54 protein-coding genes (2 of these 54 cut by a window edge) are annotated in these 57,671 nt (G+C 41.6%); 16 read left to right on the top strand and 38 right to left on the bottom strand.

The window, feature by feature from the left end; genetic code table 11:
• The 4 genes from lgt to rppH all read right to left on the bottom strand — a co-directional run.
• A protein-coding gene (gene lgt, locus PAARA_RS14180) for a prolipoprotein diacylglyceryl transferase (protein ID WP_062569673.1) crosses the window boundary here: on the bottom strand, window positions 1-508 show its 5' portion. The gene continues 296 nt to the left of window position 1, outside the view; only the first 508 of its 804 coding nucleotides appear in the window; it begins with the start codon at window positions 506-508; the stop codon falls past the left edge of the window.
• Between the two features lie 14 nt (window positions 509-522).
• Window positions 523-1,332, bottom strand: a complete 810-nt coding sequence (locus tag PAARA_RS14175) for a sulfite exporter TauE/SafE family protein (RefSeq protein WP_062569672.1) — start codon at window positions 1,330-1,332, stop codon at window positions 523-525.
• A gap of 338 nt (window positions 1,333-1,670) precedes the next feature.
• Window positions 1,671-3,947: a phosphoenolpyruvate--protein phosphotransferase gene (gene ptsP / locus PAARA_RS14170; RefSeq protein WP_062569671.1), complete on the bottom strand. Its 2,277-nt coding sequence runs from the start codon at window positions 3,945-3,947 to the stop codon at window positions 1,671-1,673.
• 33 nt (window positions 3,948-3,980) lie between these two features.
• Window positions 3,981-4,499, bottom strand: a complete 519-nt coding sequence (gene rppH, locus PAARA_RS14165) for an RNA pyrophosphohydrolase (RefSeq protein WP_062569670.1) — start codon at window positions 4,497-4,499, stop codon at window positions 3,981-3,983.
• Between the two features lie 541 nt (window positions 4,500-5,040).
• Between rppH and mutH the strand changes: the two genes are divergently transcribed.
• Entirely contained in the window at window positions 5,041-5,712 is a 672-nt protein-coding gene (gene mutH / locus PAARA_RS14160; RefSeq protein WP_062570030.1) for a DNA mismatch repair endonuclease MutH, read from the top strand.
• A 47-nt stretch (window positions 5,713-5,759) separates the two neighbouring features.
• On the opposite strand, the gene eno is transcribed toward mutH, so the two are convergent.
• From eno to rlmD, 5 genes are all read right to left on the bottom strand, one after another.
• The gene (gene eno / locus PAARA_RS14155) at window positions 5,760-7,058 is read right to left on the bottom strand and encodes a phosphopyruvate hydratase (protein ID WP_062569669.1); all 1,299 of its coding nucleotides are present in this window, start codon (window positions 7,056-7,058) and stop codon (window positions 5,760-5,762) included.
• 99 nt (window positions 7,059-7,157) lie between these two features.
• Complete coding sequence (locus PAARA_RS14150; protein ID WP_062569668.1) at window positions 7,158-8,792, bottom strand: CTP synthase; 1,635 nt, start codon at window positions 8,790-8,792, stop codon at window positions 7,158-7,160.
• A gap of 146 nt (window positions 8,793-8,938) precedes the next feature.
• Window positions 8,939-9,739: a nucleoside triphosphate pyrophosphohydrolase gene (gene mazG / locus PAARA_RS14145; protein ID WP_062569667.1), complete on the bottom strand. Its 801-nt coding sequence runs from the start codon at window positions 9,737-9,739 to the stop codon at window positions 8,939-8,941.
• The gene (gene relA / locus PAARA_RS14140) at window positions 9,739-11,898 is read right to left on the bottom strand and encodes a GTP diphosphokinase (protein ID WP_062569666.1); all 2,160 of its coding nucleotides are present in this window, start codon (window positions 11,896-11,898) and stop codon (window positions 9,739-9,741) included. The genes mazG and relA overlap by 1 nt, the downstream gene beginning before the upstream one ends.
• A gap of 8 nt (window positions 11,899-11,906) precedes the next feature.
• Window positions 11,907-13,232 carry a 23S rRNA (uracil(1939)-C(5))-methyltransferase RlmD gene (gene rlmD / locus PAARA_RS14135; RefSeq protein WP_062569665.1) on the bottom strand — a complete coding sequence of 442 codons (1,326 nt, stop codon included), beginning with the start codon at window positions 13,230-13,232 and terminating at the stop codon, window positions 11,907-11,909.
• Between the two features lie 80 nt (window positions 13,233-13,312).
• On the opposite strand from rlmD, the gene barA reads away from it, so the two are divergent.
• Together barA and PAARA_RS14125 are read left to right on the top strand one after the other, a co-directional pair.
• Window positions 13,313-16,081, top strand: coding sequence for a two-component sensor histidine kinase BarA (barA, locus tag PAARA_RS14130; protein WP_062570029.1), 2,769 nt, complete (start codon window positions 13,313-13,315; stop codon window positions 16,079-16,081).
• Window positions 16,082-16,129: 48 nt separating this feature from the next.
• Window positions 16,130-16,456: a hypothetical protein gene (locus PAARA_RS14125; protein WP_062569664.1), complete on the top strand. Its 327-nt coding sequence runs from the start codon at window positions 16,130-16,132 to the stop codon at window positions 16,454-16,456.
• Between the two features lie 40 nt (window positions 16,457-16,496).
• Here the strand turns inward: PAARA_RS14125 and pdxJ are convergent, their stop codons facing one another.
• From pdxJ to rpoE, 10 genes are all read right to left on the bottom strand, one after another.
• The gene (pdxJ, locus tag PAARA_RS14120; protein WP_062569663.1) at window positions 16,497-17,228 is read right to left on the bottom strand and encodes a pyridoxine 5'-phosphate synthase; all 732 of its coding nucleotides are present in this window, start codon (window positions 17,226-17,228) and stop codon (window positions 16,497-16,499) included.
• Between the two features lie 43 nt (window positions 17,229-17,271).
• The gene (gene recO, locus PAARA_RS14115; protein ID WP_062569662.1) at window positions 17,272-17,958 is read right to left on the bottom strand and encodes a DNA repair protein RecO; all 687 of its coding nucleotides are present in this window, start codon (window positions 17,956-17,958) and stop codon (window positions 17,272-17,274) included.
• Between the two features lie 16 nt (window positions 17,959-17,974).
• Window positions 17,975-18,907: a GTPase Era gene (gene era / locus PAARA_RS14110; RefSeq protein WP_062569661.1), complete on the bottom strand. Its 933-nt coding sequence runs from the start codon at window positions 18,905-18,907 to the stop codon at window positions 17,975-17,977.
• Window positions 18,897-19,574, bottom strand: coding sequence for a ribonuclease III (rnc, locus tag PAARA_RS14105; RefSeq protein WP_062569660.1), 678 nt, complete (start codon window positions 19,572-19,574; stop codon window positions 18,897-18,899). The genes era and rnc overlap by 11 nt, the downstream gene beginning before the upstream one ends.
• 2 nt (window positions 19,575-19,576) lie before the next feature.
• Window positions 19,577-20,512 (bottom strand): signal peptidase I, encoded by a 936-nt coding sequence (lepB, locus tag PAARA_RS14100; protein WP_062569659.1) that lies wholly within the window; start codon window positions 20,510-20,512, stop codon window positions 19,577-19,579.
• A 25-nt stretch (window positions 20,513-20,537) separates the two neighbouring features.
• The gene (gene lepA, locus PAARA_RS14095) at window positions 20,538-22,325 is read right to left on the bottom strand and encodes a translation elongation factor 4 (RefSeq protein WP_062569658.1); all 1,788 of its coding nucleotides are present in this window, start codon (window positions 22,323-22,325) and stop codon (window positions 20,538-20,540) included.
• A 70-nt stretch (window positions 22,326-22,395) separates the two neighbouring features.
• Window positions 22,396-22,845, bottom strand: a complete 450-nt coding sequence (locus PAARA_RS14090) for a SoxR reducing system RseC family protein (protein ID WP_062569657.1) — start codon at window positions 22,843-22,845, stop codon at window positions 22,396-22,398.
• 3 nt (window positions 22,846-22,848) lie between these two features.
• Window positions 22,849-23,805: a MucB/RseB C-terminal domain-containing protein gene (locus PAARA_RS14085; protein WP_062569656.1), complete on the bottom strand. Its 957-nt coding sequence runs from the start codon at window positions 23,803-23,805 to the stop codon at window positions 22,849-22,851.
• Window positions 23,806-23,809: 4 nt separating this feature from the next.
• The gene (locus PAARA_RS14080) at window positions 23,810-24,436 is read right to left on the bottom strand and encodes a sigma-E factor negative regulatory protein (protein WP_062569655.1); all 627 of its coding nucleotides are present in this window, start codon (window positions 24,434-24,436) and stop codon (window positions 23,810-23,812) included.
• A 1-nt stretch (window position 24,437) separates the two neighbouring features.
• Window positions 24,438-25,019, bottom strand: coding sequence for an RNA polymerase sigma factor RpoE (rpoE, locus tag PAARA_RS14075; protein ID WP_036969086.1), 582 nt, complete (start codon window positions 25,017-25,019; stop codon window positions 24,438-24,440).
• 400 nt (window positions 25,020-25,419) lie between these two features.
• Here rpoE and nadB point away from each other — a divergent pair, with 400 nt between their 5' ends.
• Window positions 25,420-27,042 carry an L-aspartate oxidase gene (gene nadB, locus PAARA_RS14070; RefSeq protein WP_062569654.1) on the top strand — a complete coding sequence of 541 codons (1,623 nt, stop codon included), beginning with the start codon at window positions 25,420-25,422 and terminating at the stop codon, window positions 27,040-27,042.
• On the opposite strand, the gene PAARA_RS20570 is transcribed toward nadB, so the two are convergent.
• On the bottom strand, window positions 27,017-27,226 hold the full coding sequence (locus PAARA_RS20570; protein ID WP_157066210.1) for a hypothetical protein: 210 nt from the start codon (window positions 27,224-27,226) through the stop codon (window positions 27,017-27,019). The two genes, nadB and PAARA_RS20570, sit on opposite strands and share 26 nt — an antisense overlap.
• A gap of 190 nt (window positions 27,227-27,416) precedes the next feature.
• The gene (locus PAARA_RS14060) at window positions 27,417-27,668 is read right to left on the bottom strand and encodes an FAD assembly factor SdhE (RefSeq protein ID WP_062569652.1); all 252 of its coding nucleotides are present in this window, start codon (window positions 27,666-27,668) and stop codon (window positions 27,417-27,419) included.
• A 120-nt stretch (window positions 27,669-27,788) separates the two neighbouring features.
• On the opposite strand from PAARA_RS14060, the gene ygfZ reads away from it, so the two are divergent.
• A complete protein-coding gene (gene ygfZ, locus PAARA_RS14055; protein WP_062569651.1) occupies window positions 27,789-28,700 on the top strand; it encodes a tRNA-modifying protein YgfZ in 912 nt (303 codons plus the stop codon).
• 12 nt (window positions 28,701-28,712) lie between these two features.
• Complete coding sequence (locus tag PAARA_RS14050) at window positions 28,713-29,198, top strand: FKBP-type peptidyl-prolyl cis-trans isomerase (RefSeq protein ID WP_054554327.1); 486 nt, start codon at window positions 28,713-28,715, stop codon at window positions 29,196-29,198.
• Window positions 29,199-29,267: 69 nt separating this feature from the next.
• Here the strand turns inward: PAARA_RS14050 and PAARA_RS14045 are convergent, their stop codons facing one another.
• The 5 genes from PAARA_RS14045 to PAARA_RS14025 form a co-directional block, all read right to left on the bottom strand.
• A complete protein-coding gene (locus PAARA_RS14045) occupies window positions 29,268-29,744 on the bottom strand; it encodes a hypothetical protein (protein ID WP_062569650.1) in 477 nt (158 codons plus the stop codon).
• A gap of 14 nt (window positions 29,745-29,758) precedes the next feature.
• Complete coding sequence (locus PAARA_RS14040; RefSeq protein ID WP_228074502.1) at window positions 29,759-30,541, bottom strand: DUF481 domain-containing protein; 783 nt, start codon at window positions 30,539-30,541, stop codon at window positions 29,759-29,761.
• Window positions 30,542-30,612: 71 nt separating this feature from the next.
• Window positions 30,613-30,933: an HI1450 family dsDNA-mimic protein gene (locus PAARA_RS14035; protein ID WP_062569648.1), complete on the bottom strand. Its 321-nt coding sequence runs from the start codon at window positions 30,931-30,933 to the stop codon at window positions 30,613-30,615.
• Window positions 30,934-31,041: 108 nt separating this feature from the next.
• Window positions 31,042-34,152: an efflux RND transporter permease subunit gene (locus tag PAARA_RS14030; protein ID WP_062569647.1), complete on the bottom strand. Its 3,111-nt coding sequence runs from the start codon at window positions 34,150-34,152 to the stop codon at window positions 31,042-31,044.
• Window positions 34,153-34,161: 9 nt separating this feature from the next.
• Window positions 34,162-35,364 carry an efflux RND transporter periplasmic adaptor subunit gene (locus tag PAARA_RS14025; protein WP_062569646.1) on the bottom strand — a complete coding sequence of 401 codons (1,203 nt, stop codon included), beginning with the start codon at window positions 35,362-35,364 and terminating at the stop codon, window positions 34,162-34,164.
• A 268-nt stretch (window positions 35,365-35,632) separates the two neighbouring features.
• On the opposite strand from PAARA_RS14025, the gene PAARA_RS14020 reads away from it, so the two are divergent.
• From PAARA_RS14020 to PAARA_RS13990, 7 genes are all read left to right on the top strand, one after another.
• A complete protein-coding gene (locus PAARA_RS14020; RefSeq protein WP_062569645.1) occupies window positions 35,633-36,424 on the top strand; it encodes a crotonase/enoyl-CoA hydratase family protein in 792 nt (263 codons plus the stop codon).
• Window positions 36,425-36,493: 69 nt separating this feature from the next.
• Window positions 36,494-36,847, top strand: coding sequence for a CidA/LrgA family protein (locus PAARA_RS14015; RefSeq protein ID WP_062569644.1), 354 nt, complete (start codon window positions 36,494-36,496; stop codon window positions 36,845-36,847).
• Window positions 36,837-37,544 carry an LrgB family protein gene (locus PAARA_RS14010; RefSeq protein ID WP_062569643.1) on the top strand — a complete coding sequence of 236 codons (708 nt, stop codon included), beginning with the start codon at window positions 36,837-36,839 and terminating at the stop codon, window positions 37,542-37,544. The genes PAARA_RS14015 and PAARA_RS14010 overlap by 11 nt, the downstream gene beginning before the upstream one ends.
• A 34-nt stretch (window positions 37,545-37,578) precedes the next feature.
• The gene (locus PAARA_RS14005) at window positions 37,579-38,418 is read left to right on the top strand and encodes a mechanosensitive ion channel family protein (protein ID WP_062569642.1); all 840 of its coding nucleotides are present in this window, start codon (window positions 37,579-37,581) and stop codon (window positions 38,416-38,418) included.
• Window positions 38,419-38,518: 100 nt separating this feature from the next.
• Window positions 38,519-39,670 (top strand): PepSY-associated TM helix domain-containing protein, encoded by a 1,152-nt coding sequence (locus PAARA_RS14000; RefSeq protein ID WP_157066209.1) that lies wholly within the window; start codon window positions 38,519-38,521, stop codon window positions 39,668-39,670.
• Window positions 39,670-40,140: a hypothetical protein gene (locus tag PAARA_RS13995; RefSeq protein ID WP_062569640.1), complete on the top strand. Its 471-nt coding sequence runs from the start codon at window positions 39,670-39,672 to the stop codon at window positions 40,138-40,140. Before PAARA_RS14000 ends, PAARA_RS13995 begins: the two co-directional genes overlap by 1 nt.
• 245 nt (window positions 40,141-40,385) lie before the next feature.
• Entirely contained in the window at window positions 40,386-41,798 is a 1,413-nt protein-coding gene (locus tag PAARA_RS13990) for a family 43 glycosylhydrolase (RefSeq protein WP_062569639.1), read from the top strand.
• Between the two features lie 32 nt (window positions 41,799-41,830).
• Here the strand turns inward: PAARA_RS13990 and PAARA_RS13985 are convergent, their stop codons facing one another.
• Both PAARA_RS13985 and PAARA_RS13980 read right to left on the bottom strand, forming a co-directional pair.
• Window positions 41,831-42,580, bottom strand: a complete 750-nt coding sequence (locus PAARA_RS13985) for an RIO1 family regulatory kinase/ATPase domain-containing protein (protein ID WP_062569638.1) — start codon at window positions 42,578-42,580, stop codon at window positions 41,831-41,833.
• A gap of 87 nt (window positions 42,581-42,667) precedes the next feature.
• Window positions 42,668-43,132 carry a MarR family winged helix-turn-helix transcriptional regulator gene (locus tag PAARA_RS13980; RefSeq protein ID WP_062569637.1) on the bottom strand — a complete coding sequence of 155 codons (465 nt, stop codon included), beginning with the start codon at window positions 43,130-43,132 and terminating at the stop codon, window positions 42,668-42,670.
• A gap of 112 nt (window positions 43,133-43,244) precedes the next feature.
• Here PAARA_RS13980 and PAARA_RS13975 point away from each other — a divergent pair, with 112 nt between their 5' ends.
• From PAARA_RS13975 to PAARA_RS13965, 3 genes are read left to right on the top strand one after another with little or no spacing between them, the layout of a single operon-like run.
• Window positions 43,245-44,393 carry a hypothetical protein gene (locus tag PAARA_RS13975; protein ID WP_062569636.1) on the top strand — a complete coding sequence of 383 codons (1,149 nt, stop codon included), beginning with the start codon at window positions 43,245-43,247 and terminating at the stop codon, window positions 44,391-44,393.
• A 47-nt stretch (window positions 44,394-44,440) separates the two neighbouring features.
• Window positions 44,441-45,331 carry a dienelactone hydrolase family protein gene (locus PAARA_RS13970; protein WP_062569635.1) on the top strand — a complete coding sequence of 297 codons (891 nt, stop codon included), beginning with the start codon at window positions 44,441-44,443 and terminating at the stop codon, window positions 45,329-45,331.
• 49 nt (window positions 45,332-45,380) lie between these two features.
• Window positions 45,381-45,596: a hypothetical protein gene (locus tag PAARA_RS13965; protein ID WP_062569634.1), complete on the top strand. Its 216-nt coding sequence runs from the start codon at window positions 45,381-45,383 to the stop codon at window positions 45,594-45,596.
• 70 nt (window positions 45,597-45,666) lie between these two features.
• Here PAARA_RS13965 and PAARA_RS13960 read toward each other — a convergent pair whose 3' ends face one another.
• The 10 genes from PAARA_RS13960 to fabG all read right to left on the bottom strand — a co-directional run.
• Window positions 45,667-46,374 (bottom strand): TorF family putative porin, encoded by a 708-nt coding sequence (locus PAARA_RS13960; RefSeq protein ID WP_062569633.1) that lies wholly within the window; start codon window positions 46,372-46,374, stop codon window positions 45,667-45,669.
• 12 nt (window positions 46,375-46,386) lie between these two features.
• On the bottom strand, window positions 46,387-47,604 hold the full coding sequence (locus PAARA_RS13955; RefSeq protein WP_062569632.1) for a BCCT family transporter: 1,218 nt from the start codon (window positions 47,602-47,604) through the stop codon (window positions 46,387-46,389).
• 129 nt (window positions 47,605-47,733) lie between these two features.
• A complete protein-coding gene (gene betA, locus PAARA_RS13950; protein WP_062569631.1) occupies window positions 47,734-49,404 on the bottom strand; it encodes a choline dehydrogenase in 1,671 nt (556 codons plus the stop codon).
• Entirely contained in the window at window positions 49,404-50,867 is a 1,464-nt protein-coding gene (betB, locus tag PAARA_RS13945; RefSeq protein WP_062569630.1) for a betaine-aldehyde dehydrogenase, read from the bottom strand. Before betB ends, betA begins: the two co-directional genes overlap by 1 nt.
• Window position 50,868: 1 nt before the next feature.
• Window positions 50,869-51,459 carry a transcriptional regulator BetI gene (gene betI / locus PAARA_RS13940; RefSeq protein ID WP_062569629.1) on the bottom strand — a complete coding sequence of 197 codons (591 nt, stop codon included), beginning with the start codon at window positions 51,457-51,459 and terminating at the stop codon, window positions 50,869-50,871.
• 400 nt (window positions 51,460-51,859) lie between these two features.
• Window positions 51,860-54,490, bottom strand: a complete 2,631-nt coding sequence (locus tag PAARA_RS13935; protein ID WP_062569628.1) for an efflux RND transporter permease subunit — start codon at window positions 54,488-54,490, stop codon at window positions 51,860-51,862.
• Between the two features lie 12 nt (window positions 54,491-54,502).
• Entirely contained in the window at window positions 54,503-55,327 is an 825-nt protein-coding gene (locus PAARA_RS13930) for an outer membrane lipoprotein-sorting protein (protein WP_062569627.1), read from the bottom strand.
• Between the two features lie 9 nt (window positions 55,328-55,336).
• On the bottom strand, window positions 55,337-56,536 hold the full coding sequence (locus tag PAARA_RS13925) for a DUF1302 family protein (protein WP_062569626.1): 1,200 nt from the start codon (window positions 56,534-56,536) through the stop codon (window positions 55,337-55,339).
• A complete protein-coding gene (locus tag PAARA_RS13920; protein WP_062569625.1) occupies window positions 56,524-57,291 on the bottom strand; it encodes an SDR family NAD(P)-dependent oxidoreductase in 768 nt (255 codons plus the stop codon). The genes PAARA_RS13925 and PAARA_RS13920 overlap by 13 nt, the downstream gene beginning before the upstream one ends.
• Window positions 57,292-57,294: 3 nt before the next feature.
• Window positions 57,295-57,671 carry the final stretch of a 3-oxoacyl-ACP reductase FabG gene (fabG, locus tag PAARA_RS13915; RefSeq protein WP_062569624.1) on the bottom strand. Its footprint extends 385 nt past the window's final position, so only the last 377 of its 762 coding nucleotides appear in the window; its start codon lies off the right edge, out of view — the gene reads right to left on this strand; its stop codon occupies window positions 57,295-57,297.

The following is a 57,671-nucleotide window of genomic DNA, read 5'->3' as shown; positions in this document are numbered from 1 at the left end:
GCGGCTCTGGCCCACCCGTTGGGAATACAAATGCCCAAGGTACGTCAGTCACTCGGCCCCAAAGCTCACCATTTATAAAGTTACCAATGCGCCCTGCTAATAAGCCTAACGGTACCAGTGGTACGACAAAATCACCTACCTCGAAAAGTGACTTTTTACGCGTCCATGCAAATATTGCTATTGCAGTGATAACACCAAGGGTTCCACCGTGAAAAGACATGCCTCCTTGGTCGATTCTGAATAAATAAAGAGGATTTTCAATGAAGTAGCTAAACTGATAAAACAATACATAGCCTATTCGGCCACCAAGAATAACCCCTAACATCCCGTAAAAAAGTAAGTCGCTAACCTGTTCTTTAGTCCACCCTGAGTTTGGTTTTGCAGCTTGACGGTTAGCAAGCCACATCGCTAACGCAAAACCAATTAAGTACATTAAGCCGTACCAACGCACGCTGAGGGGTCCTACTGAAAAAATAACCGGATCAATATCTGGAAATTGAAGAGCCATAAAAATAAAAACCTTTAACTAAACACCATTTTAAGTGCAATTATTACAAGTAATAACGCGAATACTTTTTTTATTGTTGTCACCGGCAGGTAATGAGTGGCTTTAGCACCTATAGGCGCTATTAGCGACGAAGTAACCACGATGCCTAGTAACGCAGGCAGATATACAAATCCCGCAAAACCATCACTCAAAGAAGTCACCTGCCAACCTGCTGATACATAACCAACTGAGCCAAATAACGCAATGACAATACCACAAGCCGCAGCACAACCGATGGCCTTTTTTATATCTACAGAGAAATAATGCAGTAACGGCACAATGAGTGCGCCACCACCAATACCGATTAAACCCGATAGCGCGCCCATTATGGCACATAAAAAACCAAGAATAGGACCCTGTGGTAAAGATTTTTCACTTGCCGCTTTTTTTCGTGTTGATAACACCATACGCAGTGCAATAAACACAACACTTCCTGCAAACACAAAACGTAATAATTGTTCGGGAATTAAACTCGCTGCAAACCCACTGATAAGGGCACCAATGCCCACCCCAGTCATAACCCAAGGCGCTATTTCCCAAGGGACGTTAGCATTGCGATGATGAGCAAACGCTGAAGAAGTTGATGTAAAAATAATAGAAGCAAGCGATGTAGCAATGGCAATCACTAATACATGCTCAGAATCAGCCACATTAAAAGCCACTAGTAATGCGCTCAGCGCAGGCACAATAATTAAACCACCGCCGATACCAAGCAGTCCTGCTAAGAAGCCAACAACACTGCCTAAAATTGCGCAGTAAGCCATCAAAAGTATTACATCATGCATAAAACACTCATATATTCACTTTGTTATATACATATATTAAACTAATATATATACCCAAACCACCTCAAGATGCGAGTTTCAGTTGGAATTAAAAGCGATTTAGGCAAGGCATTGATTGCAAGTAATAGTGGTTCTATTGTTAAAATCAATAACGCAGTATAAATCGCTTTTAAACCAACCCTTTGGGCATTTCACAGGCACCTACTCTCATCGTTGTTACTTCTTAAAAGGGACTGCCATTGTTGCAAAGTAACGCCTTGATATTAAGCACCTGTGAAACGCTGAATTCTACATCTTGAGGTGGCTTGGGTATAGGTGCTTCACAGCACAATTTCCGATCATGTATGCTCTTGGCTAGGTGTGTAAAATAACTCACCGAGTTGATGTTCAATCATAAAATTTCGGGTCAAGCGTAATACGTGCTTGGCGGTAGGTTGAATAAGACACTGCTGAAGTAAGTGTTCCATATCACTGACTTTAAGACGCCGTAATACAAACTTAATTTTACTAATCGATGCATAGTTCATACTTAAACGACGATAGCCCATTGCTATCAGTAATAAGGCGCCTTCGGGGTCTCCCCCAAGCTCACCACACAAACTAAATGGCAATTCATGGTTTTGACACTCTTGCGCTACTTTAAGCAATACTCTGAGCACACTTGGATGATACGGGTTAAATAACTCTGCAACACGTGCATTTGAACGATCAACTGCGAGCATATATTGCGTTAAGTCGTTGCTGCCCACAGAGCAAAAATCGACTTTTTGCGACCATTCTTCAAGCATAAAGACGCTAGAGGGTACTTCTAACATCACGCCTATTTCTGGGCGCTCAATTGCTTGCTCTGGAAATTGCTCTTCAAGCTCAAAATAAGCCTGCTCTAAAAGCTTAAGTGACTCTTCAACCTCTTCTGTTCCGCTAATCATAGGCAACATTATTTTTAAATTACCCAAGCCTATATTCGCTTTAAGCATAGCTTTGAGTTGATCTAAAAAGAGCTCAGGATGATCAAGCGTCACGCGAATACCACGCCAACCTAAAAATGGGTTTTCTTCACTGATATTGAAGTAGTCTAAAACTTTATCGCCACCAATATCTAACGTGCGCATCACCACAGGATTGGGGTGATAACATGTTAGCACCTCTCGATACCAATGTTCTTGATCTGATTGAGACGGGAATTGGCCTTTTTGCATAAACCAAGCTTCAGTTCGATATAAACCAACACCGTCACACAAGCGTTTATTATCATGCTCGGTATTCATCTCAAGGCCGGCGTTTAAAAGCAAGCTGATATGTTCACCGTCTAAGGTAATGGCCTCAAGATCTTGCTCAGCTAAAAAGCGATCATTTAAAAGGGCTTCTTGGTATTTAAGCTGACTGTATTTATCGTGCAGTGATTGTGATGGAGAAATATACAAACGCCCTGCGTAAGCATCTAAAATCATCGGTTTTCCATCGAACTGCAATAATGGTAGATCTTCAATGCCCCAAATAGCAGGGATCCCCATTGCACGAGTCAAAATAGAGGCATGACTATTTGCAGCCCCATTAACACTCACAACCCCTGCTAAATGCCCTTTGGGTACTTCGGCAAGCATAGCGGGTGTTAACGTACTGGCAATTAAAATCGTATCTTGGGGGTATGGTTTAGCTGCATATTCAGTGTTGACTAGATGATGCAACACGCGTAAACCTATGTCTTTTACGTCAACGGCCCGTTCTTTGATGTAAGGGTCTTGCATGGCATTAAACTGTGCAACTAATTTTTCAATCACAATTTTCAACGCGCTTTTTGCGCTCCAGCCCTGTTGTAACTGAGCTTCAACATTCTGCCCTAAGCTTTTGGCATCAAGTAATTGTTGGTAAACATCAAAGACTGCTAACGCTTCTTTAGGAATTGAATCGCTTAACGTCATAGACAGCGTATTAAATTCATTGCGGGTTGCTGCAACAGCTTGCGTGAAAAGTTTACGTTGTGTGCTTACATCCTCATCTTTTTGTAACTCTATTGAGCTAAAATCAAGCTTAGGTAGTACAACAAATGCTTGGCCTATAGCAATCCCTGGGGCGCTCGAAACGCCTTTTAATACCGAGGTTTGATGTGAAAACTCATCGAGCCTAAGCACTTCTTTAATTTCAGCATGAGCAAGTTGTGAGGCAAGTTGTGCAGACAAAGTAATTAAAAAGGACTCTTCATCTGGACTAAATACACGGGCAAGCTTTTGCTGTACAACAATGACACCCAAGACCTTTTTTTGATGTACAACAGGCACTGACAAGAAAGCATTGTAACCTTCTTCATTGACCTCTGGAGAGAGTTTAAAACGCGGGTGAGACTTTGCAAAAGCAATATTTATAGGCTCTTCACGCTGAGCAACAAGGCCAACGAGCCCTTCTGTAAAACCGATACGAAACTTACCGACTGCATCAGGGTTGAGACCTTGCGTGGCCATTAATACAAAGTTGTCTTGGCTATAATCGGCAAAATAAATTGAGCAGCACTGTGTTTGCATGGCTTCTTTTACCATTTTCACAAAACACGCCAGCGCACTGTCTAAGTCCGCTTGTTGCGACACAGCCTCAGCAATGGATCTGAGCGTGGCTAACATGATGCTGCTCCTTGTATTTAAATAAAGTGACCTTTATCGTCTCTGTCGCCAATTCTCTTTATGTTGTTCTCGTTTGTTAAATGGCATAGCTAATGGTGCAAACTCTTTCATTACACGGCGATAAACATCGCGCTTAAATGATACAACTTGTCGCACAGGATACCAATAACTCACCCAACGCCAATCATCAAACTCGGGGTGATGGGTTTTAAGTAAGTCTACATCTTCGTCTTTACAGCGTAGTTTGAGTAAAAACCATTTTTGCTTTTGTCCAATACACACAGGACTTGAGTCTCTGCGAATTAAACGTTTGGGTAATTTATAACGTAACCAATGTTTTGAACTTGCAACGATTTCAACATCTTCAGGAAGCAAGCCTACTTCTTCGTGTAATTCTCTGTACATGGTTTGCTCAGCCGTTTCACCATCGTCCACACCACCTTGGGGAAATTGCCAAGAGTGCTGACCGTAGCGACGAGCCCAAAATACTTGTCCCTGATTATTGCAAATCACAATTCCGACATTGGCACGAAAACCTTCGGCATCAATCACCTTAGTGCCTCATTTGTAAGTCGATTTTTATTGATTGTTCCACATAACCTGCGATACAGCAAACACTATTACATCTAACATCCTGCAAGATATAAAATAATGTTTTTAACAAATCCACATAATCAATACCTTACAATTCTATTCTTATAAAAATAGGTCTTTTACACAAAATAGCTATTTACAACAGCATTTCAACCACCTTACCCACAGCTTGTGCATAACTTTTATAAAACATGGCTATTTTGCAAACAAATCCACAATAGGGCATTCTAAAATGCAGTTTCTCCACAGAAACTGTGGATAAACGTGTTTATATATCTGTATTTATACAAACAACTTATTCATTTCTTAATCCCACATGAGACTTCAACAAACTAAAGCATATAAATTTCAATGGGTTAAAAGTTAAGAAGTATTTTTCTTAGTGTTGGTTTTTAGCTCACTTCAACCATGAGCAAAAAACACCCAAACACAAAGATATCCACTAAGGCGCGCATTTGCTATCATGATATGGTTAATTAAACAACCAAATAAACGCCTTATGCGACCAATAAAACCTGCCTCTATAAACGAATTAATGCAACGAGTTGATGTCATAGCTGGCCTCACACTAGGGCAATTAGCTGAGCAGTACCAGTTCAAAACCCCTGACGATTTACTACGTGAAAAAGGCTGGACCGGCCAACTAATCGAATATGTACTTGGCGCAACAGCGGGCTCTAAACCAACACCTGATTTTGAAGATCTCGGCATTGAGCTTAAAACTCTGCCAATCTCATTTAAAGGAAAGCCACTCGAAACAACCTTTGTTTCTGTAACACCGCTACTGAATGTAACAGGCATGACTTGGCAGCAAAGTACGGTACGTAAAAAGCTCAATCATGTTTTGTGGCTACCGATTTTAGGCGAGCGCGAAATACTGCCTTTTCACCGTACTATTGGCAGTGGCTTTTTATGGCAGCCAAGCGCAGAGCAAGATGCCCTTTTACAACGTGATTGGGAAGAACAAATGGAGCTAATCGCCTTGGGTCGCGTGGAAGAAATTTCGGGTCATTTGGGCGATGTTATGCAAATAAGACCAAAAGCTGCTAATAGCAAAGCACTGACCGATGCAATTGGCCCAAATGGCCAGATAGTACAAACCTTACCCCGTGGTTTTTACTTAAAAACCAGCTTCACCGGCGAGATCCTAAAACAACAATTTCAGCTATAAAAAAACCTCCGAAGGAGGTTTTTAAAGTCTTGATAAGCTAAGCCAGATTACTGACCTTTAACCTCTTTAAGACCGTTGTAAGGTGCTTTTTCACCTAATACTTCTTCAATGCGAAGTAATTGGTTGTACTTAGCAATACGGTCAGAACGGCTTAATGAACCCGTTTTGATTTGACCTGCCGCAGTACCTACTGCTAAATCAGCAATTGTTGCATCTTCTGTTTCACCTGAACGGTGTGAGATAACAGCTGTAAAGCCTGCGTCTTTAGCCATTTTGATAGCAGCAAGCGTTTCAGTTAATGAACCGATTTGGTTGAACTTGATTAGGATTGAGTTAGCAATACCGTTATCAATACCACGCTTTAAGATCTTCGTGTTAGTTACGAAAAGGTCGTCACCTACTAATTGTACTTTGTCGCCAATTAGTTGTGTTTGGTGTGCGAAACCATCCCAATCAGACTCATCTAAGCCGTCTTCAATTGATACAATTGGGTATTGCTCAGTAAGGCCTTTAAGGAAGTGGTTAAATTCTTCAGACGTGAATTTTTTACCTTCGCCTTTAAGGTCGTAGATATTTGCTTCTTTGTCGTAGAACTCAGATGCCGCGCAGTCTAGCGCTAGTGTGATATCTTTACCAAGCTCATAACCTGCATTTGCAACAGCCACCTTGATTGCAGCAAGTGCCGCTTCGTTTGATTCAAGGTTTGGTGCAAAACCACCTTCATCACCTACTGATGTAGAATGACCTTCAGCTTTTAGCACTTTAGCTAAGCTGTGGAATACTTCAGCGCCCATGCGTAACGCTTCGCGGAAGTTTGTCGCGCCCACTGGCTGAATCATAAACTCTTGAATATCAACAGAGTTATCTGCGTGCTCACCACCGTTGATGATGTTCATCATAGGTAATGGCATAGAGTAAACACCTGGTGTGCCGTTAAGGTCTGCAATGTGCTCATAAAGCTCTACGCCTTTAGAGTTTGCAGCTGCTTTAGCCGTTGCTAAAGATACTGCTAAGATAGCATTCGCACCTAATTTTTCTTTGTTTTCAGTGCCATCTAAATCTAACATTACTTGGTCAACAGCTTGTTGATCAACTGCGTTTTGACCTTTAAGCGCTTCAGCGATTTCGTTATTGATATAGCCTACCGCTTTTAAAACACCTTTACCTAGGTAACGTGCTTTATCACCATCACGTAATTCAAGCGCTTCGCGAGTACCTGTTGATGCACCAGAGGGTGCTGCAGCACGGCCCCATGAACCATCAGCTAAATGTACATCAGCTTCAACAGTTGGGTTACCACGCGAGTCCATGATTTCGCGACCAATCACTTTTACGATTTCTGACATCTTGATTCCTCTTTTCCCGAAAATGGTGAGTTTGTGCCAGCTTATTCTTGCTGGCTTTTTAAAACAAATAAGCCGTGCATATAGCACGGCCTATTTAAATTACGATGACGCTTTTTGGTGAGTGTGTGCAGCTGCAACAAACCCTTCAAATAGCGGGTGACCATCACGTGGTGTTGACGTGAATTCCGGGTGGAATTGCGCGGCAATAAACCAAGGGTGATCTTTATTCTCGATGATTTCGACTAGTTTCTTATCTTCAGATAAACCAGTGAAACTCAAGCCAGCTTTCTCAAGCTGCTCTACATAGTGGTTGTTTACTTCGTAACGGTGACGGTGACGTTCTACAATTTCGTCACTACCATATACTTCGCTTACTTTAGAACCAGCGATTAAATGACACTTCTGTGCACCTAAACGCATAGTGCCACCTAAGTCAGATTGCTCATCACGAATTTCAACGTTACCGTCAGCATCTTGCCACTCAGTGATTAAACCAACCACAGGGTGTGCTGATTTAGCATTGAACTCGGTTGAGTTTGCACCTTCAAGGCCAGCAACGTTACGCGCATATTCAATAAGCGCCACTTGCATACCTAAACAAATGCCTAAATAAGGAACTTTGTTTTCACGTGCATATTTAGCCGCTAAAATCTTACCTTCAACACCACGGCCGCCGAAGCCACCTGGTACTAAGATAGCGTCAAGGTGAGACAGTAACTCAGTCCCTTTGCTTTCTAAGTCTTGTGAATCAACGTACTCAATGTTCACCGTTAGGCGATTTTTAAGACCCGCATGCTTTAATGCTTCGTTTACTGATTTATACGCATCTGGTAGTTCGATGTATTTACCTACCATACCAATTGTCACTTCACCTGTTGGGTTAGACTCTTGATATAACACTTGCTCCCACTCAGATAAGTCTGCTTCAGGGCACTCAAGGTAGAAACGACGACATACGAAGTTATCAAGTTCTTGTGACTTAAGTAACGCAGGGATCTTATAGATGCTTTCTACGTCAGGTAATGAAATAACCGCTTTCTCTTCAACGTTAGTGAAAAGTGCGATTTTTGCACGCTCGTTATTCGGTAATTTACGATCAGAACGACAGATTAAGATATCTGGTTGAATACCAATCGAACGCAACTCTTTAACTGAATGTTGCGTTGGTTTCGTTTTCACTTCACCTGCAGGGCCTAAGAATGGCACAAGCGTCAGGTGGATAAACAATGCGCGCTCACGGCCGATTTCAGTGCCAAGCTGACGAATTGCTTCTAAGAACGGTTGTGACTCAATGTCACCCACTGTACCACCGATTTCAACGATAGCGACATCGCTACCTTCTGCACCGTCGTATACACGTTGCTTAATATCGTTTGTGATGTGTGGGATAACCTGAATAGTTGCACCAAGGTACTCACCACGACGCTCACGTCGTAGCACATCTTCATAAACACGACCTTGTGTGAAGTTGTTGCGGCTAGTCATCTTGGTACGGATGAAACGCTCATAGTGACCTAAATCAAGGTCAGTTTCTGCACCGTCTTCAGTAACATATACTTCACCGTGCTGAATTGGGCTCATAGTGCCTGGGTCAACGTTGATATAAGGATCCAGCTTTAAAATTGTCACGTTTAGACCACGTGCTTCTAAAATAGCGGCTAATGACGCTGCTGCAATACCTTTACCCAACGAAGAAACAACCCCGCCAGTAACGAAGATAAATTTTGTACTCATGCGAACCCTAGAATATCAGGAATTAAAAGGAATAATATAGAATCAAGACGGGGCGATATTATAGCAAAGGGACTGCTATCAATCCAGATAAAATTAGCAAATTAGTGCACAAAAAACGAGCGCGGGAAAAACCGCTTCGAAGCATGTTACTTCGTAGGCAGTTTAATTGCTTCCCACGCCTCATCCATTTGCTCTAGTGTTGCTGTTTCTAGGCTTTGCCCTCGCGTACTTAAATAAGCCTCAACTTTTTCAAAACGTGATGTAAACTTTCTATTGGCATTTCGAAGCAGTTGCTCAGGATCGCGTTTTAGATGACGGGCAACATTGACCGTTGCAAATAATAAATCACCTAACTCTTCTGCGCTGTGCTCAGAATATGGATCCTGTTGAAGGGCTTCTTTGACCTCATCAATTTCTTCAGCCACTTTATCTAACGCACCATGATAACTTGGCCAATCAAATCCTAAGCTCGCCACGCGTTGTTGAATTTTTTTTGCTTTAGAAAGTCCAGGTATGGCATCTGGAATATCTTGCCAAAGACTCATTTGCGGTGAAGCTGTTTTTTCTGCTCGCTCCTGAGCTTTAATAGCCTGCCACTGCGCCGAAAGTTCAGCGTCGGTCAGCTCACTTTGCTCTGTAAAGACATGTGGATGACGACGAACTAATTTCTCATTAAGCGTATTTGCCACATCGGCAAAATCAAATAAGCCCTGCTCTTTAGCAAGCTGCGCATAAAAAATGACTTGAAACAGTAAATCACCAAGCTCACTTTTAAGCTCGCTAAGTTCACCTTTTTCAATGCAGTCTGCTACTTCGTAAGCCTCTTCAAGGGTGTGCGGCACAATTGATTTAAAGTCTTGTTTTAAATCCCACGGGCACCCAGATTCTGGGTCCCGTAGTTTTGCCATAATCGCTAATGACTGTTCAATAACCTGCTTATCTGACATTATGCGTGCCCACGCTTTGCATCATGCACACCTTCTATTTGATGTAATTTAGACAATAAGCGGTTTGTGCTCGATAAGTCGTGCACTTCAACTTGCATTGAGAATAACGCTAATTGCTTATCTTCAACGGTGTTGACATTCATATTGAGCACATTCACTTTTTCATTCGCAAGCACGGAACTAATGTCTCTAATAAGTCCTGATCTATCGGTTGCTTCAACTTTAATCGTCAACGCATAGGAGCCGTTAACATCATCAGACCAACTCACAGAAATCACTCGCTCTGGGTGTTTCTCTTTTAGTTTATTAAATGAATCACAGTCTTCACGGTGCACGGCAATACCACGGCCTTGGGTAATGTAACCGATGATTTCATCGCCAGGCACTGGTCGGCAGCACTTAGCAACGTGACTCATTAAACTACCGACGCCATCCACCACAATGCCGTTTTTATCGCCATTGACATTTTTTGGCTTTTTGAGTTTTATTTGTGGCTCATCGTCATCACGATCACTGATAAAGTTGAGAAGTTGATTAAGACGCACATCCCCAGCGCCAACAGCCACCATTAAGTCCTCTAACCCACGTAAGTTAAAACGCTCAATTGCAGGGGTTAAATCTTTTGTTGTCAGCTCCAGTTTTTGCAGCTCAGTTTCAAGAATCTCTTTACCTGCACTTAAGTTTTTATCGCGATCAAGTTGTTTAAACCAATGATGTATTTTTGAGCGAGCGCGTGACGACTTGATATAACCTAGGGATGGATTTAACCAGTCTCGACTTGGATTAGCTTGTTTTTGCGTTAAGATTTCAACTTGATCGCCGGTGCTAAGTTGATGGGTAAACGGCACTATTTTGCCGAAAATTTTCGCACCTATGCAGCGATGTCCGACATTTGAATGAATGTAATAAGCAAAATCAAGCGGTGTTGCACCCAGTGGTAAATCGAAAATATCGCCTTTTGGCGTGAACACATAAACACGGTCTTCAACTACTTGGTTTTTAAGCTCTTCAGCTAAATCACTACCATCAACAACCTCTTCTTGCCATTGTAGTAATTTACGTAACCAACTAATTTTTTGCTCATAGCCCGAACCACGCCCTGGCAATGCCCCTTCTTTATACATCCAGTGTGCAGCCACACCCAACTCGGCATCTTGGTGCATTTCGCTTGTGCGAATTTGAATTTCAACGGTTTTACCTTCAGGGCCAAATACCACGGTATGGATTGACTGATAGCCATTTTGTTTTGGCGTTGCAATATAATCGTCAAATTCTTTATTTAAATGGCGCCAATTAGTATGCACGATACCTAATGCTGCGTAACAATCTTGCAGGCGCTCTACCACAATGCGCATAGCGCGAATATCAAACAGCTGATCAAACTCGTAGTTCTTTTGCGCCATTTTTTTGTAAATACTGTAGATATGTTTAGGTCGGCCATATACTTCACCTTCAATACCCGCTTCAGCCAAGCGTGATTTTACTAAAGCAACCATGTTTTCCATGTAAGCTTCGCGAGCAAGGCGCTTATCATCAAGCTGTTTTGCGATGTTCTTATAGGTGTCTGGGTGCAGGTAACGGAACGAAAGATCTTCAAGCTCCCATTTAAGCTGACCAATTCCTAAACGGTTAGCAAGGGGCGCAAAGATATCGCGTGTTTCCTTAGCGGCAATGACACGCTCTTCTTCACTGGCGTCTTTCACATCACGTAAGTGGCATACTTGTTCCGCTAATTTAATCACCACGGCACGCACATCTTCAACCATGGCTAACAACATACGGCGGATATTGTCTATTTGCACTGTGCCCTTACCTTGGTGAGCCAAGGTACTGATCGTCGCCATTTGGCTTACGCCTGTAAGTAATAACGCAACGTGATTACCTAACTTTTCTGTGACTGTCTCAAGCGAAATTTTTTCAGCTAAGAAATAAGGCGTTAAAAATGCCGTAGCCAGTGAGTCCGCATCTAAATTCAGTTCAGCTAAAATCTCCACCATTTCAATGGCGGTATTCTGACGTTTCGTATCGTCACAATGTAGGCACAGCTCATGCGCCTGCTCTAATAAGGTAGTTTTGTCTTCTGTTAGCGCTAACAGCTCGATACGGCTGGCAAAATCACTCTGCTTTGTAAGCTGATGTGATTGTCTAGTAGCTACCATAGTGCGCTTTACCTCCTGTGAAATAACGCCATTGTTTCGATATGCCCCGTATGTGGAAACATATTCATAAGCCCAATTTTTTTAATGCTAAAGCCTGCTTGTAAAATAATTGCACTGTCACGGGCTAAAGTAACAGGATCACAAGAGACATATAAAATCGTTTTAAACTGGGTAAGCGGTAATTGCTCTAAAATAGCCATCGCACCTGTGCGTGATGGGTCAAGTACTAGCACATCAAGTTCAGCACTAAACCACGCAGCGGATTGCATCGATTGAGTTAAATCAAAGCAGTAAAAATCAGTATTCGATAATGAGTTAGTGTGCGCATTTTGTTTCGCTAATGCAACCGCAGAATCCACTCCTTCGACACCAATTACGTGTTTTGCATACTTTGCAAGCAGCAATGAAAAATTACCAATTCCACAAAACAAATCCAACACTTGTTCATGACCTTGTAAATCTAACCACTCTTTTGCTTGATTGAGCATAGCTTGATTCACTTGCGGATTAACTTGAATAAAATTTTCAAGGCCAAATTCAAAGGTTAAATCATATTTAGGTATAGTGTAGTACGGCATCGGATAGTGTGACTGATCAATCTGCCCACTTTCTGATTGCCAAACAATTAACCATTGTTGTTCTTGGCAAGCTTGAGCAACGAATGACTTAAGCTCTTCACTTATTGGTTTCGTATGTCGGATAACCACAAACGCAGCATTATCAGCCTCACACAATTGTAAATGGGTTATACTATGTAAGCCTTTATGTGTATTAATAAGTAAATCAAAAAGAGTAAAAAGTTCACTGAATGTGCTAGTTAACACATCACATTGATTAATACTCACCAGTTGCTTCGAGCCTTGCGCACGGTAACCAACACGCATTTTTTTAGCTGCTTTATCATGCATTACAGCAATGCGAGCCGAACGCCTGTAATGCTGCATATCACTGGTCAGTGGTTCTTCCCAGTTTAAGCTAGTGACCTTAGCAAACTTCGCAAACAGCTGACTCACTGCAGCTTGCTTCTCAACTAATTGTTGAGAAGCATCTAAGTGCTGTAACTGACATCCTCCACAAACCTGATAATGTTCACAAAATGGCTTAACTCGATATTCAGATCCATGAAGCACTTTTTTACAATCGGCGCTAGCAAAACGAGCTTTGTCTTCAACAAGTTGCGCTTTAACTTCTTCACCTGGCAGCGCACCATTTACAAAACACACTTTATTATTATGTTTTGCAACCCCACGCCCTTGATGATCCATTGCTGTAACCGATAACGTGATCATTTTTTGTGAAACGGATTTCTTCTTGGCTTTGAAAATCTGTGCCATCGGACAACACCTTAATTATTGATAAAGCGGGAGTAAGTATATACTCTTAAACAACGATAATAATGACAACAACCTATCTTATGACGAAATTTGGCTTACGTGATTCAGTCTTAACCCTAACTTTGATACCGACTGTAATCATAGGCTTGTTGCTGGGCGGTTATTTTACAATAAATCGTTACATTGAGCTCGATGAAATTTTATATCAACAAGGCGTAACAATTATCGAGCCACTTGCCATTGCTGTAGAGCAACCTCTGCTAAAGCGGAATAAAACTTTACTAACACGTTTGGTAAGCCATACCCATAATAAACACGCCCCTGCTATACAGTCGATCGCCATATTCGATGAAAATAACGAGCTGGTCATTTTTAGTAAGTATCAAAGTGAATTTAAAGATATCGTTACTAATAACTCGGCAGCACTTGAGGGTATCAATGTCAAAAACTCTAAACATTATTTAACCTTTTCAACGGCTATTATTAATCATAGTCGCCAAGACATGATTTGGAATCATCATAGTTACCAAGCATCACTTGGCACTGTCGTCATTATGCTTAACAAGCAGCAAGCAATTATCGGCCAGCAACGCGCACTACTTGTAAGTGGAATTGTTATTATTTTAGCCTTGGTACTTGCCACAATTTTAGCATTTAGGCTAACTCGCATGTTTGTTCAGCCTCTTAATAAGTTAGTACTCGCTACCGATAAGTTAATTGAAGGTAAAGTTGATACCGGCCTCGACAAGAAAATGTTTGGCGAGTTTGAGCTACTTCGAGAAGGGCTCAATACAATTTCGCACACCATGGTGATGCAACGAGACGAAATGCAAAAGCATATTGACCAAGCAACCTCTGATTACCGCGAAACCCTTGAACAATATGAAACACAAAATATTCAGTTAAGTATTGCTAAAAAAGACGCACAAGATGCTAACCGTGTTAAGTCTGACTTCTTAGCAAAAATGAGTCATGAACTCAGAACGCCTCTAAATGGGGTAATTGGCTTTACTCGCCAGTTATATAAAACACCGCTTAATAAGCATCAAAAAGATTACTTAGATACCATAGAGCTTTCTGCAAATAGCTTAATGACGATTATCAGTGATATTTTAGATTTCTCTAAGTTAGAAGCGGGTGCGATGGAGTTGGAGTCAATGCAGTTTCAACTTCGCGATACAATTAATGAGGTGCTGACCTTACTTGCGCCTAGTGCACATGAAAAGCAGCTAGAGTTATCAATATTTATCCATCCGCATGTGCCTGATAACCTCACCGGCGACCCAACACGCTTTAAACAAGTTTTGATTAATCTTTTAAGCAACGCCATAAAATTCACCGAAAAAGGGTCTATAAAAGTGGATGTTGGTCATCGTTTATTAGATGAAGAACGCGCATCTATCTTGGTATCAGTCACCGATACGGGGGTGGGCATTCCAATGGATAAACAAGACGCCCTATTCACCCCATTTGGCCAAGCTGATTCAAGTATTACGCGTAAATTTGGCGGCACAGGCCTTGGTTTAATTATTACTAAACACATTGTTGAAGCCATGAATGGTCGAATAACCTTAAACTCAGCACCAGGGAATGGCACCTGTTTTACCTTTAATGCAGTATTTAGAACACCGAGCAATTCAATTACCAGTGATTTACCGACACAGTCGTTAATCAACAAACGTATTCTTTATTTAGAACCTCACGAGCATACTCACCAAGCAACATTATCATTGTTAAATGAATGGCAAACACAGGTCACGCCTTGTACCGACGAAGAAAGCTTCATAAATGAAATCAACAAGGATTTTAGCTACGATATTTGTATCATCGGCCACACAGCAACGATTGATGATATGCAACAACTTAAGAGTTATGTAAAGGCTGTACGCCCTGTAACCGACTACTTATACATTATGCTCAACACTGTATCTCACAATATGCGTGAAGCTTTTGTTGGTAGTGGTGCTGACGCCTGTTTAAGTAAGCCGCTTAATCATCGTAAGCTATGTGAAGTGCTTGCTGCACCTTACCGACTTGATCACCCTGTGCATAATATCGAACAAGGCGATGAAAAGTTATTGCCGCTAAAAGTACTGGTTGTTGACGATAACGACGCTAACTTAAAACTTATTTGCACCCTACTTGAAGAGCAAATAGAACTTATAGATACAGCGCATAACGGTTCACAAGCTTATAGCTTGAGTAAAAGCCATAAGTACGACTTAATATTTATGGACATCCAAATGCCAATTATGGATGGCATTACAGCATGCAAACTTATTCGTGAATCTTCACTCAATGAAGATACCCCAATCATTGCTGTCACAGCGCATGCTTTGAGCGGTGAGAAAGAGCAACTTCTCAAAGATGGCTTTAAGGGTTATTTAACCAAGCCAATTGATGAAGACATGTTAAAACAAATAATCAGCGATCACAGTCCGCAGTCGCCTATTAATAGAGAACGGAGCAAAACAGTTACAGCTCAATCGGAGCCTCCGTTTGAAAGTACACGCCTAGATTGGCAGCTCGCGCTACAACGTGCAGGAGGCAAAGAAGAGCTCGCACTCGAAATGCTTAATATGCTGCTACTAAGTGTGCCGGAAACTCTGCGCCTTCTTAATGTAGCAATTGAAAAAGAAGACTGTGAACATGTACTTAGCATTGTTCATAAGTTCCATGGTGCATGCTGCTACACCGGTGTACCTAAGCTAAAATCACTTGCTGAAACGCTAGAAACCTCACTGAAAAGTGATTGTGACCTAAATTACATTGAGCCTGAGTTATTTGAGTTGATTGATGAGCTAAATAACTTGTTAAATGATGCGGGAATGACTGAGCAGCAAGGATAACAGCATTCGACTGCATGCTCTAAATGTGAATTTCATAAGGAAACTGTTATGTATTTTGTTTTACTTATCGTCTTTAGTGCGGTTTCGCTCGCTTGGTTTTTTCATCTTTATACTAAGCTAAGTAAAGTCGCTAATAATTACGTAAAGACTAACTACACACAGCAATGGCACGAATATAACAAGAAAGCAAAGTTAATGAAGGAGAAACCAAACTCCGTTATTTTTCATTCAATTAAAAAGGGAGAGCTATCGACACTGGGTGACGAAGTATTGCAGAACTATAAGAAAAAGCACCAGTATTTAATCGCCCTGCTATGTCTTTCTCCCTTGTTATCATCAGAGCTTGCACAGTTGATCATTTATTTGAGCAAATAAAAACGCGGAGCAGTTTTAAAACTCAGTGACTAAAGCTCAATTATAAACGCGCCTCGATCATTAAACGCTTCATATCGCTCACTGCTTTTTCTAAACCATCAATTGCTGCACGGGCAATAATCGCATGACCAATGTTCAACTCGTAGATTTCTGGCATTGCTGCAATCGGTTTTACGTTGTGGTAATGAAGGCCATGACCCGCATTGACGATTAAGCCAAGGCTATCGGCATATTGTACGCCACTGCGAATGCGCTCAAGCTCTGTGTGAAGCGCTTGGTCATTTTCTGCATCAGCATAGGCGCCGGTATGAATTTCAACGTATGGGGCATTACAGGCTTTTGCAGCGTCAAGTTGCGCGTTGTCGGCATCGATGAATAACGACACCTTAATACCCGCTGCTGTTAGTTTTTCTGTCGCTGTTTTTACTTTTTCAAAGTTACCCACTACGTCAAGGCCACCTTCGGTCGTTAGCTCCTCACGCTTTTCCGGCACCAAACACACATAAGCCGGTTTCACTTCAAGGGCAATATCAATCATTTCATCAGTTACGGCAATTTCAAGATTCATACGTGTTTGAATTGTTTTTGCCATTACATACACGTCACGGTCTTGAATATGACGCCGATCTTCACGCAAATGAATAGTAATACCATCTGCACCAGCATGTTCAGCAACCGCGGCCGCATGGGCTGGATCTGGGTAACTTGTGCCACGCGCTTGGCGTAAAGTGGCAATATGATCAACGTTTACACCAAGAAGAATATCTTTCATTTTTTTACCTGTTTAAAACAACGATTAATGGCTGAGTTTCAGCCTACTTAATAAATAACTCACGGCTTTTTAATGGCTTTTTGCCAAGTAAAGGCTTAAGTAGATATCGGCTTAATTGCTTTGCCATATATAACACATCTGGTGCGCTAAAGTCATGAGCAGCAATAGCATTTAACTGCTTTCCAGAAAAGCCACTGAGGGGGTCGTCATGCAACAAAAAGCCGTACTCAGCAAAGTACTGGTAATTTGCTGCATCGTTAATTTCATCCCCTTGCGCATCCACACTAAAATCAACGCCATAACCAAGCATTTCAAGTAACTGAAACTCGTACGAGCGCAGCACAGCTTGTAGGTTTTTAGTGGTTGATAACTCGTCTAAATGCTGCTTATAAAGATGATAAACACTTTCCATCGGCTCATTGATTGGTACGATACGATTAGTTAATTCGTTCAAATAGAAACCGCAATAGAGCTCGGTGCCAGTAAGCATAGTTTGGCCATCATGGGGTTCAAAGTGATTAATGTATTTTAAATCTGATTTGCCGCTGTACTTGACCAGCAGTGATTGGAAGGGTTGCAGTTGTGCTTTATGTTTAGTGGCCTGACGGCCACTAATACGAGCCAGCATTCTGAGCTGACCAACGCCTTCTACCAGCATATCTAGCATGACTTGCGAGTCACTAAAGGGACGTCGATGCAGCAAGTATGCTGTGTAGAATTCGCTATCCATGGCGTGTAGGCTTTACTTAGTCTTCACCATAGCCAAGGCTACGTAGTGCACGCTCATCGTCAGCCCAGCCTGATTTCACTTTTACCCAAAGCTCTAAGAACACTTTATTATCAAGCATGTCTTCAAGGTCCTTACGAGCTTCACGGCCAATCACTTTCAGCTTTTCGCCTTTGTTGCCAATGACCATGCGCTTTTGCGTTTCACGCTCAACGAGGATCAGACCATTAATTTGCCATACACCGTTATCAAGCCATTTAAATTGCTCGATTTCAACGGTAACAGAATACGGTAATTCATCACCCATAAAGCGCATTAGCTTTTCACGGATCACCTCTGCCGCCATAAAGCGCATTGAACGGTCTGTCACATAGTCTTCAGGGAAATAAAATTCACAAAGCGGTAAGCGCTTTTTCACTTCATCTTTAATGAGTTCAATATTTTTTCCCTGCTTTGCCGAAACAGGCATGATACCAACGAAATCAAATTTACCGCCCAAAAACTGCATGTGCGGCAGTACTAAGTCACGGTCTTTAACTTGGTCAATTTTATTCATAACCAATAGCACTGGGCGACCGCTTTGACGTACTTTATTAAGTACCATCTCATCGTCGTCATTCCAATGCGTACCTTCAACCACAAAAATGATCAGCTCCACATCACCAATTGAGCTTGATGCTGCACGATTCATTAAGCGGTTAATGGCACGTTTTTCGTCAACGTGTAAGCCTGGCGTATCTACGTACACGGCTTGGTATTTGCCTTCTGTATGAATACCCATAATACGATGACGTGTGGTTTGTGGTTTACGCGAGGTAATACTCACCTTTTGCTCAACAATGTAGTTAAGTAAAGTTGATTTACCCACATTTGGACGGCCAACAATGGCAATCATCCCGCAGTGCGTATCAAGCTCTGCTGGCTCTTTGCTAATTAAATCATCAAGATTCATTTTTAAGTATCTTTAAGGCTTTTTCAGCAGCTTTTTGCTCCGCTTTACGACGCGAGCTACCGACTGAGATAATACTATCCATCCCTTCAACAATACATTCAACCGTGAATGTTTGATTGTGCGCTTGACCTTTTGTATCAATAACAGTGTAGCCTGGTAACGATAACTTGCGCGCTTGTAAGTATTCTTGAAGTAATGTCTTTGGATCTTTCTGATTTAAACCCGGTGAAATTGCATCAAGTCGCGATTCATACCAGCTTAAAATTAACTCACCACATTGTTCAATGTTTGAATCAAGGAATACGGCACCAATAATGGCTTCAACTGCGTCGGCTAAGGTCGATTCACGACGAAAACCGCCGCTTTTAAGCTCACCAGGACCCAAGCGTAAGTAATCGCCTAAGCCAAACTCAAGACCAAATTCAGCCAGTGTTTGACCACGCACTAAGGTTGAGCGCATGCGACTTAAGTCACCTTCTCGCGCTTTAGGAAATTTGCTGTAAAGCGCATTCGCAATCACAAAGCTCAATATAGAATCACCTAAAAACTCTAAGCGCTCATTATGTTGACCTTTATGGCTGCGGTGCGTCATTGCCTGTTCAAGCAAAGCTTGATCAGTGAATGTATAACCTATTTTTTTGTATAACTCTGTTACGTTTTTTTTCATCGTTACTGAATATTACCTAGGCGTTCAAAACGAACACCAGTTGGAACCCAGCTTGGTAAGAAGTCATCTGGGCCATTTTCAAATTCAAAACTCATCCATATAAAGACGGCTTTACCTACCAGGTTTTCTTTTGGCACAAAGCCCCAAAAGCGACTGTCTTGGCTGTTATCACGATTATCACCCATCATAAAATAATGATCAGCAGGAACAACCCACTCATCTGAGCGTGTACCTGGTTGTTGATAATAACGGCCTTTCATTTCAAGCGCTTCAGGGTTAATCAAGATGTTATGATTCACTGTGCCTAGATTTTCATCTAAGCGTACTAAATTCATAGACCCTTGCTTGAATTCGTCACTATTGAGAATTTCCATATCAATTTTATTGTATTCATTACACAACAACTCACCTTGCTGCGTTGCTCCATCCTCACACTTAGGTTGGATATAAAGATGCTTATTACGATAAACTATTTTATCCCCTGGTAAACCGACAGCACGTTTAATGTAATCCACGCGCTCATCCAAAGGGTATTTAAATACAACTATATCACCACGCTCTGGCTCATCAACATCAACAAGTTGAGTACGCCATACTGGATCTTTAATACCATATGAGTACTTCTGAACCAATATAAAGTCACCAACCAATAGCGTTGGCATCATCGAACCTGATGGTATCTGAAACGGCTCAAAAATAAATGAACGAAAAATTGTAATTGCGGCGATCATCGGGAAGATTGATTTTGCCGTTTCAGTAATACTTGGTTCTGGCGCAATTAATGCGGCAGTTTCTTCGTCTAGCTCACCGCCCGACGCATTTTGAGCAAGGGCGATGCGTTGTTGACGCTTTGGTGCAAACATAAAATGGTCAATTAACCAGATTAGCCCTGAGCCAAGCGTTAACAACACTAAAAAAATCGAAAAATAACCCGCCATGCATTAATTCCTTTATTAACTTCTATTATTTACCAACTTTAAGGATAGCTAAGAACGCATCTTGCGGCACTTCAACGTTACCTAGTTGCTTCATTCGCTTTTTACCTTCTTTTTGCTTCTGTAGAAGCTTTTTCTTACGGCTTACGTCACCACCGTAACACTTTGCAATTACGTTTTTACGTAACTGTTTGACAGTTGTACGCGCAATAACATGCTGACCAATTGCCGCTTGAATTGCAATATCAAACTGTTGGCGTGGAATCAGATCTTTCAGTGCCTCAGCTAATAGACGACCACGTGATTGCGCGATATCACGGTGTACAATGATGGCTAATGCATCGACACGTTCACCATTGATTAGTACGTCCACGCGTACCATGTCTGACGCTTGGAAGTGCTTAAAGTTATAATCAAGTGACGCAAAACCACGGCTTGTTGATTTTAACTTATCGAAGAAGTCCATCACGACCTCAGCCATTGGTAATTCGTATGTTACCGCCACTTGCTTACCGTGGTAGTTCATTTTAGTTTGTACGCCGCGCTTTTCAACACAAAGCGTAATTACGTTACCTAAAAATTCTTGTGGAACTAATATGTTAGCTTCAACAATTGGCTCACGGATCTCAAGAATATTATTGACCGGTGGAAGATCAGATGGATTATCAATCTGCTTAACGCCGTCTTTAGTTTCAACTTCATAGATTACCGTAGGAGCCGTGGTAATAAGATCAATATCGTATTCACGTTCAAGACGCTCTTGGATGATTTCCATGTGTAGCATACCTAAGAAGCCACAACGGAAACCAAAACCTAGTGCTGTTGAATTTTCTGGCTCGAAGAATAACGATGCATCGTTCAAGCTCAGTTTATCAAGCGCATCACGGAATGATTCATAATCATCTGATGAAATTGGGAACATACCCGCATAAACCTGTGGTTTAATGCGTTGGAAACCTGGTAAGCGTTCTGGAGCAGAATTACGTTGTAAAGTAATGGTATCACCTACTGGTGCACCATGGATTTCTTTAATACCCGCAATTACAAAGCCCACTTCACCGGTTTTTAAGATGCCCGTGTTAGTTTGCTTTGGTGTGAAAATACCCACTTTATCAGCAATGTGAACTTGGTCATTCGACATGATCTTAATTTTATCGCCCGCGCGTAGCTCACCGTGCTTGATACGTACTAATGATACAACGCCTTGGTATGGGTCAAACCATGAATCGATAATTAATGCTTGTAGAGGCTTGTCTTTGTCACCTTCTGGTGGCGGAATATCTTTAACGATAACCTCTAACACTTCTTCAATACCGATACCTGTTTTTGCACTACAACGAACAGCCTCTAAGGCGTCGATACCAATGATGTCTTCGATTTCTTCAGCAACGCGAAGTGGATCGGCTTGCGGTAAGTCGATTTTGTTTAGAACAGGAATAACTTCTAAGTCCATTTCAATCGCTGTATAGCAGTTAGCCAAAGTTTGTGCTTCTACACCTTGACCCGCATCAACAACTAAAAGCGCACCTTCACAGGCTGCAAGCGAACGTGATACTTCGTAAGTGAAGTCAACGTGCCCTGGCGTGTCGATGAAGTTTAATTGATAGGTCTCGCCATCTTTGGCTGTATAATTTAGCGTTACACTTTGCGCTTTAATGGTGATACCACGCTCACGCTCAATGTCCATTGAGTCTAACACCTGCTGCTGCATTTCACGGTCTGTTAAACCACCACAAACTTGGATAAGACGGTCAGAGAGAGTCGATTTACCATGGTCGATATGGGCGATGATCGAAAAATTACGGATATGCTTCATAAACTGGATTCTAAACTTCTATATAAAATGGACTAAGTGTATAAAGCGGCAATTTTACATTTAATTGGCTTTAATCACCATCTATTTGAGTGAAAGGAATAGTAATTGGGTGAATTTTTATTACTTTTATATCATGTTTTAGGCTCTTAACCCTTGATTTAGCTATCGCATAGCCAATTAAGCCTCCCAACAAGGCTGCTAAAATTTGCCACCCTTCAGCAAGCGAAAATACTGCAAAAGCAGCTAAAGCGAACCCTAAACTAAGTAAGAGAGGCAACATATACACAGCCATCGCGTGTTTTACTAAATGACTATCATCCAACGCTAAGGTTACTTTTTGCCCTACTTTTAGCTCATTATCGAATGTGTATGGGAATGTTTTTTTAGCGGTACCAAATAACTTGGCAAAGACTTGTGAGCCACAACGGCCATTGCACCCTTCACAGGCTTGTTTTTGCTCTGCTTCTAAATTTGCTGTCGTGCCTTTTACTGACACGACAGTAAGTGTTTGTTCAATCATGGTTTAAAGAGGTCGTGCTACCGACTCTGCAATGGCTTTAGCTGTCATAGCGGGAATATTACCAACAACTGACACATCAAAGCTACCACTGTTATGCACATAGATTGTGGTAGCGCCCGATGAAAGCGCACCACTGGGGCGTTTGCCTGGCAATGGTCTTTGAACAAATACAGAGACTTCAACAAAGCCATCTGAATACAAGTAATAATCTGTTAGCTCATTGTTTAAATCAAGCTTATGGCGATCAGATTTTAACAGTTTAAATCCATCAGGTAACCAGCCAATCTTCCAGTTATTAACTGCCGTACCTGTACTTTCATTGTCAATTTCACTCACTGGTAAGGGAGTTGGAAAGTCACGGTTCTGCATCTCAAGCAATAAGGGAGCTGGCTGCTCCGTCACACTGATATGAGTAAGCTGTAATTGTTCCAGCATTTCGCCTTTGTGGTTAACATAAGCAGATTTAAGTAATAATGATGACTCAGTATCAAGCCAAATCCAGTAATTAAACTTAAACTCGTCTTTTGATTCTATACGAACCAATTGCGCTGAACGCCCAGCTATACGGCCTTTTCCGCCAAGAACGAAATCATAATGAGCACTTAAACGCTCAATATCTTTAAACAAAACCTCTGGAATTGGTCCTGCAATTGAGTCAGTTTTGACAGAGTAAGGCTCTGAGTGTGGCTCAAAATAAGTAACGTGATCGTTCACACGCGCCATCTCAAGACCAGCACCATTCAATAAACTTAAATGCTCAAGCTCAATATCACCTTGTTTTGCGTGTAACCAGCGATAAGGCTCCATTGCTTGACCTTTAACGACCACAAAGGATGCATCAAAATTACGGGTATGAACGGCTTTAGCCATATCTAATAATAATGCTTTGGCGGGGTTTTCGTCGCTGGCAAAAGCGGATGCACTTGTTACCAGCGATAAAATAAAAGTAATAACTTTCATTAAATTAGTGATTTTCCTCTTCGGCTTTGGCCTCAGTTTGCGACTTTTCTAATGAATAAGCAACACGTGCTTGTCTATGGTGCTCTAGAACAAGTGCACCAATTCGCTGCTGCTGTAACTCACGCAAACCTTGCTGTGCATTTTCAAGCGCTGGCTGTTCAGATGAGTAGCTCACCGGTGATGCCACGCCAGTCAATGGGGTTGTTTGTAGCAATGGAATGTCACTTTCAGGTGACTCACTGTTTTGCGGCAATGTTTGTACGCCCACTATCGCGAACATTGCAACGCTTGCTGCGATAGCAACTTGTGCAAATGGGCGGCGCCAGTTAAATGCGACAACATTGTCAGTACCTGTTGCTGCCACAATTTCTTCGCTTTTTGGTGCATTTGTTTTATTTGCGAAATCGGCATAGACAGGTTCGTGTTCAAGTGCATCTGCAACGGCGTCGGCAATATCAAAGTTAAAAGCGCTGTTGTTTGCCTCAGCACGCATTGCATCACCGATCATCGCATAACGACCAAATGTCGCGACATCATCTTTTGTTATCGCTTCATCGGTTAGTTGCTGTTCGCCGTCAAGTAATGCGGATAGCTGTTCGTTATCCAACTTGTTAACGTCTGCTTTTGTCATACTAAGACTCACCTATTAATGGATTTAATTTATTATCAATCGCTTCGCGGGCACGGAATATACGTGAACGTACAGTCCCCACGGGGCAATCCATAACCACGGCTATTTCTTCATAGCTCATCCCTTCTATCTCTCGAAGGGTAATCGCAGTTTTCAGATCTTCAGGCAAACTATCAATTGTATTAAAAATTACAGCACGTACTTCGTCACTGAGTAACAGATTTTCTGGCGATGCGTTAGAACGCATTGCATCTGCACTGTCATAAAACTCAGCTTCTTCTGCATCAACATCGTTCGCTGGGGGCTTTCGGCCCTGAGCAACTAAGTAATTTTTAGCACAATTTACGGCGATACGGTATAACCAAGTATAAAAGGCGCTGTCTCCTCTAAAGTTAGGTAACGCACGGTAAGCTTTAATAAAAGCTTCCTGAGCGACATCAGCAACATCACCTTGATTCGACACATAACGTGAGATCAAGCCTGCGATTTTATTCTGATATTTTCTAACTAATAGGTTGAAGGCGTTTTTATCTCCTTGCTGGACCCTTTTAACTAGCGCTAAATCCAAATCCTGCTCGCTCATTCGAGCCGGTACTCCTCTGTTTGATTCTTGCTTGCTATTCATATACTCGCCATTGTTTACACAAACTCTGACTGCACGATGAATATAAAAGTTCAGTTTAAAATGTTTTTTTTATAAGATAGCATGCAAATATATTGAGTTATACCGTTCTTATTTGCGTAAAACTTCAAAAATAGCTTTAAAATCAACAGCTATTCTAATTCAAAGCTATTCTACATTTGTGCAAAACAGTTGATAGTACACTGTTTATATGACAAAAAATCTAATAAGATTGGTATAACATTTAAAATAACTAATAGTGCTACAGCAAATATGGTACATATACATATATCATATCAAAACTTTTTTGCTCAAACTTTTGCACTATCAGCTGAGCATTGTAACCGCTAAGACCACAGACATGAACCAAAATAAACATCACATTACTGATGTCGCTATCATTGGCAGCGGCGCCGCAGGCCTTTCCCTTGCCTTATCACTCGCTAATCACTGTAAAGTAACCGTATTAAGTAAAGGGGCACTTACAGAAGGCTCTACTTTGTATGCACAAGGCGGTATTGCGGCGGTTTTTGATAAGAAAAATGACAGCATTGAATCTCATGTTGAAGACACACTGGATGCAGGTGGTGGCCTGTGTGACCGTGATGCGGTTCACTACACTGCAAGCAACGCTAAAAAGTGTTTAAAGTGGCTTATTGAGCAAGGTGTGCCTTTTGACATGGAGTTTGACTCAAAGGGCAAAGAACGTTTTCACCTAACCCGTGAAGGCGGCCATAGTCATCGCCGTATTCTGCATGCCGCAGATGCAACGGGTCGTGCTGTACAAACAACTCTTATCAGCCAAGTACAAGCACACCCTAACATCACGTTATTAGAAAACTACAATGCGATTGATTTAATTGGTGATAAGAGCCTTGGCAGAAAAGGAAAGCATATCCATGGCTTATATGTCTGGAATTGTGAAGATAAAAAAGTAGAAACGATTGCAGCTAAGTTCGTCGCGCTTGCAACTGGCGGTGCAAGCAAGGTGTACTTATATACCTCAAACCCTGATGTATCGAGCGGTGATGGTATTGCGATGGCGTGGCGCTCTGGTTGTCGAGTGGCGAATATGGAATTTAACCAATTCCACCCTACAAGTTTGTACCACCCTGAATTACAAAATTTTTTAATTACTGAAGCGATGCGTGGAGAAGGTGCTTATTTAAAGCGCCCTGATGGCACACGCTTTATGAAAGATTTTGACGAGCGCGAAGAGCTTGCGCCTCGTGATATTGTCGCCCGCGCTATCGACTTTGAAATGAAACGCCTTGGTGCAAATTGTGTCTATTTAGATATCAGCCACAAAGACAAAGATTTTATTATTGAGCACTTCCCAACTATCTACGCAAAGTGCTTAAGTGTTGGCCTTGATATAACGAAAGAGGCGATCCCAGTCGTCCCTGCCGCGCATTATACGTGCGGTGGTGTCATGACTGACTTTAATGGTCGTACAGATCTCGATAATTTATATGCCGTGGGTGAAGTGGCTTATACAGGTCTTCACGGTGCAAACCGAATGGCGAGTAACTCATTACTTGAGTGTATTGTGTTTGCCCATGCTGCGGCAAAAGACATTTTAAGCAAAATTGACACCTCTCCTGCGCCAGAAGCATTACCTTTATGGGATGAAAGTCGTGTCACTAACTCAGATGAAGAAATCGTTATAACCCACAACTGGCATGAGCTAAGGTTATTTATGTGGGATTACGTGGGCATTGTGCGCTCTACCAAGCGCTTAGAACGCGCACTGCATCGCGTTGAATTACTGCAACAAGAAATCCATGATTACTATGCAAACTTCAGGGTTACAAATAACTTACTAGAACTTCGTAACTTGGTACAAGTTGCAGAGCTTATTATTCGTAGCGCCCTTGAGCGAAAAGAGAGCCGTGGGCTTCATTATACAATCGACTACCCAAATCAAACTGAAAACCCAACCCCCACTATTTTAACTCCTAAGCTGGTTGCTGCACTGCAATAACCGCTCGTCGCAAACGAGAAAAACTTAGCGCATCAACACTGGCTGACGAAATAATCAGCCAGTGTGATTGATAAAAGCCAATTAATCTTATAACTACATGATTCGCAAATACATAGCTCTTGGGACTTATCTCACCTTGCAGTTGTAACTGTTCATTAAAAAAGCCTAGCTGTGATTGCTGCAAAATTATCACTCCATCACTAGGTTGTGCTTGTTGTACTTTTTTGAAACAAGCAATACCAATAACAAGGCAAGCAAAACAGGCTAAAAGCTCTGATAAGATATGACTATAAGAAAAGTATAATAATAGGGCTAGAAAACAAAAGAAGACCACAAAGGGTTTGTGGTCTGAGAAGTTATTTTTGACGGTAAACCTATACACGAACTCGATCTAAAATAAGCGTCACCATGCCCTTGAGCTCTGCATCTTTGCATTCTTCATGTCCCATGAACCATGCAAATAAATCAGGATCATCGCACTCAAGTAAGCGTTGAAATACAGCTTGCTGCTCTTTAGATAGTGAGTCAAACGCTTGCTCAACGAATGGCATGAATAAAACATCAAGTTCGAGCATACCACGGCGGCACGCCCAACGAATGCGTTCTTTACTGTGAATTTCAGTCATTTTAAACCTCGTACTTATTTGTCTGCAGTTTAACAAATTGCAATCGAATAAACAGCTATTTAAATTGCCACCCTAACTAAGTTATCATTAGGGCTCACTTATATCGTAAAGAAGGTTTTTATGTCGACTGTTTACGCATGCCCATTATCTCATACGCTTATTAGCCTTTCTGGTAAAGATAAGCTGTCATACCTTCACGGGCAAGTTACTCAAGATATCAATAAGCTAAGTAACGATAACTTCTTATGGGCAGGTCACTGTAATGCCAAAGGTAAACTTTGGGGTGTGTTCAAGTTATTTACATACCAAGATAACTACTACCTAGTTGGCTCTAAACCTGAGGTAGCACAATCTTTGGGCGAATTAAAAAAGTATGCTGTATTCTCTCAAGTTGAGATTGAGCAATCTGATAAGTCGCTTATTGGCTTAATCGGTGAAGATCTTACCTCAACCCTCACGTTATTGAATATCCACTTTAATGATACGCAGACTGCTGTTGATTTTGCAGGAGGCAAAGCACTGAAGCTTGCAGATAACCGCGTATTATTGATGGTAAATAATGACTTTAGCTTACCTGACGATATTACCGCACTTGATAATGACAGCATGTGGCAAGAAGCAGCAATCGCTGCCGCTGAACCCTCTTTAAATAAAGATGCTATTGGCGAATATGTACCGCAAATGGTTAATTTACAGGCCATAGGGGGCATTAGCTTCAGAAAAGGCTGTTATACGGGGCAAGAAACCGTCGCCCGCATGAAGTATCTCGGAAAAAATAAACGTGCCATGTATATCGTCGCAGGTAAAGCCGATGGTTTACTCGATGAACTAGAGCTTGAAACACAAATGGGCGAAAACTGGCGCCGTGCAGGTAAGCTTATCAGCCAAAGTTATAATCAACAAACGCACACCCTTATGGGCCTTGTGGTCTTACCAAATGACAATGAAACAGGCCACGTATTACGTGCAAAACACCTCCCTCAGGTTGAGCTATCAATTCAAGCTCTGCCTTACTCTCTCGAAGATGAATAAATAGGAATGACTATGATCGTAGCAGCAAACAAAGTGGTAAAAATGCATTATTCAGTATTGGATAATAACAAAAATACCATCGACAATTCTTTCGATGGTGAACCACTGGTGTTTATCGTGGGCACAGGATTTTTAATCCCAGGTCTTGAAAACGCGCTACTCGGTAAAGAAGCCGGTGATACATTCAGTGTGACTGTAGAGCCAGAACAAGGCTATGGTGAACGTCACGACGACCTAATGCAAGCAGTGCCGAAGTCAATGTTCGAAGGCATGGAAATTGAAGTCGGTATGCAATTTAGAGCAACAACTGATGCAGGCGATCAATCAGTCATGATCATTGAAATCCAAGATGAAGACGTGATTGTAGATGGTAATCATCCTCTTTCAGGTATTACACTTCACTTTGATGTTGAAGTACTTGAAGTACGCGATGCCACAGAAGAAGAATTAGCACATGGTCATGTGCACGGTGAAGGTGGTTGCGGTCACAGCCACTAAACGAAACACTAAAAAAGCGCCAATGGCGCTTTTTTTATAGCTATAGCATGCCCTACAAAAGGGTATCACTTACTCAGGTTCTGCGCTCACTTCTTCCTTTGCTTCTGGCATAGCTTCAGGTTGAGTTATATGCGCATTAAGCGCAGCAAGTAAACCAGCTTGATCATTGGTGCCTAAACGGTAATGTGTACCATCTTTCATTGCCAGTTCTACCGCACTAAAACCAGATACACTGTACACCCAGCCATCGTGAGTTATACGTAAGCCAATTCCATGACGAAATGAATTGCTAACAGCTCTAACTGACTCAATGTCGTCAAAGCTCACTGTTTTACCAAACACACCTGGCCCAAATGCCCAGCTCACTGTTTTATCCGTTACCTTGATGGTTAAGCTATGAAATAAAAAAGCCACTAACACTAAAATCGCACTAAATCCCATTAATGGCACATCTGCACCTATTAAGTTCCATGCCAAGGCAAGAAAACCACCTATCCAGCCTAAAACAATAAAGATAAATAGTGCGTATTGCTTATGTTGATACATAAAGAACTCTCTAATTAAAAGCTATAAACAAAGGTGGCACTGAGCTCTGAATCATACTTAAGCTTGTCTTCCTCTGGTTTTGAATTGTAACGGTACATATAGGTAAATTTAAGCGATACATCACCCATGATTTTGCTGATCAGCGAGGTTTCTGATTTTAGTCGCGAATTTAACCCTGACATGGATTGCTCATAACTCACATCTTGATTAAAACGTGTGCGTGCAGATACCGTGCGCTCCCACTGCAAAGCTAAGCGTAATAAGTAGCCGGTTTTAGTTTCATCCTCTTCAGTTGCCATATCTTCATCGGCAACGGAGCGGTAAAGGCCAGGCCCAACATCAATATCAACCTTGTTCTTACTGCCTTGGTATATTCGATTGCCATAGCCTGTAGCCACAGTGCTTTTAAACTCTAAGCCACTAAATTCATCTTCTTCATAATCCGCATAAATAAAGAACGATTCATTTTTAACGTTTAGCTTGTAGTTACCTTGTGCTGATATAAAGATTCGATCAGCCGAGACTTCATCATCGCCAGTTTCGTCATTACGGTCTCGTTTATATAGGGTGTCTATTTTGAATTGATTACGCCATTTCTCAAAATCCTGATACAGATTACCTTTATATTTAAAGCTAGTTGAATCTGTATTACCACTACTAATCATAAAACCAAATTCCATATCTCCATAAAGCATCTCGCCCTTATGAATTTTATGGATTTCTTCTTCGGATAGCTGACCATACTCATGAAAATCTTCAAATGGATCAACGGCAGCAACCTGCCAGCTAGCCAGCATAAAAGCGACTAAAAGTGCACGTTTTAGTGTATAAAAGCAACTCGGGGTTAAATCAAACATCGGCGGAAAATTTATTCGCTATCTTTCCAAAGAATATGACAAAAAGGCGCATCTTTATCTCGGCTAATTAAAATTTTGGCAAACAGAATATCTTGATTATCAAATTCAAGTCCTACTAAGACTTGCACAAACAGCTCAGGTTCAATTTCTAATGCAACAAAATCGTGCCATTGACTATCCGGTTCACCTTCTTCAATAAAACCGAGCTCTTCGCGGTGCTCGTTAAAGTCAGCAATATCTTGCTCGCTTAAGTTGTCAGGTGCCAATTCTAAAAATATATCATACGCCTGATGTGTTACTTCTTCTTCACTGTATAAGCGTGGACCAGCCATGACCAAAACCCTCTGATATTTGAATTAAGCTATGATAACAAACCTCTTTTGAGTTTTACCAAAAAAAAAGCCAGGTTACCCTGACTTTTTTTATTTTCACTGATTAGGCTATGAAGATGCCTGCCCTTTTATTTTTTCACGCATCCCTTGCACAAGGGTATAAAATAGTGGCACCAACAATGTACCAAATATCGTAGCAGCTAACATACCAAACAGCACTGTTACACCCAGTGATATTCGACTTCCAGCGCCTGCACCGCTTGCAAATACCAAAGGTAATACGCCAAGCACAAACGAGAGGGCTGTCATTAACACCGCTCTAAAACGCATTTTAGCCGCATTTAATGCTGCTTCGAGGATCCCTTTACCCGCTGAGCGTTCTTCCATAGCAAACTCAACGATCAGAATCGCAGTTTTAGTTGATAGGCCAATTAACAACACAAGGCCTACTTGTGCATAAATATTGTTTTCCATACCAATTATATACAACGCAAGCATTGCACCAAATAACGCCAGTGGTACGGCGGCAATGACCGAAAATGGAATCGTCCAACTTTCGTATTGTGCGACTAAGAATAAGTAAACAAAAACAACCGCTAAACCAAATAGAATCGGTGCAACATTACCGGCTTCTATTTCTTGTTTAGATTGCCCAGCCCATTCATAAACATAACCCGTTGGCAGCTGCTCAGCTAATTCTTGCATGACTTTTATCGCATCACCACTTGAGTAACCTGCTGCAGGTTGTCCGCTAATACTCGCACTGCGATACAAGTTAAAGTGCGTTAAGCTGGTTGGGCCAAGGATTGGCTCAAGCTTAGCAAGTGTAGTAAGCGGCACCATCGCACCTTCATCATTACGCACATAGTAGTATTGTAAGTCTGCTGGATTTTGACGAAAACGACTTTCCGCCTGCATGATCACTCTGTATGTGCGGCTAAATTGATTAAAGTCATTAATATACAATGATCCTAATTGTGCCTGTAAAGTTAAGAAAATATCGCTAAGGGCCACGCCTTGAGCCTTGGCCTTATTACGGTCAACCTCTAAAAAGTATTGCGGTACATTTGCTCTGAATGTGCTGTAAACATTAGAAAGCTCCGGACGCTGATTTGCCTCATAAATAAGTCCATTTAATACCTGAGCAAGCTCAGCAGGCTCACGCCCTTCACTATCTTGTAACCTAAACTCAAAACCTGCACTAGTACCTAGACCTGGAATTGATGGCGGATTAAATGCCATTATCTGCGCATCTGGCATCGCCCAAAATTGCCCCATTAAACGAGTCAACACAGCTCGTAAGCCGAGCTCAGAGCTGGTTCGCTCTTCCCAGTCCTTCAAAATCACAATGCCTAATGCATTATTTGAACCTGCCCCCCCTAGCAACGAAAACCCAGAGACAGCAATAAAATCAGTCGCTGCGGGCTCATTTTTTACAATATCCCCTAATTTATGCATCACTTCTTGAGTACGATTACTTGCTGCTGCATCTGGCAACTGCACATCAACAAACAAAAAGCCCTGATCTTCTGCGGGTACAAACCCTGTAGGAACCGTTTTTACAAGCCACCCTGCGGCAGCAAAAATTACCACAGCGAAAAGTGCCATTCGCGCAGAACGCTTTAAGATAAAATTAATTACTTTGCTATATCCGCTGGTTGAGCGTGTGATCACATTTTCAAAAGGAGCTAGCCATTTTATTGGCTGCATGGCTTTTTCATTTAATAGCAAAGCACACAGCGCAGGACTTAAAGTAAGTGCATTAACAGATGAAATAAGTACAGCGAATGAAATCGTTACGGAGAATTGCTTATAAAGCTCTCCGGTGATCCCTGGCATAAATCCAACAGGCACAAATACCGCTAATAACACAAGGGTGGTTGCAACAATGGGGCCTGATACCTGCTCCATTGCTTTGGTAACGGCTTCTTTTATTGGTAGTTTTTCTTCTTTTAGGATCCGCTCAACATTTTCGATAACGATAATCGCATCATCAACCACAATCCCGATTGCCAGCACCAAACCAAATAGCGTAATTAGGTTGATGGAATAACCCATCATCATCATAAATGCGAAGGTACCCACCAAAGACACCGGAATCGCAACGGTAGGAATCAGTGTTGCGCGCCAATTTTGTAAAAACAAAAACACCACTAAAATAACCAAACCAACGGCTTGTACAAGTGTTATTACCACTTCTTCAATAGAACGATTAATAAATTCAGTCGTATCATAGGGAATTGAGTACTCAATACCATCAGGTAGCTGCTTTGCTAGTTCCTCCATACGCGCTTTAACATCGGTGGCAACTTGTGTCGCATTCGCCTCAGTTAGCTGATAAATAACAATAAACGCAGTATCTTGCTGGTTTAATTTGGCGGTCGTACTGTAACTTGCAGCACCCATTTCAATGCGCGCGATATCATTTAAACGCACAAAATTACCATCTTTATTTGCGCGAATAATGGTTTGACCAAACTCTTCTGGTGTCTTTAAACGCCCCTTCGCCTGAATTGAGTATTCAAATTGCTGGCTAGGCCCTGTTGGTGCCGCCCCCAACTTACCCGCAGCCACTATGGTGTTTTGCTCTTGTAGCGCAGCCTGTACTTCCGCCACCGTTAACTCTAAAGAAGCCATTCTATCTGGGCGCAGCCATAATCGCATCGAGTACGTCTGCTCCCCCATCACCTCCGCTGAGGCCACACCATTGATACGCCCTAAAGGCTCAGTTAAATAATTTGTCGCGTAGTTACTTAGAAAAATAGCATCAATATTATCTTTGCTTGAATAAAGGTTAATACCTAAAAGCATTGAGCTTGATTTTTTCTTTACTGACACCCCTTGACGTTTCACCTCTTCAGGCAAGCCTGACTCAGCCAGTGCAACGCGGTTTTGCACATTGACCTGTGCTATGTCCGTATCAGTGCCAACCTTGAAGTAAACAGTTATGTTGGCCGTGCCGTTATTAGATGAAGTTGACTCGATATACATCATATCTTCAACACCATTAACCTGCTCTTCTATGGGCCTAATAACAGACTCTTCGACTATTTGCGCACTTGCACCAGGGTAACTGGCCGTGATTTGTACTTGTGGCGGGGTAATTTGCGGGTACATATTAACCGGCAATAAAGCCATCGATATTAAGCCCGCAATCGTAATAACAATAGATATAACCAGTGCAAACTTAGGGCGAGATATAAATGTTTTACTAATCATCTCATACTCCTAAGAGTTTGCTTTATTAGAAATAGTGCCTGTTGTGGCATCTACTTTCTTTTCCACAGCCTTAACTTCTGCACCTTGCCGTACTTTTTGCAGGCCTTCAATAATCACCTTTTCCCCAGCTTCAAGACCTGATTCAACCACCCACATGGCATTAATGCGGCGGCCAAGTTCAACAATACGCATAGCGACTTTGTTATCATCACCAACAACCAGTACAAATTTACCCTGTTGATTTTCTTGTACGGCGACTTGTGGGATCAGTGCAAGTTCTTTTTTATTGGTACTCTCTACGATTAAAGTGACAAATAACCCTGGCATCACAATACCATCGGGATTATCAAATGAGGCTCTAAGTTCAACCGTACCAGTATTACGGTTAATTTTAGTATCAGCAAAATCTAATACCCCCTTTGCAGGAAAGGTCGAATTATTGGGTAAGCGTAGTGTTAAATCTATTGGTACATCTCGCGGGTCGCGACCTGACGGTGTCTGGTGCTGTTGACGATAACTAATGTAGTCTGCTTCTTCTACCTGAAAACTCACATAGATAGGGTTAACATCAGTCAGCTCTGCAAGTTCATTTGATGATGGCCCCACAATATTGCCAACATCATAATTTACTTTGCCAATGCGCCCACTGAATGGCGCTTTAATTTCGGTATAGCTTAAATTTAACTTCGCTTTTTCAAGCTCTGCTTCTGCCGCTTTAACCGCCGCAGTTGCTTGCTCAAAATTAGTCGTTAATTTGTCGAGGTCAGATTGTGAAATAAACCCTTGTGACGCAACATCTTTGCCGCGCTTTAAATCTCGCTCAGCTGCACTGGCCGCTGCGATACGGCTTTTTAAATCAGCTTCAACTTCAGTGACCGTTGAACGATACTCTGAAGGGTCAATACGAAGTAATAACTGATCTTTTTCAACAGACGAACCTTCGTCAAAGTGACGCTCAATAAGCTCGCCTTCAACTCGCGCTCTAATTTTAACCTCTTGAAATGCCTCGGTTCGTGCTACAAATTCACGGTAGTTACCGACCTCTTGTGTATTCACATTGTATACAGAGACAGCAGGGGGGGGTGTTGCTTGCTGCTGAGACTTGTCATCTGAACAACCTGTAAGTACCACACTTAATGCCAATGCATATACTGTTGTTGTTATAGATTCAGTTGATAGCTTTTGCATGCGTTGTGTATTGCGCATCAGCATATTTTTACTCCTTGTAGCGCGACTTAAAGCTAAGTCTAGTCGTGTCATGGGATTTTGCGAAAATTTGCAGCAGTATCTTATTAATCGCAAAACCGAACTAGCTGTAAACCAGCCTCTTTGTTTTAAAAATATACATCAATTTGTAACCAAATATATGACGAAGTTACTCTTTTTTAATAAATTACCTAATTCTTTGTCACACATCAGCATTTCTTTACATACATGTGATTAGTTCGTAAGCTCTAGCAAACAGGTCAGAGGAGTTACCATGATAAAACTAGAAATAAAACAACAGGTCGCTTGGGTTAGCCTTGCCCGTCCCGAAAAACAAAATGCACTCAGTTTTGCTATGTTTGTGGAGCTTTCAAACGTGATCAAAAAAATTAAAAACGATCGCAGTTTGCGTGCTGTGGTGATCTCTGGCGAAGGCGAGCACTTTTGCTCTGGACTTGATGTTGCTGCGGTAATGAAAAAGCCGAGCAATATCATCAAACTATTATTCAAATGGTTACCAGGAAACCAAAACCTCGCGCAAAAAGTGGTGTTAGGTTGGCAAGACTTAAGTATTCCAGTGATAGCTAAAATTACTGGGCATTGCTTTGGCGGCGGTATGCAAATCGCGCTCGGGGCTGATTATCGTATTGTCGATAAAAACGCAAAGTTAGCAATTATGGAGGCTCGCTGGGGTTTGTGCCCTGATATGGGGGCTAACGTTGTGCTTGCTGGCTTAATGAAGCGTGACCAGGCACTTTGGCTGGCAAGCCATGCAGGGCCTGTTTCGGCTGCAGACGCTAAAGAATATGGCTTGGTTACGCAACTCACTGACGATGTTGATAAACAAACCGATACTGTACTTGAAACATTGATGGCGCGCTCGCCGGATACCCTCGCTGCAATTAAACGCATTACTCAGCAAAGCTATCGCTCACAGCAACGTAAAATTCTTGCTAAAGAAACCTGGAGCCAAATTCGCTTACTAATGAATCCGAATACCAAAAAGGCGATTGCGAAAGCCAAAGGCGCTGAAGATATTCAATTTAATAATGCTAAATCATGGTAAGCTAAAGTCGCATAGTACAGCAGACAAGGGTATGATGTAGTTGTACTTTATTCGCAATTATCCTGACTCATGAAATACCTAATCAGTAGCGCCATTATTCTTGCTTGTTTAGCCGTTGCTAAGTATTTAACGGCTTTGTTTGAAAGCAGTTTTCCAGCTCCATTACTCGGTATGGTCTTGTTACTCGTATTACTTTTAACAGGTATAGTTAAAGAGCACCATTTAAAGCCCACAGCCAGCCCTGTACTCAATTATATGCCATTATTTTTTATCCCTGCGGGGGTCGGGATTATTGAACACTTAGGTTTAATCGCTGAGCACTGGCCTTTATTACTGACTATCTTTATTGTTGTGCCACTGACAAGCGTTATATTGATCGGCTCTGTTATCGCCTACTTTAAGGGGCGTGAAAATGACAGCTAGCTTTTGGTGGTTAAGCGTTCCATTAGTTATTGCTCTTTTCCTAGCGCTGCGTTTTTTAAACGCTAAAACACACCATGCTATTGCAAAAGCACTCACCAACCCTGTCTGCTGGGCAATTGTGCTAATTGCGGCGTGTTTAATGATATTCAAACTCCCCTACGCTCCATTCGCTGAGCACACTAAAGTGCTAAGTTGGTTACTTGAACCCGCGATTGTGGCTTTAGCGCTACCGCTTTATCAGCAATTTATACATGTTAAAAAGAATCTACTGTTAATTCTGATAAGTTGCAGTTTAGGGGTAATCAATGCCACGCTGGTTGCGTCGATTATTTGCGCTTTGTTTGCCGCGCCTGCAGAACTTAGTGCATCTTTGGCTAGCTTGTCAGTAACCACTCCTATCACTTTACTGGTCACCGATGCACTTGGCGGTATTCCTTCTTTAGCAGCGGCAATGGTGATTTTTATTGGGGTACTTGGGGCGATTTTCGGTAATTTAATTTTCTCGCTAATAAATATACAAAATGCACAAGCTAAAGGTGTCGCAATTGGCACTGCTTGTCATGCTATTGGCACTGCTTCTCTTATAACAGAGCAACCGAAGGCAGGCGCTTTTGCATCTGTAGCTATGGCATTGAGTGCGCTATTAAGCGCTTTAATCGTCCCCTTACTCTACCCCGCCATTCAACATCTGATATAGTAATGACCAGCAGTAAACCTTGTTAGGAAAAGCCATGATTGACGCAGAATTACAACAAGTGGAAAAATACTATAACCTGATCACCGAATATTTAGTGACCTACAGCATGCAAATAGTGGGTGCGATCTTAATTTTGGTCTTTGGCTTGTGGATTTCACAAAAAGTATCAAATATGGTGGCAGCCTTAATGCAACGCCACAATATAGATATCACCCTCACAAACTTTATCAGCAATGTTATCAAAGTCTTGCTGATCATCATGTTTCTTATTATTGCGCTGGGTAAAATAGGCATCAGTGTGACTCCCTTTGTGGCTGCAATAGGTGCCGCTTCATTAGGTGCAGGTTTAGCACTACAAGGAATGCTTTCAAATTATGGTGCAGGGCTTGCGATTATTGCAACGCGGCCTTTTGTAGTAGGTGATACAATTGAAGTAAAAGGGGTGAGCGGGCAAGTTAAAACGATTGAGCTCGGCTACACTATTTTGGTCAACGAAGAAAAAGTCGAAATCACCATTCCTAACAAACATATTGTTGGTGAAATTCTGCATAACTCGTTTAGCTATTCACTCGTAAAAGGCGAAATTGATATAGCTTATGATGCAAATGCTGACTTGGCTATTGAGCTGATCGAGACCGTTTTAAACGATCATGAACTGGTTGCCGATACACCACACTCACAAGTCGGTATTGAGCGATTTGCCGAAAGTGGTGTCACCTTAAGCTATCGCTTTTGGGTGCCAACCACCAAAATTATTGAGACCAAATTAGCAGTGAACCGCAATGTATTTAAGGCAATCCAAGGGGCGGATATCGAAATACCCTTCCCACAACGGATTGTTACCCTCAATCAAACTAATGATAAAGGCGCTTAAGGCGCCTTTTTCACAGCTCGTCGACAGAGATTGTGTTTGTTCAAAAGGTTGTAGTACAATTTAAATGATAACAATTACTATCATCAATTAAGGTCGGGCTATTTTTACCATGAGTAAACGTCTTTGGTTCCAACTACACGGTTGGTTTTCGCTCCCAGTATGGGTGCTATTTTGCTTTATCTGTGTCACAGGCACTGTATCTGTAATAAGCCATGAGCTTACTTGGCTCTCTAACAGTGAAGCACGCGCAAACAACCCAAATGACTTACCAGTACTGGGGGTTGATCAAGTTATTAATAGCGTAGAAAAAGCTTACCCGACCGCCGATGTAATGAGTGTGCTCACCTATGAGCCTTACTTGGTTAATGCGGTTATTTTCACTGATACCGACAAACCTTACGCAGTGGCTTACGTCAATCAATATACAGGCGAAGTGCAAGCGGTTAATGACAGTATTTCTTTCATCGAATTTATGCGTACCCTACACGGCTGGCTATTCTTTCCTTGGCAAGAAGGCTACAGCATAGGTTACTACTTAGTCAGCGCCATGGCGTTTGTCATTTTAGGTGCATTGATTACAGGCTTAGTGATTTATAAAAACTTTTGGCGCGCATTTAGTCAGCCAAAGCTACGTTTTAACCAAGGTAAAAAAACCTTCCTTAAAGACTTACATACCCTTAGTGGCGTTTGGTCAATTTGGTTTATGGCAATAATGGCACTCACAGGCCTGTGGTATTTAGTGCAAGCCATCATGTGGCATAACGAAATAGACATAGAAGAGCATGCACCTTTGGTGGCTGTTTCAGCTTTACCTGCGGATAAACAAACACCGCCTACTGACTTAAAAGCGGCACTGGCAATTACCAAAGAGAAATACCCTGATTTCAAACCTAGCTATGTGATGCTACCAGAGCATAACCGTGGCATGTTTAACATCATGGGCAGTGGCGATACTATTTTCTACGATAATTACGCTTACTCAACGTCAATCAATCCTTGGACTGGTGAAATTGCAGCAAGTAAGAGCCCTGAGATTATGTCGGGGCTACAAACCCTGTCGCATATTACTGATCCACTTCACTACGGTAATATTGGCGGCCTGTGGACAAAGATTATTTGGTTTATCTTTGGTTTGATTTTAAGTGGTATGTCGATCACTGGCTTTATGATGTATGCCGCTAAATTAGTTAATAATAAACCAGTAAAAGCGCGCCAAGCTGCGCCAGTAAATAACGTTCAGGAGGCAAACTAATGGCTCGTTTACAAGCGACTTGGTGGCAACGTAAAAAGTATATTTTGCATGCTGTGATACTGGCTTTGCCTGTGTGGTTTATTTATCAATCATTGAACCCTCAGTTTCCTGCACTTTGGCAAGAGCAACAAGCAGGCGAATTTAAAATCGCGCCAATGCCACTGAATGAAGATGCACCTTACTCACACCACAATGAATATGTTAAAGATTTCTTTATTACTTTTAATCAAGGTGACATAAGCAATGTTCGTCAGGCATATTTAAATATTGGTCAATCACCTTTACCGCTGACAGAATTTGCAAAAGATGAAGAAGGCATAATGCATGGCACCAATCACGGTCAGCATGCCCACGCGATAGCTCCTAAAACCATCTCAGCAGATGATAAACTGTGGATCACCATACAAACTTGGCAAGGCCAACTGCATACCCTCAAATGGGATATCCCCAGCCAGTTTATTACTCAATAATATCTGAAAGGCCACTCACTGAGTGGCTTTTTTGTATCTCTGAAAAAACCTTTATCTCCTCCAAAACAATCAAAAGTAAAATTTTTGTTAATTATTTTCACCCAACACCTTTACAAAAGTAATAATATAATAAAGTATTATAAATAGTTTTCATTAACATCAATGCATTCAATTGATGTTGATCAGAACTCATCCAAGGAGCTAAACACACAAGGAAAGCTCAATAACAATGATTTGGAGACACAATGATACTTTCAAAAAAAGCGCTTGCTGCGCTCAGCTTTGCAACAACACTGGTACTTCCCAGTGCCTACGCGATTGATAATGGTGTATACACGATTAAATCAAAGTACAGCGCTAAGTTTGTAGAAGTCGCTAGCGCGCAAACCAATGATGGTGCGAATGTTAGTCAGTGGGCTGACACTAATCACGACACCCAGCGCTGGTTAATCACCAACATAGGTGGCAGCAACTATTCGGTTATTAACTTAAACAGTGGTAAGGCACTCGAGGTGTTTGATTTCTCAACTGCCGATGGCGGTAATGTGGTGCAGTATGAATATGCAAACATTGCTAGCCAACACTGGCAAATTAATGATGAAGGCAGCGGTTATGTCAGCTTTATTAACTTAAACAGTGGTAAGGCTCTCGACTTATATGGATTCGATGGTAACGATGGCGCGAACATTAGTCAGTGGAGCTACAACGGCAGCGATGCACAGCAATGGCAACTCACCAAACTTGCCAATGTTGAATCCACTCCCTTTGATCCCTCCACCACCAATGGTGCTGCTGATCATTGGCCACTCACTGGCAATTTAGTTACCCACGATCCAACTATTGGCTATGAGAATGGCACTTGGTGGATATTTCAAACAGGCCCAGGCATTTACGGTAAATACTCAAGCAATGGCGTTGATTGGAATGATGCGCTGCCAATTTTTTCAAATGGTTTAAGTTGGTGGAGTAACTATGTGCCTGATCATGACGGAATTGATGTCTGGGCGCCTGAATTAAAAAGCTACAATGGTCGCAGCTGGCTGTATTATGCTATTTCAACCTTCGGATCTCGTGTCAGTGCTATTGGTCTTACCTCAGCAAGCAGTGTTGCCACAGGCAATTGGCGTGATGATGGCTTAGTGATCAACACCACCAATAGCAATAATTACAATGCCATCGACCCAGATCTGGTGGTGGCAAAAGATGGTGCGCCTTGGCTCGCATTTGGCTCGTGGAATACGGGTATTAAATTGACCCGTATTAACCCAATGACAATGAAACCATTTGGTCAAATCTACTCATTAGCAAGTCGCTCAGGTGGTATCGAAGCGCCTACCATAGTGTATCGCCAAGGCTACTACTATTTGTTTGTTTCGGTAGGCAAATGCTGTGATGGCACGAATAGTACATACCGCATTGCATATGGTCGCTCAACCGATATTCGCGGTCCGTACCTTGATAAAAATGGTAATAACATGTTAGCGGGTGGTGGTAGCATTCTTGATGCTGGGAATAACCAATGGGTGGGTCCTGGTGGACAAGATATTCTAAATACCGATGTGATTGTTCGTCATGCCTATGATGCAGGTGATAATGGCACACCCAAATTGCTCATCAGCACCCTAAATTGGGATGCTAATGGCTGGCCTAAATACTAGTTCTCACCACTAAGCGCGTGAAAACGCGCTTTTTAAAATCGCTCTAAAATACTGCGAATAAACTCAGAATTTAATATTTGTGTCATCACGCCACTGCACCACATATACGCACGATGCAAGGGGTAGCCTTTAAAAATCCAACGTTTACGCACATGATTAAAGTCATGTAAATAATCAGCCTTCGCTTGTGGTAATGAGTCACCGGCCAATTTTTGCCACGCTTTATAAACCCCACTCATATCAGCACCACGCATAAAACGCTGTAACCAACGCGGAAAGCGTGAAAAACGAATCGCCGACTGAAAATCAATAATATAAGGCTTGCCCTCTTTTGAGCAAATCACATTACCCAGATTACGTAAATCAAGATGTACTACACCACGACGATGCATTTTCGCTACCGTACGTTCGAAGTCTTTGAAAAAATTAGCTGGCAAATGTTCTTGCTGTTGAGCAAGCTGCCTAAGTGGTGTGCCCTCAATAAAGTCATAAGCAATAGCAATTGGCGATAATCGGCAAAAATTATCTACCACGCCATCGACATCTTGTAGCCGTGCAAGTCCCTTGTACTCTTGATTAATAAAAAGCGGCGCAATGGTTTTTCTTACCCACCAAGGACTATGCTGAAAGTCTTTGATAATAAGATCAAATTGCGTGTCTTTGTAACGATAAACAATGGCATTAGCGAACCGACCGGTATGAACAATAGACAAGCTTTCATGGCTAAATTGATGAGCTGGGAATTGGGCTCGAAGCTGCGCGAGCAAAGATGATTCGAACATAGCAACCTGTCACTTGTTAAAATTAAATGCCTAGGCAACTATATTATCAAAACGCGTCAGCGGCGACAATGTACCGCTTAGAGAAATTTATGCTTTTAAATTATGAATTGCTCTAAACAACAAGCTGGCGAGTTGGTTTTGCTCTAGTTCAGAGAAGCCAACGAGCGCTTTTCGATAGATCTCATTAACTGCGGGTAAAATTTCAGGGTAAAGCTGTTGGCCTTTCTCTGTAAGACATAAAAGAGTTGAACGCCTATCTTCAACTGACTGTTTCTTAGCGACTAACCCTTTATCTTCTAGGCGAGTGATTAAACGACTCATGGCCCCACGGTCATATACCATGTGCTCACATAGCTCAGCTAAGGTGTTTACTTTACCTCGTGCAAGTAATACCACCACAATATATTGAGCTGATGTTAGCTCTTTATCCTCAAGAGCGTTATCAAGATGCGTAACTAAGTTAGAGCGTAAATAAGACACTAAACGCCCTAAGTCTTGGACTGGGTCTAAATCTTCAGCGCGGCACTGTCCAATTGGTGCAGATTCTTTCATATTTCCTCAACAAAGATTAATAGCTATTCATTGACAGTTAATACCTAAAATAATTCAATCTTAGTCATAATTGGTGTAGCGTGAGTCAGGTATTTAAACTTCGGGGGGTAGTATGCTTAGTAAACAGCACATTATAAAGTATTTAGGTCTTTTTGTACTCTTGTTACTGTGCTGGTTAGAGCAGTTCCAACATTATATCATGAGTTTTATCGATAGTGCTTTAGTGCAGTCAACCGTGGTGTATGCCTCGTCTCGTACAGTTAACGCCGCTATTTCGTTATTACAATCTGCCGAAGTGGGCATTGGCATTGCGAGTATTCAGCCAGCACAACTACTTGACCCTGTTAATGATCTGGCTGAATACATGTCAGATGCTATGCGCCTTGCAATAGGTTCACTATTTTTACAGCGAATTTTATACACGATCTCATCTGGTGTGATTTTTAATAGCGTATTTACTATTTCAGTCATTGCTTACCTTTTTTGTGAATGGCGCAATATCTATCCAAATCTTCGCCACAAACTTCTAGCAAGCCTTATTTTAATTCGCTTTCTCGTTCCCGCTATCGTTCTAAGCACAGGACTTATCAGCCAAGTTTTTTTAGATGAACAAATTAACTCACAAAGCCAACTGGTCAGTGAAAAAGTTGATACTGTCAGCGCTAATGCTACACAAACTTCAGCATTATCAGCACAACTCAAAGCTAAAGTTGATAGTCAAAAGCAAGCCGTGTTCGATAAACTCGATGGCTTGAATCAACAACAGATAACAAACCACCAGCAAGCGACTGAGTTAAAACAGCAACTGGCAGAACTGGATTCCCAGATTGACACTATTCAGTCAACACGCAGCCTTTCTGAGCGTTTAACGTTTACTGAACTTGAACAAGCGAAACCGCTGCTCGCTAAAAAACAGCAAATAACAACTAAGCTACACGCTTTATCCGCTCAACAAGGGACACTTAATCAAGAAAAAGATGCGCTAAACCAGCAACTCGTGGAAATAAATGAGCAACTCAACACAAATGATGCGAGTAAAGTGAGTAAAATTATCGACACCGTTACCACAGGGATAGGAAATATGGTTGCGGCCGTTGAAGATCTTTTTATCGACTTTCTTAACCTATTATCATTACTCATTCTCAAGCTATTGCTAATGCCACTCATCTTTTTGTATTTATTCAATAAAGCGTTTAAAGCTATTTGGCATCGCCATTTCATTGATGTATTAATTGAAACAAAAAACCGCGCTATTAATTGATTGTTTTTTAAGCTATGTTGATACTCACAATTATAAAGGAGTTAACAATGAGTAACCAACATAGTAGTCACATTCCTCAAGAAGCATTTGATTGGTACGATGAATACGCCCATGGCTTGATAGACCGTCGTACCTTTATGAAAAAACTAGGCGGCCTAGTTGCACTAGGTTATTCAATGGCTGTTCTCAGTAGTGCCTTGTTGCCAAACTATGCATTAGCTGAACAAGTCTCCTTTAATGATCCTGATATCAAAGCCAGTTATAAAACCTTCAATTCATTCAAAGGTCACGGTGAAGGTAAAGGCTATTTAGTTGAGCCCGCCAACTTATCTGACAAGCATCCTATCGTATTAGTGATCCATGAGAATAGAGGTTTAAACCCTTACATTAAAGATGTTGCACGCCGCCTTGCTAAAGCGGGTTTTATTGCTTTTGCCCCAGATGCATTGCACCCACTTGGCGGTTATCCAGGTAATGACGATGAAGGGCGTGCTATGCAGCGCTCAATGGACAGAGAAAAAATCCAACACGATTTCGTGGCCGCCGCAAAGTACTTAAAAGAACATCCAAACAGTAATGGCAAACTAGGTGCGGTAGGCTTTTGCTTTGGCGGTTATATGGTTAACTACCTCGCAGCTGTTGAGAGCAAACTCATTAATGCTGGCGTCCCCTATTACGGCACCCCTGCTGTTAAAGAGCTTAGAGAAAACATAAAAGCACCATTACTTGTCCACTTAGCTGAATTCGATAAACGCGTGAATGATACTTGGCCAGAATACGAAAGTGACTTAAAAGCCCACCAAGTGCCTTATACTATGCACATGTATGAAAAGGCGAATCATGGTTTTCATAATGATTCCACATCGCGTTATGATGAAAAACAAGCTGAGCTTTCATGGCAACGTACACTTGCATTCTTTAACGAGCAATTGATTTAATCGAGGCAATTTCATACACTCTCGGAAAAATTTGTAGGCTAGTAAAGAGATGGAATCGCAAATCAGTTACCGCTTTGACTCACAGCAAACCGCTAATCGGTTTTTAAACAAGCTTAAACACTGGTCAGTGGCTAAAGTCACCGCAAGTCTTTGCCAAGGTGGTTTCGCCGTAAAAATACGCTATGCAGTCGATAATAGTAGCTTTGATTACACCCTTGCTGAGCTTGATGATTTAGCGATGCAGCATGAAGGCGAAGAAATCTAGTTATTAAGTAGAAAAACGGCTAACCAAGTTTAGCCGTTTCGTTATTAAAGCTTTACTTATAAAACTGTATTTATAAATCAAAGCTACGCGAGATAGACGCAACAATGCGCTCGTCTGCGGTATCCCAATCAAGGCTGGTATTTTCACCGGCAAGCTCAAAGTCAAAACCTGCAAAGCTTGTTTGATAAGCAATGCGATAGTGGTTATATGACTTATCACTGCCATCCCATGTGTACTTATCACCATCCAGTGAATTTGAAATATCAAAGCTGGCACGGATTGCGTGGTTTGGTGCAATTTCAAAGGTATGCGCTAACATAGAAATAACATGCCCTGCGCCAGAACCAAAGTAGTCCCAGCTATACCAAAAGTTAAGCTCCGTTTGTCCTAAGCTACTGGCATAACCAAATTTAGTATAAACCTCAGGGTAATTACCATCGCTTGAATGACCTTCACCATGATATGAATAGTAAGCAATACCATAATCAACACTAAGAGCACTATTTAGTTCAACATAGTTACCGAAATACGCATCCCATTCAATATCTGTCCCCTCACCAAAATCTACATTTGAGGCCCACGTACCCACATACATACCAGAGTCTGCAAACGCATAGTCTAGACTACCTTGAATAGCAGGATCATTTTGCGTTTGGCTCACACCATTAAAAGTGTAATCTGATGCCAGAGTAACTGTAGTCGATAAATCAGCCATCGCTGATGTCGATAGTAGTGCCAGTGGCAACACTGTTGCGAGTAGTGTTTGTCTTGTTGTCATGTTGGTTTCCCCTTAGCTAACTGTTTCTATTTTTGTGTAATCTAATTTGTTGTCTTTTGGTGAGCCCTCGATGTTTTTCACCGTTTTTAACTTGCTGTAGCCAATAAATACTGCGCAGCCGAAAAATAACGCAATCACTAGCGCACCAACCCATTGGATCTGTAAAAAGTCGAACTTAAACAACAGAGTCAATAGTGAAAGCGCCACCACATTTAAGGCAATATAATTAAACTTACCAAAACGTTTCACCGTTAAGTTTAGGTTATCTGTGTATAAACGGATCAAAGAATCAAGTGAATTGATCACAAACACCACACCGACAAACACCATAGCGATGTTTTTCAAACCTGCTGTAGCAATACCCGCTTCATGATATTGATATAAAACGCTAAACCAAATTGCGATTGGAATAGATGGGAAAATCAACATAGCTGCCAGTACTTGGTAAGTCTTTAAGCCCCCCACAAAGCGCGAGGTAAATTGACCAATCATGATACTCCAAGCAAACCACCAAAATAGATAAAAGGCATGGTAATCATTCAGCGGTAACACAAATTCATCAATATTACCAAAATAACCACCAATCAGCGCAAGGTTATCAACAAATGCTGATGTTTGTGCATCAGAGCCAACAAAGGCACCAAACCACATAAAGGCGATTAAAGCGATAAACAACCACGTAGTAGAGATACTTAAAAAGCGCACATATTTAATGTCTGTGCTCGAATACACAGCAAAACAAATCGCTGCAAACACCATTAAGTAGAATGTCGGAATAATTGACTCACCATCACCAAGTGACGGTAAATACCAAGGTAAATTCGACAGCAGTAAAAATGCAGTAAATGCGCATGTACCAATAATAACAATGTTATTAATTAGTTTTACCCAAGCAATTTCAAAGAACTTTACTTTGGGTTCTATTACACAGAAATAAAAGCACGTAAGGAAATAAAATCCCCAGATCAAGAAGCCCCAATAACCAAACTCAATGGCTAATGGATTGGCAAACGCATACTCTGGGCTTGCTTTTATGTCTGCATAACCTGCAAACTCTGTCAGTGGAAACATAATCAAGCCAACGTCTAGGCCCGATGTAAATAAAATTGCAATGAACGTAAACGTTCTAACCGGTGTGACGCCAACACACCTTACCCTACCCCATTTAAATAAAATAACCGCAATTGCTAACAGGGTAAAAATGATGCCAGCACTAAGCCAAAAGGTCATAGTTACCCCCCCAAAATAAGTAGTAATACTTCATTGTTTCTCCAGTTTTGTTCCTCGCATTAACGCATCACAAACAACTCGTGATGCGCGCCACTGCAAGCCCCACAGCCGATACTGCGGGTGGCCTTATTAGATCTCCGAACTACGCTGCGTTGATTGCCATTGTTTTTCCATAGCAACATCTGCAGTTGATGCCGATAACACAGGCTTACCTAAAATGTGGTCAGCCGCTTTTTCTGCCACCATAATGGTTGGCGCATTTAAATTACCGTTTGGAACGGTTGGGAAGATAGATGAATCCACCACCCGTAACCCCTCAATACCGTGTACTTGAGTTTGCGAGTTAACCACGGCCATCTCGTCTTCACCCATCTTGCACGAACAGGACGGATGGTAAGCACTCTCAACCGCTTGACGAACAAAGGCATCGATTTGTGCATCGCTTTGAACATCTTTACCTGGTTGAATTTCACCATCGCGATACTCATCAAACGCACTTTGTTCAATAATCTCACGAGTTAAGCGAACGCAAGCTCTAAAGCCTTCAATATCATCTTGATGCTGTAAGTAGTTAAATTGGATCTTAGGCGCAACCAGTGGATCCGCCGACTTAATTGTCACGGCACCACGGCTTTTCGGTTTGTTATGCCCAACATGTACTTGGAAACCATGGCCATCAAAGGCACTTTTACCGTCATAACGAATTGCTGCTGGTAAAAAGTGATACTGAATATCAGGCCATTCAACGCCCGGTTTTGAGCGAATAAATGCACATGATTCAAAGTGATTCGTTGCCCCTAAACCTGAGCGGTTTAATAACCAACGCGCACCAATGAGTCCTTTTGAAACAAGACCTAACTTGCCGTTTAAAGTAATGGGTTGCTTACATTTATATTGGAAATAAAATTCCAAGTGATCTTGTAAGTTTTGGCCAACACCTGGTAAGTGATGTTTAACCTCAACACCCGCTTCACTCAGAATGTCTTTATCACCAATACCTGATAATTGCAGAATATGCGGTGACCCAATTGGACCCGCACTTAAAATAACGTCTTTTGCTGCAAGTGCTTGCTGCTTAGAGCCAGATACTGAATACTCTACACCCACGGCTTTTTTGCCTTCGAGCAGAACTTTTTCAGCTAAGGCACCGGTGACTAGTGTTAAGTTTTTACGTGACTTAACTGGGTCTAAATATTCACGACTGGCAGAGCTTCTTACACCATCTTTAACAGTCATATGCATTGGCCCAAAGCCTTCTTGCTGGGCTGCATTGTAGTCATCAGTCTGCGCATAACCTGCTTGTTGGCCCGCTTTGATAAAGGCTTTATAAAGCGGGTTAGCCATTTCATTACCGTTATTAACCCCTAATGGGCCATTATCGCCACGGTAGTTGTTACCACCTAAATAGAATGATTCAGCACGTTTAAAATACGGTAAGCATGCTTGATAGTCCCAACCATTAGCACCGTGTTGCTGCCACTCATCAAAATCTTTGGCATGACCACGTACATACACCATGCCGTTAATCGATGATGAGCCACCTAACACCTTGCCTCGTGGGCAGTGCATTTGACGGTTATCTAAATATGGCTCTGGCTCGGTATGAAATTGCCATGCATATTTGTCGGTATTCATTGGGATTGATAGCGCAGTAGGCATCTTTATAAAAATGCTTTTATCGCTACCGCCCGTTTCAAGTAATAACACCTTATTGGAAGGGTCTGCTGATAGTCGGTTTGCCAACACGCAGCCTGCTGAGCCAGCACCGACTATGATGTAATCATAGTTCTGTGTACTCATTAAAATGGACTCTCTATATTGCTCATACCCACATAAATCGATTTAGTTTGGGTATAGTGATCTAAAGTTTCGATACCGTTTTCACGGCCGATACCTGATTGCTTATACCCACCTACTGGCATTTCTGCAGGTGAATTACCATAGCTATTTATCCAACAAATACCGGCTTGTAATTGGTGGATCACGCGGTGTGCACGCTGAATATCTTTCGTAAACACGCCTGCGGCCAAACCAAGGTGCGTATCGTTTGCACGCTGAATAACGTCATCTTCATCATCAAACACCAACACGCTCATCACTGGGCCAAAGATCTCTTCTTTCACTATGGTCATGTCATCTTTACAGTCGACAAAAACGGTCGGCTCAACAAAGTAGCCATTTGGTGCAGATGCAGGTGACAGTGCCTTACCACCTGTTAGTAAGGTTGCGCCTTCTTGAATGCCTTTATCAATATAACCAAGTACAAGCTCTTGGTGCTTTTTAGAGATAAGCGCCCCTAAATTCACCTCAGGATCCATTGGGTCGCCAGCAATAATATTTTGCTCAGTGCGTGTTTTCAGCTCATCAATAAACTGCTGATAAACATTTTTGTGCACATAAATGCGCGTACAATTAGTGCAGATTTCGCCTTGCGTATAAAAATTACCTAGCATTGCCGCACTAACAGCTTGTGATACATCGGCATCATCAAACACCAATAATGGTGACTTACCGCCAAGCTCCATGGTCACATCTTTCAGTGAGCCGGCAGCACTTGCCATTACTTTTTTGCCTGTGCCCACTTCACCAGTGAACGACACTTTTTCAATATTTGGGTTTGCTGTTAACCATTGCCCTACTTCAGCAGCACCCTGCACGACATTGAATACACCAGCAGGTACACCCGCTTCGATAAAAATCTCTGCGAGTTTAATTGCACCAAGGGGTGTTTCTTCTGAAGGTTTAAAAATAACCGCATTACCCGCAGCCAGTGCTGGGCCTGATTTCCAACAAGCAATTTGCAGTGGGTAGTTCCATGCACCAATACCTGCACAAATACCTAAAGGCTCTTTACGTGTGTAGTAAAAGTCATTGCCAACCATTTGTTGCTGACCCACTTGCGCAGGAGCAAGACCAGCAAAGTACTCAATTACATCGGCGCCAGTTTCAACATCGACACACTCAGCTTCTTGCCACGGCTTACCCGTATCAAGTACTTCTACTTTTGCCAGTTCATCATTACGTTCGCGTAAGATTGCCACGGCTTTTAATAAAATACGGCTACGCTCAATTGGCGTCATGGCAGACCACGCTGCAAAGCCTTGTTTTGCGCTTTCGATTGCCGCGTTTTGAATAAACTCATCAGCGATTTCAACGTGATAAATCACTTCATCCGTTGCAGGATTCGTTACTGCAAAGGTGTCGCCAGTTTGATTTTTTAAAAAATGGCCATTAATAAAATTTTCGTAAACAGGTGTGGTCATTTTAGGCTCCGTACTGTTTTATCAGTGAACGAATGTAGTCTTTGGCTAATCGCTCACAATTTTCGAATTGATCTTGGTCTGACTTACTTAATACGGCTCTTAGCCATAAACCATCGATCATGGCTGCACTTAGCTCAGCAGCTAGGTTGGCATCGCTATCGCTCATTAACTGTTTGAATGAGCTTAATAAGTTACTAAATAAACGTTTACTATTTACGTTTTGTAAGCGATGCAACTGGGCGTCGTGCATTGAATGCGCCCAAAAGCTCAACCAGGTTTTGGTGTTATTGCTTTGCTGCTGAATGCGCGAAAAGTTTGCTTCAACGATAAACATTAATCGTTGCTCTGGACTGGTCTGCGGCGTTACTTGATTCATCAGAGCTTGCTTTAAACTCGTCAATAAATACCGCACAGTGGCTTCAATTAAGCCCTGCTTACCACCAAAATAATGACTGATAATGCCAGACGATAAGCCTGCCTTTTTACTAATGCTATTTATGGTGGTGCCTTGCAAACCAAGCTCTGCAACCGACTCTATTGTGGCGTCAATTAACTGCTGACGACGAACAGGTTCCATTCCAACTTTCGGCATAATTTTTTATTGATTGAACGTTCAATTAAAATAAAGGTTAAGGTAATCATCTTGGCAATTCAAGGTTGACAAATTGTAAACAACAACAAAATGACATCACTCACTTAAGCTAAGCGATTGTTATTAGGTTTATTATTCGAGATATAAAAAAGTTTTAAGTTTTTTCAAAATCAAGATTAAAAAGCATGAATTATGGCTAAATCATGTTAATAACGAGATTTTTATTCTTTTGCGCAGACAAAATGAGATAGCACTTTGTATGTTGCTAACTAAAACTGATTTTGTGAGTCGCAGCTGTGCGAGGGATATGCAAAGTACACTCAAAAAAGCACTCCATCGATGCGCTTTCGCTGTTATTTAACGAAAGCGCAACGACAAAGTACGTGGGTAGATTAAATAATTATGTTCTGGCCTCATTCATTACGGCCATGGTCTTGCTCGATTGCGATGCGTTTAACTGGTCTTTAAAGAACCACGGCGCAAATAAAGTAATAACAAACAGCGTGACTAAGCCACTAATGAGCAGCGATAAACCAACTAAGGCACCTAGGTCGATAAGGGCTTGATGCTGTGAAAATAATAACGCGATAAAGCCGATACTAAACACTAAGACATTTGCAATAATTGCGCGACCACTTACTCTCATTGCATTTACCAGCGCATGGTTAATTGTAAAACCATTCTTAATTTCATGCTGAATTCTTAATATATAGTGCACTGAATAATCAACAATCCCCAGTACTAGGAATGAAATAATGGCAGTACCAATATTTAGCTCAATATTTAACAGCGTCATAAGCGCAAAGTAGATCATCACCGTTGATAATAGCGGTAGTGTTCCAGCTAAACCAAGACGTATCGATCTAAACCAAGCCATCATCACAAGTAAAACCGTTAATAATGCAATCGATGCACTGACCGTTTGACTCTTAACCAAGGCATCTAACACCGCGGTCCAAATAATGGGGGAACCCGCGTGGGTAATGGTGACACCATCTGGTTTATTTGCTTCGATCCACGGTAAGGTATGATCTAAAAATGCTTGATAATCATTAGCCACCGTGGTCCCTAGCGTATAGAGTAATACTGTTTTAGAAAAATCTTCACTCAATACATTCGTTACATCTGAACCGCCACTATTTTCAAACATAAGAATAGACTGCCTAATAATGTCGCTTCCTGAAATGGTGATCTCATAGGGCTCTTGTGTATCTTCATCAATCTCAATAAAGCGTTCAACATCCTCTGGTAGTCGGTTATATTCAGGGTTAAAATCATTAAGCGTGTAGTTTATTCGTCTCACATAACGTGCCAGAGAATAACTATAGTTCACTGTTTCATGCTGATGGATATGCTGCTCTAAACGGTCAATGAAATGACTGATTTCAACCGTTAATGCGCCATTATCTTTGCCGGTATCTACTTCGATCCAACCTGGGCTCGTGCCTGCTATATGATTATTTATAAAATCATCTGAGATACGAAAATCACTTTGTTTTGGAAAATAACCAGAACCCATATCGTCAACGCGAACCTTTGACGCTAAAAAGCCAGACCCTATAAATAAGCCAATGAAAATAACTGTAAACATTTTTCTATTTGCCATTACAGGGGTGAGTGCACTGACTAATAATCGACTTATAAAGTACTTCTTACTAACGTCACTACTACTTTGCGCGTGTTGCTGTTTAAAAATGTCTTTTTTCGGAAACAGAGCCAGTAATGCAGGGATTAATAAAAGTGAAATAATTAAGGCTACAAACATACCAAATGAAATGAATAACCCAAAGTTTCTGAGGCTCTCGATACTTGATGAAGTTGACACAATAAACGTTAAACATGTTGTGATAGTAGTTAAAACAACAGGAGAAGCCATGAGTATCATTGCACTGCGAATTGCAACTAAGCGTGATTTAACAATTTTTTTCTGATGGTAGTACTCAGCCATTACATGAATGGCATCAGATAAACAAATCGTGAGCAGAAAAACAGGTAAGATAGCAGTAATCACATCTAATGGTGCGTTTACCACAGCCATCATTCCCATGGTCCATATAGTACACATCACAACATTAATTAACGGGATAATAACCCCTAAAATAGTTTTGAAAAATACAGCTAAAATAATGGTGATCAACAGTAGAACAATGGGTAGCAAGGTCGCAAAATCATGGTCTATTACCTGCTTTTGAGCTGCAAAAAAGACTGGCACACCACTAATGTAAATATCGTCTTTTAACTCTGGGTGAGCAATTTGATAATCTGCAACCAGTTGCTTGAATGCCTCGTAGGCACGCACTTGCCCTGTTGCATCGTCCTCTAAAATACTTAACTCAACAACAATAAGCGCGACTTTGCCATCTGGAGAGATTGGGCCATATTCAATTAACTCATTATCTATGACTGCATTTTTTACAAACTCAATATCTTGATTTCGCTTATTCACCGTTTCCTGTGCGAACATAGTGCCGTATTCGTCTAAAAATACATTTTCAGTCGACGACAATCCTGCCATCTCTCTTACAGGGTCTACTCGCTCGGCAAACACACTTAAGTTGCGCAGCTGTTTAGTTGTTAACTGCCACTCAACTGCGCGATTAAGCAATTCACGCGCAATCAAGCCATCACTTGGGGTCATACCATCTGCAAGAATTTCATCAATACTTGCCACTAACTCGCTATTTTCAGGGTGATCAGCTTTAAGATCTTGAAGCATTTGAGCATCTGTCTCATCAACATAGTTCATTCGCTCTGCGGCACGAGATAAGTCAAAAATAGCGTTAATTGATGCCTGATTAAACACCGTATCTTCGTTATGCAAAGCGATCATGACAGAGTCATATGTTCCGGTAAACTCATCGCGCAAATCAAAAATAGTACTGCGTGCAGGGTGATCTTTAGGTAAAAAGTAAGGGTTGTTGTCCTCACTTAGATTAGCCGAAGCGATAAAAAAATAAACGGTAATAAGCGACAATATCGCCAGTATCGATTTTGGATATTTAAAAACAAAATCTAGGTATTTCTCTAACATTTCAGTGTCCTATTATAACTCAGAGATTTTAGTTAACTCTGCGACATCGCTGTCTTTTATGCCTCTTTTAAGCTTTGATTTTCTAAAAATTGCATCATCAACACCTTGGTTATAAAGGGTTTCATGAAATAGAAAAGTGCTCTTTTTATTCTCTACAAAGTTGCTCATCGTAGATGCGGTGATGGTCCATATGTCTTGTACTTTCTCAACCTTATCGATATCTAACTGCTTAAAAAGAATACCTTTTGCATCATAGTACTGCTGTTTAAGAATTAACTTTCTTTGTTTATCAACCCAGGTAACCAGTTTGTAATAACCAGACTTATTAATCACATCCTGGGACTTCGGCTCGCGCTCGATAACATAGGTTTCAACGCCATCTAGCATGTCAGTTTTTATAACTTTTGAGTCAAAATCTGTTACGCGTAGCTTATCGAGGTCGTAATAAGAATATTCACTGCCCATAAATGCACCGCGTTTGTCAGTGGCAGAAATACGCCTTACTTTTCTAAATGCAGGCAAGTACATCCACTGCTCGTCTTCTTGAGCTGTTCCTTCTTCGAAGCTACGCATCAAAAAGCTAATATCTCTCACATCCGCAGGGGCTTTTATGGCGAGCACCATTACTTCGTCTTTTTCGATATCCTTTTGCAACATGTAAAACTGACGCTGATTAAGTACGCTATCTTCACTTAGAGTGCGAAGCGTCACTGTTGATAAATAGTCCTTGCCATCATTACGATCACGCACTTGTTGTAAAATTTTATCTGCATCTTCAGCATACGTTGCTGCACTAAATACAATACTCATTGAGGCTAAAAAGCATGTTAGTTTCATTTTCTCTCCTTAAAAATAATAAGTTGCAGCTAACCAAATACGATCACGCTGCTGCTGGGCACCTAAGTAGTTTTCTTGATCACCTTCAATAAGATCGAGATTTAGCTTTAAAACCCACTGTTGATTAGGTTTATAAGTTAACTTAAGTTGAGATAGGGCTCCGCCCCCCTGATTGTCGAGGTAACTCACTGCTGCGCGAATATAGAGCTGATTGGCAAAAAAACCTCTCTCTGCGGAAGCCGTGTATATGGGTGCAGATTTTGGAATAAGATAAGAGGGTTGCCATCCATTGAGGATGCGGTCAGTAAACTGTAGCGTTGTCGTCCAGTCTTTATAACGGTAATCAAGCCCTATTAAGGCTTCTAGCTTGTTAACGTTTTTAAAAGACAAGTCACTGTCATTCACTGTGTAATTATCAAAATAAGCAAACTCACTCCGCAGCACAAATGCATCTATGGGTTTGCTTAAACTCGTACCAAGCATAGAGAACTTCTCATATGAATAAAGCGTGCGCTCGCTTGGCGACAAAGTGACGACAGGATCATCTTGATACCCGTGAAAAGCATAAAGGCTAACATCTGTAGCTAACGCGAATGTACTGTAACGCAAGCCTAATTCATATTTACCCCACTGTGTCTGCTCACTATTGGGGTAATAATTATTACCGAACTCGGCTCTAGGTGCAGGGTACTCATTACTCAGCTGTTGAAGCGTGGTGATAATGTTTAGCGTGTCACCATTTTCATACTCATAATCAAGCTTGAACATTGGCACAGCTAAACGGTAATCATCTATATCGAAAAAGATAAAGTCTTTATAATCTAATGGATTAATAACATCGACAACCCGTAAGTCATCCGCTTCACCCCATACAACTTTCTGATAACCAAACGACCAAAAACGATTACTTATTTCACCGGAAATATACGCTTCTTCGATAATTGCTCGCGATTCATATTGGTCTTGAGCGTCAATACTGAAGCGATCATTGTTGTTATACACAAAGTCATGCTCGACTCTTCCGTCAAAAGTGAAATCTATATTTTCGGTGCTAAATTCCAGCTTTGTTGCTAACTCGACTCTTTGCTCAGTCGCATAATGTTCTGAGACGTTATAGCCAAAGCTGGTGGTTAAATTAGGCTGAATATATAAGTTTGCATAACTACTGGTGCTAGCACTGCCCATTACGATTAATGCTAACCACCGCATGAACTGCCTCCATCAATAATCAGAGATTGCGCAGTGATCATGCGCGCCTGCTGCGAACATAAAAAGTAAGCACTGTCGGCAATATCACTACTTTGCACATAGGCACGCATCGGAATACGTTTTTTCGCTTTTCGCATTACCTGATCTAAGGTCGAGCCAACCATATCAGCCTGCTTTTGCAACTCACTTCTTAAAAGCGGTGTATCAACATAGCAAGGTAAAATAGCATTAACACGAATACCATGCCTTGCCCAGTCCATTGCCAAACCTTTCATCATCCCTAACTGCGCATGCTTTGAACTACAATAAGCTGTATTTCGAAGGTTGCCCATTTTTCCTAGGATTGAAGAGATAAATAAAACCGCGCTTCCCTTTGCTAGCTTATTTTCACATTGCGCAATAATTGACTGGCAACTAGTGACATTAACATCCATTACACGGGCAAAAATATCCCGTTCAGAAATTTCGTTCTCATCGGCAATACCATGGCTCAATACAATGGCTTCTAACTGACCCAGAGGCTGCAGCGCATCAGTTAGCTGCGAGTAATAGTCTTGGCTTGTTAAATCGACAATGATTGCAATAAAAATAATGTCTTTATTACGATATTTATGTCGCATTTCATGTAACTTCACTTCATCTTTATCAAGTGCGATAACATAGCGACATCCCTGCTCTATAAACTTATCCACACACGCTGCGCCAATACCGTTAGCAGCTCCTGTTACAAGTACTGAATTAATTACGTTTTCCATTTCTTACCTTAACAACATCCCGCCATTAACATTAAATACTTCCCCCGAAATAAACTCAGCCTGTTGGCTTGCCAAATAGGCAACAAACGCACTGATATCTCGGGGCTTCCCAAGTCGCTTACTTAACAGTTTCGACTTTGCTTGCTGCTCATTTCCTTTTAGTAAATCAGACACCATATCTGTTTCAATGATGCCAGGAGCAATACAGTTGACCCGTATATTTTTTCGGGCAACTTCCACCGCTAAGGCTCGTGTAAAACCCTCAATACCCGCTTTACTTGCAGCGTAATTTGTTTGCCCTGGGTTGGGTTTCGTTGCTGAAATCGATGACATGTTAATAATGCAACCTTGCTTTTGTGGCAGCATTATCTTGAGCGCCG

Source organism: Pseudoalteromonas arabiensis (genome assembly GCF_001550155.1).
Lineage (GTDB): Bacteria > Pseudomonadota > Gammaproteobacteria > Enterobacterales > Alteromonadaceae > Pseudoalteromonas > Pseudoalteromonas arabiensis.
This window is presented reverse-complemented; position numbering and strand designations above follow the sequence as displayed.

Bases quoted from the DNA above. Each gene is read 5' to 3' on its own strand.
- PAARA_RS14020 (WP_062569645.1), top strand. From the start codon at position 35,633: ATGATAAAACTAGAAATAAAACAACAGGTCGCTTGGGTTAGCCTTGCC.
- mutH (WP_062570030.1), top strand. From the start codon at position 5,041: ATGCGACCAATAAAACCTGCCTCTATAAACGAATTAATGCAACGAGTT.
- barA (WP_062570029.1), top strand. From the start codon at position 13,313: ATGACGAAATTTGGCTTACGTGATTCAGTCTTAACCCTAACTTTGATA.
- PAARA_RS14090 (WP_062569657.1), bottom strand. From the start codon at position 22,845: ATGATTGAACAAACACTTACTGTCGTGTCAGTAAAAGGCACGACAGCA.
- rpoE (WP_036969086.1), bottom strand. From the start codon at position 25,019: ATGAGCGAGCAGGATTTGGATTTAGCGCTAGTTAAAAGGGTCCAGCAA.
- PAARA_RS14010 (WP_062569643.1), top strand. From the start codon at position 36,837: ATGACAGCTAGCTTTTGGTGGTTAAGCGTTCCATTAGTTATTGCTCTT.
- lepA (WP_062569658.1), bottom strand. From the start codon at position 22,325: ATGAAGCATATCCGTAATTTTTCGATCATCGCCCATATCGACCATGGT.
- PAARA_RS13965 (WP_062569634.1), top strand. From the start codon at position 45,381: ATGGAATCGCAAATCAGTTACCGCTTTGACTCACAGCAAACCGCTAAT.
- PAARA_RS14060 (WP_062569652.1), bottom strand. From the start codon at position 27,668: ATGACTGAAATTCACAGTAAAGAACGCATTCGTTGGGCGTGCCGCCGT.
- lepB (WP_062569659.1), bottom strand. From the start codon at position 20,512: ATGGCGGGTTATTTTTCGATTTTTTTAGTGTTGTTAACGCTTGGCTCA.
- PAARA_RS14040 (WP_228074502.1), bottom strand. From the start codon at position 30,541: ATGCTGGCTAGCTGGCAGGTTGCTGCCGTTGATCCATTTGAAGATTTT.
- PAARA_RS13920 (WP_062569625.1), bottom strand. From the start codon at position 57,291: ATGGAAAACGTAATTAATTCAGTACTTGTAACAGGAGCTGCTAACGGT.
- PAARA_RS13970 (WP_062569635.1), top strand. From the start codon at position 44,441: ATGAGTAACCAACATAGTAGTCACATTCCTCAAGAAGCATTTGATTGG.
- PAARA_RS14080 (WP_062569655.1), bottom strand. From the start codon at position 24,436: ATGACAAAAGCAGACGTTAACAAGTTGGATAACGAACAGCTATCCGCA.
- PAARA_RS13990 (WP_062569639.1), top strand. From the start codon at position 40,386: ATGATACTTTCAAAAAAAGCGCTTGCTGCGCTCAGCTTTGCAACAACA.
- betB (WP_062569630.1), bottom strand. From the start codon at position 50,867: ATGACCACACCTGTTTACGAAAATTTTATTAATGGCCATTTTTTAAAA.
- PAARA_RS14085 (WP_062569656.1), bottom strand. From the start codon at position 23,805: ATGAAAGTTATTACTTTTATTTTATCGCTGGTAACAAGTGCATCCGCT.
- PAARA_RS14015 (WP_062569644.1), top strand. From the start codon at position 36,494: ATGAAATACCTAATCAGTAGCGCCATTATTCTTGCTTGTTTAGCCGTT.
- PAARA_RS13925 (WP_062569626.1), bottom strand. From the start codon at position 56,536: ATGCGGTGGTTAGCATTAATCGTAATGGGCAGTGCTAGCACCAGTAGT.
- PAARA_RS13935 (WP_062569628.1), bottom strand. From the start codon at position 54,490: ATGTTAGAGAAATACCTAGATTTTGTTTTTAAATATCCAAAATCGATA.
- PAARA_RS13975 (WP_062569636.1), top strand. From the start codon at position 43,245: ATGCTTAGTAAACAGCACATTATAAAGTATTTAGGTCTTTTTGTACTC.
- ptsP (WP_062569671.1), bottom strand. From the start codon at position 3,947: ATGTTAGCCACGCTCAGATCCATTGCTGAGGCTGTGTCGCAACAAGCG.
- betI (WP_062569629.1), bottom strand. From the start codon at position 51,459: ATGCCGAAAGTTGGAATGGAACCTGTTCGTCGTCAGCAGTTAATTGAC.
- PAARA_RS14125 (WP_062569664.1), top strand. From the start codon at position 16,130: ATGTATTTTGTTTTACTTATCGTCTTTAGTGCGGTTTCGCTCGCTTGG.
- rnc (WP_062569660.1), bottom strand. From the start codon at position 19,574: ATGAAAAAAAACGTAACAGAGTTATACAAAAAAATAGGTTATACATTC.
- PAARA_RS14005 (WP_062569642.1), top strand. From the start codon at position 37,579: ATGATTGACGCAGAATTACAACAAGTGGAAAAATACTATAACCTGATC.
- PAARA_RS13995 (WP_062569640.1), top strand. From the start codon at position 39,670: ATGGCTCGTTTACAAGCGACTTGGTGGCAACGTAAAAAGTATATTTTG.
- PAARA_RS13985 (WP_062569638.1), bottom strand. From the start codon at position 42,580: ATGTTCGAATCATCTTTGCTCGCGCAGCTTCGAGCCCAATTCCCAGCT.
- betA (WP_062569631.1), bottom strand. From the start codon at position 49,404: ATGAGTACACAGAACTATGATTACATCATAGTCGGTGCTGGCTCAGCA.
- PAARA_RS13955 (WP_062569632.1), bottom strand. From the start codon at position 47,604: ATGACCTTTTGGCTTAGTGCTGGCATCATTTTTACCCTGTTAGCAATT.
- PAARA_RS14025 (WP_062569646.1), bottom strand. From the start codon at position 35,364: ATGCTGATGCGCAATACACAACGCATGCAAAAGCTATCAACTGAATCT.
- PAARA_RS13980 (WP_062569637.1), bottom strand. From the start codon at position 43,132: ATGAAAGAATCTGCACCAATTGGACAGTGCCGCGCTGAAGATTTAGAC.
- nadB (WP_062569654.1), top strand. From the start codon at position 25,420: ATGAACCAAAATAAACATCACATTACTGATGTCGCTATCATTGGCAGC.
- PAARA_RS14175 (WP_062569672.1), bottom strand. From the start codon at position 1,332: ATGCATGATGTAATACTTTTGATGGCTTACTGCGCAATTTTAGGCAGT.
- era (WP_062569661.1), bottom strand. From the start codon at position 18,907: ATGAATCTTGATGATTTAATTAGCAAAGAGCCAGCAGAGCTTGATACG.
- PAARA_RS14050 (WP_054554327.1), top strand. From the start codon at position 28,713: ATGATCGTAGCAGCAAACAAAGTGGTAAAAATGCATTATTCAGTATTG.
- PAARA_RS13960 (WP_062569633.1), bottom strand. From the start codon at position 46,374: ATGACAACAAGACAAACACTACTCGCAACAGTGTTGCCACTGGCACTA.
- pdxJ (WP_062569663.1), bottom strand. From the start codon at position 17,228: ATGAAAGATATTCTTCTTGGTGTAAACGTTGATCATATTGCCACTTTA.
- ygfZ (WP_062569651.1), top strand. From the start codon at position 27,789: ATGTCGACTGTTTACGCATGCCCATTATCTCATACGCTTATTAGCCTT.
- PAARA_RS14035 (WP_062569648.1), bottom strand. From the start codon at position 30,933: ATGGCTGGTCCACGCTTATACAGTGAAGAAGAAGTAACACATCAGGCG.
- PAARA_RS14150 (WP_062569668.1), bottom strand. From the start codon at position 8,792: ATGAGTACAAAATTTATCTTCGTTACTGGCGGGGTTGTTTCTTCGTTG.
- rlmD (WP_062569665.1), bottom strand. From the start codon at position 13,232: ATGGCACAGATTTTCAAAGCCAAGAAGAAATCCGTTTCACAAAAAATG.
- PAARA_RS14030 (WP_062569647.1), bottom strand. From the start codon at position 34,152: ATGATTAGTAAAACATTTATATCTCGCCCTAAGTTTGCACTGGTTATA.
- PAARA_RS13930 (WP_062569627.1), bottom strand. From the start codon at position 55,327: ATGAAACTAACATGCTTTTTAGCCTCAATGAGTATTGTATTTAGTGCA.
- recO (WP_062569662.1), bottom strand. From the start codon at position 17,958: ATGGATAGCGAATTCTACACAGCATACTTGCTGCATCGACGTCCCTTT.
- eno (WP_062569669.1), bottom strand. From the start codon at position 7,058: ATGTCAGAAATCGTAAAAGTGATTGGTCGCGAAATCATGGACTCGCGT.
- PAARA_RS14045 (WP_062569650.1), bottom strand. From the start codon at position 29,744: ATGTATCAACATAAGCAATACGCACTATTTATCTTTATTGTTTTAGGC.
- relA (WP_062569666.1), bottom strand. From the start codon at position 11,898: ATGGTAGCTACTAGACAATCACATCAGCTTACAAAGCAGAGTGATTTT.
- mazG (WP_062569667.1), bottom strand. From the start codon at position 9,739: ATGTCAGATAAGCAGGTTATTGAACAGTCATTAGCGATTATGGCAAAA.